Origin of the sequence: Aliiroseovarius subalbicans (genome assembly GCF_022678625.1) — a bacterium.
In the GTDB taxonomy this organism is placed as follows: domain Bacteria; phylum Pseudomonadota; class Alphaproteobacteria; order Rhodobacterales; family Rhodobacteraceae; genus Aliiroseovarius_A; species Aliiroseovarius_A subalbicans.
On sequence record NZ_JALBYQ010000006.1, the window covers coordinates 57335 to 115005 of the forward strand.

The following is a 57671-nucleotide window of genomic DNA, read 5'->3' on the forward strand; positions in this document are numbered from 1 at the left end:
AAACCTTTGCTGATATGCGCCGTGTAGCACAAGAGGCCCCGCCCCTGCGTCTGGCCGTCGCTGGCGGCAATGATCCCAGAGTGATCGAAGCTGTTGTCATCGCCCTACAGGACAATCTGGCAACGTCTGCGATCATAACCGGCAATGCCAACGAGATTGAGGCGGGCCTGCCTGAGGATGTCCGGATAAAGGTTGAGGTCCAGCACTACGATAGCGCCGCTGACTGCGCAACAGCAGCCGCTGCTGCGGTTCGCGATGGTCAAGCAGATGTGCTGGTGAAAGGGCATGTCGACAGTACGTCTTATCTGAAAGCCGTGGTCAATCGCGATACCGGCATTCGGGACGGCGGCGTGCTGTCCAACGTGACCGTCGCAGAAATGCCCAGCTATCACAAATTGTTGGCCGCAACAGACAATGGAATTGTGCCCTTCCCCACACTCGATCAGAAACGCCAGATGATCCTGAACACCAGGCATCTTTATCGTGGTTTGGGCATAGAAACTGCAAAAGTCGCTGCGCTGACAGCAACCGAAAAGCAGTCTGACGCCCTGCCCGCAACCGGTGAAGCGGCCGCATTGGCGCAAGAAGCGGGCCGGGGTGATTTGCCCGGTTTTGCCGTTGACGGGCCATTCGGTTACGACGTGGCGGTCAGTGCCAAAGCCGCAAAAACCAAAGGTTTTTCCAACTCTCCCGTAGCCGGAGATACCGACCTTTTGCTGTTCAGCAATATCGATGCGGCGAATGCGGTCGCAAAAGCTTGGAAATTCCATGGCGAAGCGAACACCGGATCCGTTGTTCTTGGGGCCAGCGTGCCCGTCCTGTTGAATTCGCGCTCAGATGGCACCGATCGCCGCATCAATGCATTGCTGCTTGCTGCGGTTATCAAGAACGGATTTCTATCATGAAACCAGAAACGGTTGGCATTATTGGCGCAGGTCAAATGGGCGCCGGTATTGCCCAGGTCTTTGCGACGTCTGGCTATAGGGTTCGGCTGAACGACATCTCGGAAGAGGCGCTGCAAGCGGCCCATAGCAAGATTGAAACAGGAACGGCTCGGCTGGTGCAAAAGGGGAAGATGGAAGATGAGTTCCGTCGTACTGCCCTTTCCCGTCTGAGTATTATGGCGGACTTATCAGAGTTGGGTCAATGCGATCTGATCATTGAGGCGGCGACCGAGAACGAAGATACCAAGCGCCGGATTTTCAAGGCGTTGGAGCCATCTCTGGCAGACCACAGCATTCTGGCCAGCAATACCTCGTCTATCTCGATCACCAGAATGGCCTCACAAACGGACCGGCCTGACCGTTTCATGGGGCTGCATTTCATGAACCCTGTGCCAGTCATGCAGCTGGTCGAACTGATCCGTGGTATCGCCACCTCGTCTGAGACTTTCGAGACGATGAAAGCTGTCGTGGACTCGCTGGGCAAAACCTCTGCCAATGCAGAAGATTATCCTGCTTTTATCGTCAATCGTGTTCTGATCCCGATGATCAACGAAGCCTGCTATGCGCTCTACGAAGGGGTGGGAAATGTGGTCAGCATTGATGCCGCTTTGAAGCTCGGTGCAAATCATCCGATGGGACCATTGGAGCTAGGTGATTTCATTGGGTTGGACACATGTCTTTCGATCATGAATGTCATGTATAGCGGTTTGGCCGACAGCAAGTACCGACCCTGTCCGCTCCTTGTGAAATATGTCGAAGCTGGCTGGCATGGTCGCAAGGCCGGCCGTGGTTTTTATGATTATCGCGGCGAGGCACCCGTTCCAACGCGCTAGTCTTCACTGCATTGTATCTTTGCGGCGACTGTTGCCCTAATCGGCTCCATGCGCAGATAGCTAGATACTTTTTCCTCTCAACCTTAGCAGAAACCGAGCAACATGGCCGATCAAAGTTTTCTTTCAAGCGTCCAACACTTCTTCGACCGCGCTGTCAAACACCTTGACCTTCCGGAGGGACTCTCTGAGCGCATCGCCCAGTGCAACTCGACTTATACCGTGCGGTTTGGCGTGAAATTGCGGGGGCGGATACACAGTTTCCAAGGCTGGCGTTCAGTACACAGCGAACATATCGAGCCGGTCAAAGGCGGGATCCGCTATGCCTTGGGGGCTGACCAAAGTGAAGTCGAGGCGCTCGCATCTCTGATGAGTTTGAAATGCGCTCTGGTAAACGTGCCCTTTGGTGGGTCCAAGGGCGCCCTAGCCATCGATCCGAGCGCGTGGACTGAAGACGAGCTCGAAAGAATCACACGCCGTTTCACACAAGAGCTAGCACGCCGCGATCTTCTGCATCCCGGCCGCAACGTGCCAGCCCCGGATATGGGCACCAGTGAGCGTGAAATGGCCTGGATGGCCGATGAGTACCGCCGCATTGGCGCCTCGGATGCGATGAACCAGAACGCCTGCGTGACCGGAAAACCCGTCTTGCGCGGTGGCATCGAAGGCCGGGTCGAGGCCACCGGACGTGGGCTTCAATATGCACTGCGGGCCTACCTTTCTCATCCGGATACTCCACCGGTGGCTGGTCGAAAAACACTCGAAGGTTTGACAGTCGTAGTCCAAGGTTTTGGCAATGTGGGCTACCACGCTGCCAAATTTCTTATGCAAGATGGTTGTAGGATCGTGGGGATAGTTGAACACGACATTGCTATTTTCTCTAACGACGGTTTTGACATCGAACAGGTTGCCGCCTTCCGCGACGAAACCGGTTCGGTGAATGGCTACCCAGGGGCAACCTGTGTGCCAAGCAACGAAGGTCTGACGTATAAGGCTGCAGATATCCTGATCCCCGCAGCGATGGAAAACGCGATCACCACGCAGAATTGCGAAAACATTGACTACAAATTGATCGTCGAGGCCGCCAACGGTCCCGTCACGGCCGAGGCTGAAGAATGCCTCAACCGCCGAGGAATTGAAATTCTGCCGGACCTTTACGTGAACGCTGGCGGTGTCGTTGTCAGCTATTTCGAATGGGTCAAAAACATTACCCACCTACCATTTGGCTTGATGGACCGCCGTCAGAACATTCGCTCCGGAACTGCAGTGGTTTCGGCAATCGAGGAATGTACAGGACGTCAGTTGCCAGAAGGTCAGCGCACATTGATTGCACGGGATGGCAGGGAGATTGACGTCGTTCGTTCGGGGCTAGAGGAAGTCATGACGGAAGCGTTCGATGATATCATGAAACGCCTAAAGACCTTGGACAAGGCAAACATCCGAACTGCTGCCTATGTCGTTACGATTGCGCGGATAACTGAATTCTACAGAGCAATTGGATTGTAGAAAATCGAAGCTTTCATGTGGTTGAATGGTTAGGTTCAAGACGGCTTTGCCATGTTGTCGACGCCAAATCCCGGTAGGCGGCTCTGTTATAGATTTCTGTGAAGTTTAAAGGGTACTACTCCTTGGACACAGTTATCCTACGAGTATCCTACGAGCGCCGCAAACTGCTTGAAGCCGCTCCCCTTCAGGTCGAACATGAACCTTTCGGATCATGTGTGCTACTTCGATGCCGGCGACAAACGTTCCGAGGCAACCTATTGGAAGACGCCGCTTTGGCACGCCTGTCTCGAGCTCAGCACCGATCACATGGTGGAGGCGCCACCACTTCATTGAGGCTTCTCATTTTACCGTTCAATAGAGCACCGTATTCCCGAAAGTGGCCATTCGATCGGACCGCGGCTAAAGTCTCAAATGAGCCCATACCAGAAGTGTCAAAATCGTGCTGCGTGTGCTCGCAGCACGATAACCCGCTGCATGGTAGAAGAAAATGCGTCCATTCACTCGTTTCGCAGCGATATGCGGTGTCGCAACGATCGGTGATGCTTTCCCGGCTCTTAGATAACGATGCCACAAGAATTGTTTGCTCGCAGACGGATACTAGATCTGCCGCTCGACACAGTTGTCGAACAAGAAAATTTCAAATGGAGTACGCCTCGGAGAGGAGCAGGTCAGAAATACTGTTTTGGGTTGCCGACGAGTTCCACCATGCTCGCAACGATGATAAGGACTGCACCCGCCCATTGCGTGGTGTACAAGGTTTCCTCGGGAATGAAGATACTGGCGGTAGTGATCGCTACCAGAACCTCTGACATCATCAACAGCCCGACTCGTCCCGGGTAGAGGATCCGGCTGGCCCAGGCCAACAGAAACAGCGCCGGCACGATGAAACAAACCGAGATGCCGGCGATGCTGATAAACTCGACTAGGTTGCCCCCGATTGAAGGCGGGTCAAGCGGCGAAAAGAGTCTTTCCAGGGCGAAGATGAACAGGACCGCAAACATGAACTGAAACAGGGACAGGCCAGCAATCGGGATTTCGCCGACCCGCTTGATCCCGGCCAGCCCGACAGCCCAGCACATGCCGGAAAGAAGCGCTAGAAAATCGCCCGCGTTGAAGGCAACTGCCTGACGCTCAAAGATCAGAAGGATCAGTCCCAAGATCCCCAGAAAGATGCCGACCCAACGTCGGCGGCTTGGGACCTCGCCCAGCCAGAATTGCCCGATCAGCGTCCCCCATACCGGGGACAGGTAGAACAGAACGGTCGCTCGGACCACGCTTGTATGAAGAATACCGACGCCAAACATTGCCAGCGCCGCCCCAATGAAGAAGCCAATTGCCAGCGCCGCACCGAAGTGGCGGAACTGGCGTGTGAGGTCGAAAACGACGACCGGCAAGAGAACCACAAATGCCGGAAAGTAGAACGAGATCAATGCCCATTCCCCACCGATACCGTGTTCATCGAAAAGGCGGATTGGCATCCAGAACAGCCCCCAGATTGCCGCGGACAGGAAGACCGCCGCCGCAGCGAGGCCGGAGGGTTCCTTAAAGGTCACGAGCGAGCCTTCTTGAGTGCGATGTCACGTGCCGTGACAGAAGAAAACCAGCCGGGCTATCTCTGCCCGGCCAGCTTGGCTCTTTCTTGTTACCAGCCACCCTCGGCACGCCGGTTGTAGCTTTCGCCGCCAAGGTCGAAAACCAGTAGCTTTTTCTCGGTGAATGTTTCGAGAAACCATTGCGACAGTTCGCGACCAACGCCGGATTGCCCGGTACCGCCAAAGGGGGCGAGCTGGTCCCAATAGTTCGAGGTCTCGTTGATGTTGACCGTGCCATGCGGCAGAGCCTCGCCTACCCGCCAAGCGGTGGCGAGGTCCCGGGTCCAGAGCGAGGCGATCAGTCCGAGGCCTGAGAGATGAGCGATGTCGATGACCTCCTGGTTGTCCTTGAACTTGTAAATCGGAGCGACCGGTCCGAAGGTCTCTTCTCGCATGATATCCATGTCCAGCGTGACATCGGTGAGGATGGTGGCGGGAAAATACAGCCCCTCTTCATTGCCGAACTGTTCAATCTTGGCGCCTTTGGCGCAGGCATCCTCGACATGGCTCTTCACGCGTTTCAACGTGTCGGAATTGCAAAGTGGGCCCATCTCGGATTCCTCCGAGCTCGGGTCGCCGATCTTAAGCTTGGCCGCTCTAGCGAGGAACTTCTCGAGGAATTCATCATAAACATCTTCGTGCACCAGAAGTCGCTCTGCCGAGGTGCAGACCTGGCCCGAATAGTAGAAGCAGCCGTTCATGGCGCCATCGACCGCAGCGTCGATATCGGCATCGGCCATAATGATGAACGGCCCGTCACCGCCCAGTTCCAGCAGATGCGGGCGCAGGGCACATTTTTCGGCGATTTTGCGGCCCGTTGCGGTCGAGCCGGTGAAAAACACGCCATCGACATCGTCATGATCAACCAGGGCGGCGCCAACGTCACCCTTGCCTTGTACAATGTTGATCACACCATCAGGCAGACCGGCGTCGCGGAAGATATCGCCCATCATTGCGCAGGACACAGCGGCGTATTCGGATGGCTTCCATATGACCGTGTTGCCCGCCGCCGCGATATGCGCCAACGCGATCGACGAGATATCAGTGGGGAAGTTGTAGGGCGTTATCACCGCTACAACCCCCAGAGGTCGGTGGTTCATCACCAGGCGTTTGTTGCGCGTGCGTTCTTGGGTCGAGGGGAAACTGAGGCCACGATGGCGCAGGATTTCCTCGGCCGATTTTGCCCAAGAGGGCGCAGAATATTCAAACACCTCTTCACGCGCGTCATTGATGGTTTTACCAATCTCGGCAGTGATCATCTGCGCGATTGGTTCGGCGCGTTCCAGGAACAGCTGGTGAATTCGGCGCATGATCTGAGCCCGCTCAATGGTAGACAGTGCCGCCCAACCCGGCTGTGCCGCGCGCGCGGCTGCCACGGCTGTTTCGACATCGCTTGCGGCGGCGCGGCCGACCTCGTGCAGCAGCGAACCGTCATGCGGATTGCGCACCTCGAACGTACCGCCGCTGCCATCCTGCCACGAGCCGTTTACCAGCATAGCTTTCAGGGTGTCGGCATTGAAATTTGACTGCTTATTCACTTTGAAGTCCTCCCATTTGAGCCGCTCAGCGGCTATTTGAATTTTCGCGCAGAAGCAGAACCGACGTGACGATCAGGATGGCCGAGGCCAGTACGATCAGGGCTCCGACTGCATTGATTTCGGGCGTGATGCCCCGTCGCATGGTCGACCAGATATACATCGGCAGAGTGTTGTCCCGGCCAGTCAGGAAAAAGGTCACCGGAATTTCGTCGAAGCTGAGCGTGAAGCTCAGAAGACCTGCGCCGATGACGGCGGATCGGATGTTGGGCAGGGTCACGAATAGGAACGTGTGAAGCGGGCCTGCGCCCAGATCCAGAGATGCCTCTTCGTAACTCTTGGGTAGACGCTGAAGTCGGGCAAAAACCTGGGTGACCACGACCGCCAGAAGCGCTGTTGCATGACCAATGATGACGGTCTCCAGACTGAGCGGCAAGCCGAACAGCTTGAACATAGATAGCATGGAGATACCCGTGATAATCCCTGGCAGCGCGATGGGCAGCAGAACGAGCTTGCGAAAGATCCCTTTGCCGGGAAAGCTGAGACGGTCAAGCGCCATCGCCGCCGGAACGCCAATGAGAAGAGTCAAAGTAGTGGCGCAGGTCGCGACATAGAGCGAGTTCCACAACGCTTCTAGCAACTGCTCGTTGGCGGCAAGCTTGCGGTACCAATCCAGCGTTACTCCAGTCATCGGCCAGCTCAGCGAGCGGGACGAGTTAAAACTAAAAAGCACAAGCACGACGATAGGCAGATAGAGGAAAGCCAGGATCGCCCCGATCACCACACGCCATGTGATATTGCTCAAGAGTTTTGTCGAACTCGTCCGGTTAAGAGCGTCGTCGACAGTCTGTTTAGCTGTGTTCATTCCAACCTCCCGTGGCCAAGTCGTTCGAACCGGTCGGATACGGAAATAATGCCCAAAACGAGGACCAGCATCACCAGCGCGAGTGCCGAGCCAAGCGGCCAGTTCAACGCTGCCCCGAACTGCGAGGCAATAACATTGGCGACCATCGCTCCGTCCGGGCCGCCGACCAGAAATGGCGCGATAAAGTCACCAAAGGACAGGCAAAAGGTCATGGTGAAACCTGCGATCACCCCGGTCAGTGACAAGGGCAGTGTAACCTTGCGAAAGGTTGCGAATGCGCCTTCACCCAGATCGCGCGAGGCTTCGATCAGCGATGGCGGAATCTTCTCCAGAGCCGCGTAGATCGGCATGACCATGAACGGGATGAATACATAGGTCAGCGTCAGCACCATGGCGGTGTGGTTGTAGAGAAAAACCGACGAGGGCTCGTCAAGGACCCCGGTGGAGATCAGGAAGGAATTCAAGATCCCTTGGGTGCCCAGAATTGTTTTCCAAGTGTAGGCACGCAGCAGATAGCTGACCCAAAGCGGCGCAACAACCGCCATGTAGAGCGCAAGCCGAACGCCGGGGCGCCTGACTTTGAAAACCAGGAAATAGGCATAAGGATAAGCTAAGATCACCGCACTGATGCTAACCAGCCCGGCAATCTTCAGCGTCCGCAGCAGAACGTTCAGGTATTGCGGATCGGTAATCAGTGTCCGGTAGTTGCCAAGCTGGAAATCGGGAACGAAAAGCGGGAACTGTGCCCGCCAGAAGGAATAGACCAACAGGATCGTGTAGGGGACGAACATGAAGACGATAGTCCACAAAAGTGGAGGAGACAGGACGAGGCCTGTCCGGATTCTGGTGCCCAGGGTCATTCGCCCGCCTCCGGCTCAAAACGCATGAGCGTGTCGGCGGCGATCTCAACGGTTACATCCTCGCCTAGTTGTGGCAGGGCGCTCCGGCCCGAATGATCCTGCAGCATATGGGAGACAATGATCGCATTCGGCCCTTCGCCAATGACAAGACGGGCCGTGCTACCGTGGTAAAGAAGCTCGTTCAGTTGGCCGGTGATCCGGTTGGCACCGCCTTCTCCAGAGCCGACGATGCGAACTTTTTCGGGCCGGAACCCAAACTGACCCTCCCTGCATGTCTTCAACCGCTCCGGTAGTTCAAGCACGTGGTCGTGCAATTGCACATGACCATCGACCACGGCAGACCGGAACATGTTGGTTGAGCCGACAAAATCGGCGACATAGGCCGAGGCTGGGCGGTCATACAGATCGTCTGGCGTTCCATCCTGCACGACGCGGCCATTCCGCATGACCAGCACTCGGTCTGCCATTGCCAGCGCCTCGTCCTGATCATGGGTCACCATGATGAAAGTCAGGCCGACTTTCTGGTGCAGATGGCGCAATTCGACTTGCATGGCTTCACGCAGGTTGGCGTCAAGTGCCGAAAGGGGTTCGTCTAGCAACAACACTTTGGGCCTGCGCACAAGCGCACGCGCCAGCGCCACGCGCTGTCTTTGCCCGCCCGACAACTGACTGGGCATGGCATCGTACTTATCGCTGAGCCCGACGAGGTCTAGTGCCTCACGGGCCTTCGTTGCCACTTGATTGCGCGGTTCGTCGGTGAATTTCAGCCCGTAGCCGACATTTTTTCCAACGCTCATATGAGGAAACAAGGCATAGTCCTGAAAAACAACGTTCACGTCGCGCCGGTTGGGCGGCAGGTGAGTCACGTTCTGACCATCCAGCCAGATTGACCCCTTGGTGGGGTCCTCAAACCCCCCGATCATCCTCAGAAGCGTAGATTTCCCGCATCCTGAAGGCCCCAGCAAAGTGACGAATTCACCGGTTTTAACGGCCAGCGAAACGTCGTCGACACCGACGACATGTCCCCACTGTTTCGTCACAGATTCGATTCGAACGATCTCAGACATGCGTTCCATCCTGAATAAGGTGCCAGACCCGGAAGGCCAGGTCTGGCAGTCGTGGTTACTGGCTTTTCACTGCGTTCCACGCGTTGGTGTATGTCTGCAGGCGGTCTCCCAGGTTTTCCCACAGCAACAGGCTGTTGAGGTATTCCGGATCGTCCTGGTGCAGCGCCGTGAACTGTTCTTCGCTCATGCAGTTGCGGGCTGCGACCGGGTTGGTTACCGAATAGCCGTTGACGTTGGCCACCCCGCATTGCCCCTGTTCGCTGATTGCCATGTTCAGAAACTGATAGGCGCATTCCGCGTTCGGCGTACCTGCAACCATCATGAAGCTGTCCATCCAGCCTTCTGCGTTTTCCTCTGGGATGAATTCGACGACCTCGATGCCTTCGTCAGCCAAAAGCGCCGACTGGTAGCCAGCCCAGGTGTTTGAAATCCACACTTCGCCCGATTTATAGAGATCGACAAGCTCGCCCGCAGTCGACCAGTATTTCCGAACCAAAGGTTTCTGGTCAACAAGCGAGGTTTGGGCCGCGGCGATCTGCTCGTCGGTCAGGTTGTAGATATTCATGTTCCCGTTATGACGCGCGGCGACGTAGATCGCGCTCTTGTCATCCCAAAGCGAAATCCGGCCTTCAAGTGCTGGATCCCACAGAGCCGCCAGCGAGGTCGGCGGAGTGTCGAACTTGTCCGGGCGATACATGAAGGCAATCGCCCCCCAAGCATAGGGAACTCCATATACCTTGCCATCGACATTAATGCTCTCGCCGGAGCGGAACTGGTCATAAATCTCGTTCCAGCGATCGATTCGACTGGTGTCTATCGGCTCAACAAAGCCTGCGGCAATCAGCGGAGCGGTCGAGTCACTCGGCGGTGAAATCAGGTCGAAAACCCCGCCACCCGCGGCAAGCTTAGGCGCGAAATCGTCGCTGGAGCCAACATAGGTGGCTGAGACCTTGCAACCGGTGGCTTCCTCAAAAGGCTTAACAAAGCTGTCATCAGCATAGCCCTCCCATGTTAACAAGTTCAGCTCGCCCGCGAAGGCTGGCGCGACCGATGCGAGGATCATCGCGGTGGCACTCACCCCTGCGGTCAATTTAGCGGTTCGTTTCATTTTTCTTCTCCCTGTCTGATGATATGTCATGGCTGGGCGCCTGTGGTGGCGGCGCGGTCTTGCGAACGACGGTCCCGATGTCCACTCCAAGTGCCTTTGCGGCTTTTCTTTTTGATCCGTGAATTTGAATTGCCTTGTCGATCAAGGCACGCTCGAAGCGGCGGACTTCGCTGCGCAGATCCAGCGTCGATGTGGCCGATAGGGTGTGAAACGCGCTGTCACCTTCAACATGAACAGCACTCAGCAGTACGTCGAGCAGTTCGTCGAGCCCATCTGAATCGTCGATGAAGACGGTGATGCGCTGAATGATGTTGTGCAACTCGCGGATGTTTCCTGGAAAGCTGTAATCGGCCAAGATTTCGCGGATGCGCTGCGGCACGATCATTGGGGCATGGCGGCGCTGGTTGATCGTCCGCGAAAACCGGTCGATCAGGTGATTAACCAACGGTGGCAGGTCGCGAAGCGGCGGGACCTTCAGTTCGATCACCGCCAGCCGAAAGTAAAGATCTGAGCGGAATTCGCCCCGATCGACAAGCTCCTTAAGAGCGCGGTTGGTAGCGGCAATGATACGCGGAGGTCGGCGCCCGGAAGTCGGCTCGAACCCGGCTTGGAGTTTCCGGTCCTCAAGATAACCCACCAACCTGACTTGCACCCTGCGCGGCAACTCGGCCACCTCGTCGAGAAAGACGGTACCGCCTTGAGATCTGTCCAGAATGCCCTCTCCACCGGCACCGAACAGCAGCGTGTTTAATTCCGCTTCACTTGAGGATGCACAATTGACGAGGAAAAAGGGATCGCGGGCATCCGAAACCGAGTTGTGAAGGAAGCGGCCGATTTCTGTCTTGCCGACACCAGATTCACCAGTGATCAGGATCTTGGCGTTTTGTCGGACGGCACGTTCACCGCGGTTAAGAAGCCGATTGATCGCGGGGCAGAGACGCCGCTGCTCAGAAAAATCGGGCCGGGTTCTCTCGGAGGCGAAAAAATCGGATCTTTCGGCCGAGGCGCGGTTCAAGACCCGATCGCGCCGGTGCTCGAAAGCCTCGATGTCACGCAGAATGATCAACCGGATTTTGCGCCCCCCGGGCCCATGCCGCGTGGTCGCCATGAGGGTCTGGCCCTCGCTACCGCGCAGGGCGAAATCGTTGCTGCGCCCATCTCGCACGGCGCGCTCGACGTTGTCCCACCCGTCTACGTCACAGCTGAGATCAGCAGGGTCTGTGCCCTCAAGGCTACCACCGACTCCAAGCAGCCGAGCGGCCACTCCGTTTGCTGACACCACCAGCCCGTCCGGCCCCAGTGAGACGATCCCATCGCCAAGCACATCGAGGCTGTCATTTGCGGCCTCCTTGGTTTCGACGGAAAAAATGGGGTGTTCAGGCCAAATGTTCATCAGCGCTGCGCTTTCTCATCATTTTTTCGGATATTACCAATCACACCGCCGCGGCGTCTTGGGGCAAGGCTCCAGTGAATACCCCCTTCTTCCATGGTTCGGCTCTTTCGATCCTTAATCACCTCGTGGAGAACATTCAGCGCCCGTGAATGCCTTCCGGTTGTGGACAGGCTCTCAGCCATCAGGTTTTCAGTCGTTTCGCCAAGGATTTCGCAGGCGGCTGGATTGGCCAAAATCACTTCTGCGGCATCGTTGAAGGCGATAACTCCGCAGGGCAGGTCGGTCAGGATATCAAGCGTTTCGTCTAGCTTGGCTTTGAAGCGCTCTTCACGCAGGCGATGCTTGCCAACATCGCGCACGATCCCGAAAATGCGCAGAAGTAGGCCGTTCTCAATATGAGCCCGTACGTCATTTTCCACAAATATTTCAACACCATCATAGCGCATATCGAGCGCCGGGCCGGCATCCATTTCGAATCCGCTCCTGATGAGTGCTCGAACGAATGCCTCGTTCTGTTCGTTCCAAGAAAAGATTTCAGCGGTAGGGCGCGAGTTAAAATCCTTATCGGGGTCTAGCAGGTAGAGTTGCGCCATGGCTGGATTGGAGAGCCGCCAGAACGGATCATTCTCGAAAACCTGGCGCACGATCTCACGGTCAGGTGCAGTCAGATCGACCGGTTCGCCAAATTCCATGCACCAGCAGGCATCACTTGACGCGGCAATGATTTCCGAGAGTATCTCGGCATCAAGCTGTAGCGCCTTTTGGGTCGCCGTCGAGGTGCCGCTTTGATTCGATGCATTCATGCAGCAACGATGCAATACCTCATCATTTGAGTCAACTGATATCTAGTTAGAGCCCAAAGTTGTTGGCCGAACCGGGCCATGTAGACCAGTTCGGGGTCGGCGATGTTGGCACTATCTGCAATTTCTTTTTTACACGCGAATGTCGCGGTCGGCGGTTTGCACCTGTATCCCCTGCACTCGCAAAGCTCTGTTCTGTCCCGCTCCCTTCCGGTTCCGACACCACGCAGCAGAGGGTTCGGTTTGGGTCCGACTTTGCAAACTGAAGTTGGATGACCGGTCTGGCGACATCAGCTGCAACGCAGCGATGAGCGTGCCGCACCTGCGAGCGAATGCTGCATCGGCAACCCTCGGAGGGGCAACGGCGATTTTTATCCGCTCAGCGGACCTTAGTGCCGAGCGCAGCTAACGGCTGGAACGAGTCCATCCCGTGAATTCGATTTTCTCGCTGCACGTGCTCGCAGCAGGAAAACCTCCGCAACCGCATCATTTTCAACGCGGCTGTACAGCGTCAAAACCAGTCGTTTATGCATGCCGCAGTGAGATTTATTGCCCAAGTTCACAAATCGCGGGACAAAACCGCCGTTCGCCGCTTCAATCACCAATGGCTGCTAACCCTGCTTTTTTGCAGGGTTAGGTTGGACTGTGACCGGCGTTCTTTCTCAATTATTGAAGGACCGCAATGACGGTTTGGACGGGTGCCAATCTTCTCCCAAAACCATCAGCAGAAGTTGCCCGAATCAAGCCTGTTTCGACGCTGTCACTGTGCCCTTTATTTCTGGACGCGAACGTATTCGAGGTATTCTCGTAGGTTCTTGTGCCCTTAATTACTGGATATCCACAGGTTGTTGGCGGGCGGTTTCCAAGATCTTTTCTGCGTATCGTAGCAGTTCCCCGCGGTCTGCCGTTTCGCCGAGTCGGCTAATCGCTTGTTTCGCGGCGGCTAGATATTCGGGTCTTGCGACGTTGGGACGGACAGATTTGTACGCGGGGGATTGATCGTTCTTTTTTACGACATCTCGGCTCTGATAGTTCGGCAAACTGCCAGCGAGCCGCATCACTCGAGCCAAAAGTTTCCGCTTGTATGGAAAGGCATTGTGAAGTCTTGTTTCCGTGGTCAGATCATTGCGCACGGCGAACGCAACCCCGAGCATGGGACGGAACAGTCCAAGATACAGAGCTTCCAGCATTGCAAAGCGTTGACTGAGGTCTCTTGAAAACAGCGTAGCATGACGAAGCTCTGGTGTGAGAATTTGGACAACCTGCATACTGAACGACTACCGGCTGGCGCCGGTAGGATCAGCGATGTGCTTTTCCAAGTACTGAAGTACGATGTCTTCGGTGATGGCCCCGTTGGTGGTTGAAAAATACCCCCTGCCCCAAAACCGGCAGCCCCAATACCGCTTGCGGATCGCTGGAAACTCGCGCTGCACCTTGAACGACGAACGGCCCTTCATCTTGCGCACCAGGTCCGAAATCGCCAGCTTCGGCGGCACCGATACGAACATATGCACGTGATCGCTCGACAGCACCCCGCGCAAGATGTCGACCTCGTTCTCGCGGCAGACCTGACGGCAGATGTCGCGCACCCGCAGGCGCAATGCTCCGGTGAGGACCTTGTAGCGGTACTTGGTCGACCAGACGAGGTGATAGCGGTGGTAGTAAACGCAGTGTTTGCCAGTGCCATATTGCATGATCATACCCTCTGGAAAATGAGCCTCCGACCCGGCTGCGGCTCATTTTCCAGAGGGTATGATCATAAGGCGATTCTTTCACGCTGAAGCGGGTCCGACTGAAGGTCGGAGGGTTGAAACCAATGAGTGGATACTCAATCACAATACCCCATTCAGCGCAGGCCGACTGGAAGGCGTCGCTGCGAAAGTCTCGCCCATTATCTACGTGAATAGCCTGCGGAATCCCGGATGCTGGCCAATATAGGGCTTCCATTGATTCTGGCGTGCGGATCAGCTTCGGTCTCACGCAATGATCGAGACACAGGCCAATGGATAGAACCGATGGGGTGTCAAAACTGACGTAAGCACCCAGTACAACCCGGGTCGTCACATCGATTGCGAGGGTCAGCCATGGTCGAGCCAGAGGCTTGCGCTCAACCTGGTCGACAAGAATGATATCCGCCAAAGTATGATCGATCTGAACGACCTCCAAGGGGCGTTCCACGTCCAAGCCCCCTGCCCTTGCCTCGAATACCTGCCTCGCGGCCTTTGCACCCTTCCGCTTCCGCATCACCTCACGCTGATCCATAGCATCTAAACGAGCCTTAATCGTGCGGCGGGTTGGTAGTCGAAAACCCTTGGCAGCACATTCCGCTCTGATCTCGCCAACTATCCGCAAAAAACTGGGGGGTTCGAGTACGAGGTAATGTTAGCGCAAAACCCGCTCGACGATGCTCTCCACCTCAAATCCCAAGCGACGTGAGCCATGCTTTGGGCCGCGGGGCTTCGGAACCAGCGCGCTCGCGCGCCCGTCATTGAGTTTGAGACGGCGATATAGCTCCCACACCGAGCTTCGGGAAACACCCAGCTCCCTGGCCGCAGTCAAAAGCGGCGGACCTATATCTTTCCCCGCTTGATCAAGCTCCAGAATTGGCCGCAAAATGTTAGCTCGCTTGATTGCGAGCTCCTGATCTTCTAGATCCTTTGCTTTGTTTGCCAAACTTAAATACCGATCAACTTATCCACAGGACGGACAGTCTCGTAATTAAAGACACAGTCCGGCAATTAATGATACAGTCCAGAAATCAAGGGCACAATCAAGAACTGATTTTGCTTAGCTTTTTGAAGCAAGCGTCCAGTAATTAAGGGTACCGTGACACCTGTTTATAACGCAGGGGAGGCCTTGGGAAAGCTCCAGAGATCGGTGTTTCTGTGTGACTATTTTGGGCGACCTGCTTTCCGGCAGGAAATCCAGCGGCTCCTGAGCCAGATCGAATCCATGCACACGCTGCAACGTGCCATCCATGCGGGCCCGATCTCACCACGCCGAGGCCGGACGCGCGAGCAAATGGCCGCCATCTCCGGCGCACTCACATTGCTGACAAACATCGTCATCGCCTGGAATGCGCACCAATACGAGCGCGCCACCAAACGCCCTGATTGGGATCGGCCGGAAAACCATATGCGCCACATTGCCCCAATCGCACACGCCCATATCAACCTCAAAGGCACGATCACCTTTGATCTCGAGCAGCATAGAAACCCGGGCCAGAATGAAAGAGAGGACCCACAGAATGCAGCAAATGAACGCCACTGAGGACCAGAACCAAAAAAATCAAAGGCTTAGCCGAAATGAAGCGGCAAAAACCATTCAATAACAACTACTTGCTTATGCAACATACGGCAGATCCGTTACGATAACCCCCTTACGGTTTACTTTTACCTGCGTTACTCAGTGTCTTTACGAGATCTGGCAGAAATTCTGGCCGAGCGCGGAGTCGTAGTTGATCACGCAACACTCAGCAGGTGGGTCGTGAAATTTTCACCATTGGTTGCCCTTGAAGCTCATAGGCGTAAGCGGCCATGGGCGGTTTCTTGGCGAATGGATGTACCCGTACCGTGCCGTTGATTGAGATGGAAAACCCTTAATTTCATGCTGTCAGAGCGACGCAACACTGCTGCTGCAACGCAATTCTTCGCGAAAACTTTAGCGTCCAGCGAGATTCCTTTGCGGATTGTGATCGACAAAAGCGGGGCAAATGGTGCCGGCTTCAAGTCGTTCCGGCCAGCAGCTGCGACAATCGCCCTTCCTAAGACATCACCGACAGGACCCTCTGGATTTCTATTTCCTTTCAATCGTGTTTTCGCTCCAGACCGGGCTGATATGGTCATGTTGCAACGGCGGGTTGCAATCATCAATCAGGGCGGCGATTTTCGGCGGTGTCAACGGCATCGAGGACACTTGTTTGCCGGTCGCATTTGCGACAGCACATCCAATCGCAGCCGCGACGTTGAGAATCGGGATTTCTCCGGCCCCTTTGGTGCCAAATGGCCCAACGGCCGGGGCACCCTCATAAAGGTCGAATTCGACCGGGATGCTGTCCGTTGCCAGAGGAAGCAAGTAATTTTCAAACCCTGTTTGATCGAAGGCGCCAGTTTCGTTGATTGTGATTTCTTCGTGGAGCGCATAACCGAACCCCTGAACAACTCCGCCTTGGATCTGGCCGTGGATCGCGCGTGGATTAAGCGCACGGCCCACATCCTGCACGACCCGGTAAGCAAGGATGTCAACTTTTCCGGTGTCGGGATCAATTGCCAGTTCGCAATTGTGGACGGCAAAAACCGGCTCGATCGCATCAATGAAATGCCCAGCGGTGCACCCGGGCATGCATTCAAAAGGCGGTGTGGTAAACGAACCGCTGCCCGAAATCGGACCAAAGCGGCTTTCAGCTTCGGCCACGACTTGTTGGATCGTTGTCCCTGATCCCGGACGGCCCTTGATTTCAATCCTGCCCCTGGCAAGAACCAAGTCCTTTTTCGGGGTCTGCAGTATTTCGCTTGCCACGCCGAGCAGCTTGTCGCGGACCACCGTGCAGGCAGCCTCGCTTGCGGCCCCGATCGAGACAGTTGTGCGACCGCCACCGACGCCAAGATCACGCCCCGCAGCATCCGTATCCGCAGTTTTCACAATCACATCTTCGGGCGCAATACCAAGGTTCGCGGCCACGATTTGCGGCAGGGCCTGCATCATCGTGCCCTGACCTAACTCGACGCCTGTGGTGACTAGGGTAGCGCTTCCGTCATAGTTCAGGTTGACCGTGGCGGCAGAGGGGCCGACAAAAATGAGCCAGGTGCCCACCGTTGTCGCCTCACCATAGAACCGATTGCCCGCGAGATCTTTTCGTGAACCGCTCTTGGCCCGCAAGACCTCCATCCGTTCGAGCATCGGAGCCAGCACATCGCCATCATAGACCTGACCGGTGGCCGAAATATCCTGATCGCCCAGAACATGACGGCGGCGGAATTCCATCCGATCCATGCCTATGGCGTCAGCAATTTCGTCGGTGTGCCGCTCCAGCGCAAACGTGTTGTAGACGCCGTTGCAGGCACGAAACGCCCCGTTGGGCGGGGTATTGGTATAGACCGCCCGACTGCAAATCCGCACAGCGCCCAGTTTGTAATTGCCGCCAAGCGTGTGCGTGGTCATGGTGGTCAGAAAGACCTGCTCGCCACCATAGGCACCGCAATCCATCAGAACCGTGGCCTCACGACCGACGATCTCGCCTTCCGACGTGACCGCTGATCGGATCCGGATCTCGGCATTTTCACGCGAGAGACAGGTCATCTGCTCTTCTCGGCGGGAATTGATGATCGACACCGGCCGCCCTGTCATTCGGGCAAGGACTGCAGCGCAAGGCTCGATCGAGGCGTCAAATTTGAGCCCGAAACCCCCACCAACTGTCGGAACAGTCACACGCACATGGGATTCAGGTACACCAAGCACCCGCGCCGTGACGGTACGCACGGTCCACGGAACCTGTGTTGAGGCATGAATGTGATAGCGACCGTCCTCAAAAGATGCCACGGCCGCGCGCGGCTCGAACGGCACATGGCTTTGCCGTCCGACTTCATAGAAGCCTTCGACTATAGTCACGTCTTCGCGCGCAAAGGCAGCATCGGTGTCACCACGTTCTACTGTGGCCTCCCACGCGATATTGCCACCGCGTACGCCCCCTTCGAAGAGCACTTCGTAATCCTGCCAGTCAGGATGAACGAGCGTGGCATTCTCAGCCAGAGAGTCTGCCATGGTAAGACTGGCAGGCAACGGTTCAAGCTCCAGCTCGATCGCGTCCAATGCGGCCCGGGCTTGTTCCAGAGTGTCCGCAGCAATAGCGGCAATCGGCTCGCCGTGATAACGCACCACATCCTTTGCCAGAAGCGTGTAGTCAGCGATGCCGATCCCATACCGGCCAGGCACATCACTACCGGTAGCAATGGCGCGAACACCGGGCATCTTGCGGGCCGGCTCCACGTCAAGTTTAATGATCCGCGCAGATGCATGATCGGAGCGCAAAAGCGCAGCATGAAGCACCTCGGAACCGCCGATATCGACGGTAAACCGGGTGCGGCCCGTTACCTTGTCATGCGCATCCCGGCGCGGGAAATCCATCACGGCTTTATCGGCAAAACTCTGATCTGACATTATTCAGTGACCTCAGTTGCGTCGACGACCGACATTACGGCATCGATGATGCGCTCGTATCCGGTGCAGCGGCAGACATTACCCACCAGAGCAAATTTTACGGCGTCCCGGCTGGGCGACGGGTTGTCGCGCAGAAAGGGGCGCAAAGTCATGACCATGCCGGGAAAGCACATTCCGCACTGAATCACGTCCAAGTCGATGAAAGCCTGCTGGATGACGTCGAGCTTGTCGCCCTGCGAAATCCCCTCAATAGTGACGATGTCGCGGCCCTCAAGCGTGCCCACAGGCAGCAGGCAGGACGACATCGGTTTCCCATCGACATGAACAGAACAAGCACCGCAATAGCCTTCGCGGCACACATTTCTGGTTCCGGTCAGGCGCAATTCATTGCGCAACACATCGACAAGCGGTGTGCGGGGGTCGCAGGTCAGACTGCGCTCCTCGCCATTGATCATCAAACTCGTTGTCACTTTCTGCTCCTTAAGCGGTGCTTTTTGTCAGGAACCGGAATGCCCGGTCCGCCAATGCAGGCAAGAGCCTGACGCGGTACCAGCCCGGTGCGCCGGTATCGTCGCGGCCCTCGAATTCATCCGTGTAATTGCCGGCAATTTCCCGGAATTCCCCAGACTCCAGATTGCGCCCGATCAGGGCGTTCTCAAAGCCGGTCCAGCGTTTGGCGACAGGTTCAACACCACCGACGGCCACTGCGGCTGTCCGGATCGTACGATCCTCAGCCACCGTGATTGCAGCTGACAGGTTGGCGACCGGATAGTCCCCGGCTTTGCGCAGGGTGATCCGAGAATGTGTGCTGGCCTGCAAACGGCGCGGAATGACGATCCGGGTCACCAATACAGCCCGGCCAAGGCTGCGGCGCGTTGACAGAAATTCAGCCATCGACATCAGGCTTGTTCCATCCGGGGAGACAATTTCAACTTCCGCATCAAGTGCCAGCAACGCCGGAACGATGTCCGACGCGGCAAAGTCGGCGGTGCAGATATTGCCTCCAATCGTTGCCGCGCGCCGGATGGCCGGATTGGCCGTATACCCGGTTGCCATCATCAGGGCGGCCATGTCTGCGTGACCTGCAAGTCCTTTTGCGATCACGTCCTGCGTCGCCATCGCCCCGATCGACACCTTGTCTTTGGCAACATCGATATCGGACAAATCGGGAATGGCGGAAAGATCGACAAATGTGCCATCAATCTTTTCGCCTCTGGAGCCCGCCCGCATGATCCAAGTGGCGCCGGCGACCGGCACCACCTTGTTTGTCTTGCCACTCAGCGCGGCAATGGCCGCCGCAACGCTGAGTGGCCGTTCGAGTCTGTTTGGCAAATCAGCCACGGTTAGCTCCAGTGCGCCACAGAACGCCCTTCGAAACTCTCACGAAACTGCTGGGTTGAGTTTGGCATCAGCTCTCCGGTACCCCAATCAAGGATCACCGCGAATTTGCGCACGGCATCCATCTCATTGATCTTGCCGTCGCGGTACATCTGCGACACTTCATTTGGATCCATACGTGCCCATGCCACGCGGTTGGCCCGAATATCAGCACGTGATTTTTCGGTGGCCGCATGGTCGATCTCGAACTCCAGCATGTCGCGGTCGATCACTTTGATCACGACGCCATAGTCCGTTTCCGCCCGCTCTACCGACACATATTCGTCGATCACGTCTTCTTTGACGTGTTCAGGGTCTCGGTCCATCGGGTCGCCGTATCCGCCGCCGCCCGCAGTTGGACGGGTGAACTTGTCACCGCTCTGGATTGGGTAGTTGGAAAAGACCGACCCAAGCCATTTTTCCTCTCCTGTGTCGGCATGCACAACGCTCAACCCGTGTGGCATAGATGGCAAACCACCCTCTACCCCCCAGACAACCGCCCGTTCGCGGTCACAGATGTAGGACATAACGGTGTTTTCTGCCTCAAGTAGTGTTGAGGCTTTGATAACGCCTGCGCCACCGCGCCATTTTCCAGGTCCGGGGCTGTCCTGCAATATCTGGAATTCATCGGCCCGTGTCGGATTAACCCGTTCGTTGCCTTCCGAAGGTTGCGACATCAGTCCGGTACCAAAACAGGCCGTGGTGACATCGCTGCCATCCTTGCCGTTGCGCCCGCCCCAGCCGCCGGGCAGCCATTCGTAAAACATATAGATCGGCTTTTCAGGTTTGCGCAAATCGTTGCCGCCTGCCAGCAGGTACTCAAGGTTAAATGCACAGGCGATGGCGCGTTCGGGCATGATCTTTGACCACATCTCAAAGATCGCATTCATGATCTTTTCAAACGGCATCAGGAAGCCTGTCACAGCAATAGGCCATTCGGCGCTCACAACGCTGTCTTTGGGCGTTTTGATATCAACCATTCGGTAAAACCCGCTGTTCATTGGCAGGTCAGGGAAGAAGGTCTTCATTCCCGCAACCACGGCAGAGAATGTCGCCCCATGGCCCGAATTGTAGATCGAGGCAATTGTGGGGTGGCTACCCTCAAAATCATAGGTGATCTGGTCGCCCTTGATCGTCATCTTAATATGGATCGGGATCATGCCTTCACCTGCATCGGGGTCACGGTCGATATAATCAACTGCCTCCCATGTGCCATCCGGCAAATCCAGAATACGCTGCCGGACAGAGCGTTCGACATAGTCTTGGACCTCGTTCATGCCTTGCGTGACCTGATCGCGGCCATATTTGCTGACAAGGCGCTGAAGTTCACGTTCGGCCACTTGTGTGGCTTGTGCCTGCGAATGAATGTCGCCGATGATTGATGCAGGATCACGGGTGTTCGCCGCAATCATATTGGCGACGTCCGAACAAAACTTGCCTTTGCGGAACAGCCGTATGGGCGTGATGCGGACCGCTTCGCCAAACATTTCACGCGCGGTCACATTGAACGACCCTGGCACCGACCCGCCTAAATCAGACCAGTGGCCGTTGGATTGGGAAAACCCGATCAGAACCTCTTCGTCAAAAATTGGACGGATCAGGCGTACATCGCTAAAGTGGGTACCGCCCGCATAGGGGTCGTTGATCGCATAGACATCGCCGGGATACATATCGCCTTCAAATGCGCGGATCACATCTTTGCAAGTGTAATGAAGAGTACCCACGTGGACCGCGATATCTGCGTTGCCCTGCGCCACGCAATTGCCATCCGCATCGTGCAGACCGTTGGAAAAATCGCGGTTATAGATCACGAAGGAATAACAGGTCCGCAGCATCTGTTCGGCCATCTGATCGACCGACGTGATGAATGAGTTCTTTAAAACCTCAAAGGTAACCGGATCCAATTCCTGTTTTGCTGTGCTGTTCATGGCTCAACCCTCCACCTTAATAAGAATATTCATATATTGATCGACTGTCGCCGTTGTGTTTGGCGGCACAACAACGGTTGAATCCACCTGTTCGACGATCGCAGGGCCGCTGAATTCTGCCCCTGCTGCAAAGCTGGCGCGGTTATAAACGTCCGTTGTGCAGCGCTCTGATTTGAACCAGACATCGCGTTGGCCAATGGGTTTGGGCGTGTTCCTGACCACCTTGTAAGATGGCAGCGCGGCCTTGGGCACCACACCTGTCGCTTTGACACCGACGCGGAAAATGCTGACCGGGGCGTCCTCTCGGCGAAAATTGTATTCGCGTTCATGCTGATTGTGGAACCCGTCAACCAGTGCGCTGGTCGAGGTGACTTTGGCGGGCGCAGATACGGCAAGTGAACGCCATTGGCCCTGATACATCATCTCGACTGTACGCTGAAGTATGGTATCTTCTGCGGCAACGCCTTCATGGCGCAGACGCTCTGTCGCTTCGGATTCGATCTTGGCAAATGCGGTTTCCAGATCTTCGGGTTTGGTCGTCGCTGCATCAGCCATAAAGCTGTCCGAGAAGTCATGCTGGATATCGACCAAAAGACAGCCCATCGCCGAGGTCACACCTGGATTTGGTGGAACGATGACAACGGGGATTGACAATTCTTTGGCAACCGCAGCGCCGTGCAATGCCCCAGCCCCGCCAAAAGCGACCAGCGCAAAATCGCGTGGATCATACCCGCGGGTAATAGAGAGCAATCGCACCGCATTGGCCATGTTCGCATTGGCCACGTCAATAATTGCTTCAGCGGCTTCGTGCAGTTCCATGCCGAACGGCTCGGCCACGGTATCGCGCACCGCTTGCTCGGCGAGTTTCGGATCGAGCGTGATGTCACCACCTGCAAGGCTGGTGCCCAGACGGCCCAGCACCACGTTTGCATCACTGTTCGTCGCCACTTTGTTGCCATTAGAATAACAGGCGGGCCCCGGCGTCGCGCCCGCTGATTGTGGGCCGTTGCGCAGAGAGCCGCCTTCGTCCTTCCAGGCCAACGAGCCACCGCCTGCGCCAATGGTTAAGACTTCGATGCTGGGGAAGCGGATCGGGTAACCATATTCGATGTACCAGTCTTTGGTGACTGTCGATTCACCCTGATAAGCTAGTGATACGTCGGTGCTGGTGCCGCCCATGTCAAAGCCGATCGAGTTTTCATAGCCGCACAAATTGCCGATGAAACGGCTCGCAATTGCGCCCGCCGCAATGCCGGATCCTGCCAGGCGGGCTGCGAAATCCTTGACGCTGGCAGGGGTCATGACACCGCCACCTGTGTGCAGTAACAGCAAATCCCGCTCATAACCGCCGTCCGACAATTTATCGCTCAGCCGGGACACATAATCGACAACCACGGGCGAGACAGCCGCATTCACCATGGTGGTCGAGAACCGCTCGTGTTCGAAAATCTCTGGCATGATCTGCGACGAGATCGAGACATGCACATCGGGTAGCACCTCTTGCAAAATCTCTTTCATCCGCCTCTCATGTGCTCCGTTCACATAAGAGTTGATGAAGCAGACAGCGATGGCCTTGACGTCGCGCCGCTTCAGAATTCCGGCAACGCGGCGGGCTTCATCTTCGTCGAGGTCTTCAATCACCTTACCGGCCGCATCAATGCGCCCTTTGACCGTCAAACGATCCCGGCGTGGAATATAGGGTTTGGCCACGTCTTTGTAGGTATCCCACAAATCCTCTTTGTTGGATCGACGGATCTCGACAACATCGCGAAACCCTTCGGTACAAACCATCGCTGTGCGCGGCAATTTACGAGTAATCAGCGCGTTGGTAGCCACGGTTGTGCCGTGTGAAAACATCGTCACTTGCGACAGGTCCACACTGGCGTCCGAGACACCAGTCATGATGGCGCGCATCGGGTCATCAGGTGTTGAAGGTGTCTTTTCGATACGGATTTGCCCGGTATCTTCATCCATGATGCATACGTCGGTGAACGTCCCGCCAACATCAACTGCGACCCTTGTTTTTGTCATCATCTCATCCTGTCATTTATCTTAAACCCGCATTTTCGGCACAGCAGAGCCACGCCTCGAAAGAGGGTCAATTACAGCGTTTTCAATTAAGTGTTTTAACAGCGGTGGTTAGACCGCATTACCCGCTCCTAAACGGCTTTTCTTACGGGTTTCCGTCGGCGTACAGCCAAACCGGTTTCGGTAGTGTTTGCAGAACTGGGCCTGATCGTAAAAACCCCACTTGTAGGCAATATTTGCCACAGTCGATGTGTCATTGGCCATCTTCAGCGCCTCTTCACAGCGCGTGAGCCGCTTATCGCGAATGTAGCCAACAATGGAATGGTCGCTTTCTGCAAATAGCCGTTGCAGATAGCGCAAAGATATCCCACAGGATTCTGCCACCAGTTTCGAACTGAGGTTCGGGTTCATCAGATTGTCACGAATAAACTGCTCTGCCCGCTGCAAATGTGCCGCGCGAATGGTCGAAGAAGAACTGTCCAGAATGCGATCGTCACTGCGCATCGCCAGACAAAGCAGTTCAAGCAACTGCTGCCCGGCCACATCGCGGGCCGCATCGTTGATCTTGCCGACACATTGAATCGTATTGCGCACGGCGCCTACAAAAAATGAACCGACACCTTGTGTCGCATCAAATGTCAGCGCGCCCAGCCGGTCAGTTGCTCCCAAGCGTGAGCGCACACTGGCTGTTGGCACTTTGAGAACCCAAAGCTTGTTACGTTTGCCATGCCAGAATTCGTACGGCATATCCCCCCGTTCGACCAGAAAACCGCCGGCACTGCATTTGGTGTCCCGTGAGGACTGCTTGAAATGAACATCGCCTTTGTGAGGAATAGTGATCAGAAGGCTGCTGTCTTTTTTATTGGCAAAGTGGGTCCGTTTGCGGCGGTAAAGGACGCCATCACATTCCATTTCAGACAGCCCAAGGATACCAAGTGACCATGAGTCTAATGTGCCTTCGAATTCGGATTTATTGTGACATTCGGCAGACAACGGAAAGTAAGCCTCGGACAATGTCTGGGCCCAATACTCATTCTTGTTGGCTTCATCACACTGAGCTGTCGAATAATGCATGTTTCCCCCAGTTAAAGCATCCCCCCATTTGGATCGGACACCATCCTTTTGATTAGTATTGTCCGGATGCTATACCAATTCTTGGTGAAATGCGCATAAACCTTTGGATGGCAGACGCCCGGTCTTAAACGGTTTCAAGCCTGCAATTTCTCCAGAAACTCTAGTTCGACAAAAGCAAATTCAAAATCATTTCCGTTGGCGACATCATGTTCCACACCCAGATCACGAAAATACGGGACACCGGTTTTCAGCGTCGCTTTCGTCACGTTGCCGTCCTTGTCTGTGATCTCTAGAATACCATCCTGCACCGGCACGACGACATAATCATACGCATGCACATGCCAGCCGGTATTGTCGCCGCGACCCGCAAAGCGCCATTCGGTGACGCGGGTCCGGTTATTGTCAATCAAGACAGTTGGCGTTGCCGTCCCCTGTTGTTTCCCTTCGCACATAATTTCCCCTTCCGCCTTTTTCAGGAGAGCGATCAACGCTCCCTTGTTCTAAGGGCATCCAATGCCGCCCCGAAAATGAGGATCGCGCCAATCACAACAGGTTGCAGTGATCCATTGATTTGCTGCAGGTTCATGCCGATCGACAGGCACACAATCAGCAATGCCCCATAGATTGGTGCCAAAATGCCGCCCGAACCACCGCGCAGGGATGCCCCCCCGATAACGGCCGCCGCGATGCTGTTGAGCACAAGTGACGTTCCAAGATTGGGCTCTCCTGATCCGGTCTGAGCTGTCATAAGCAAGCCCGCGACAGACGCCAAAACGCCACTTGTGACATATGCCAGAAACAAATGCTCTTTAACACGGCGCCCCGCGACAAGGGCTACCTCGTTGCTGTCGCCAAGCACATAGAGCACCCGGCCGTGCACCGTTTTGGTGAGTGAGAAATGCAGACCATAGGCGACCACCCCGGCGATGATCAGTGGGATCGGTAACATCAGGATAATCATCTGATTAAAGGCAAAACTGAAAGCCTCAGGCAGATTAAAGATCGGAAAACCGCCTGAAATCGTCGTGGCAACACCCGTAAAAATGCTCATCGTGGCCAGGGTAACGATGAAAGGATTGATCCTGCCGTAAGCCACCAACAGACCATTCATCGCGCCGATCCCAACACCAATCAAAAGACCGATGCCCACACCCAAGACAATGCCTAGGCCGGTGCCAAATACCGGGATCATCGCCGTCATCACCATAGAAGATGCAACCGAAACCAGCGAGACATTTGCGCCGACTGACAAATCAAATCCACGGGTTATGATCACGACCAACTGTGCACAGGCAACAAAAAAGAACAGCGACGATTGCTTCATTATGTTGGCGATATTGTCACCAGACAGCATCGCCGGTTGCAACAGTGCGAAGAACGCGACAACTGCAACAATGGCCAGCGGCAACAGAAGATGCGGCCCAATTGCGCGCAAGGAATGGCCAGATACCTGGGTTTGATCAGACATGTTTGTTTCTCCGGCTTTCGCGGAAGCTTTCGGCGGCTACCGCAAAAACAATAACCAGGCCAATGATGATGATATGATATTTGCTGTCGATCCGCGCGAGGCTCATGCCATTGCTGAGCACCGCCAGGAAAATGGCGCTGAGTGCCACCATCTGGATGCGTCCCACGCCCCCTTTGAGGGCAACGCCCCCAATGACTGCCACCGAGATACTTTCCAGCATCAGATTGCTGCCTAACGTCGCCTCGCCAGATCCAACACGTGCCGTCAGGAAAAGCCCGACAATGCCTGCCAACAATGCGCTGAGAACATAGGCCAGCCAGATATATTTCCGGGTGTTCAATCCTGTCAAACGGGACGCCTTTTCATTCCCTCCTACAGCGTAGAAATAGCGCCCCAACCGGGTCTGGTTTTGCATAAACCACAACAGGGCCAACACAAGCGCCGCCGCATAGACGATATAAGGAAGGCGCAAGAATTTCCCCCGCCCGATTTCGCGGGTGAACAACTCGGGCATGTCATAGATCGGCGTGCCCCCTGTCACATACCCCGCGATACCGACCGCAATCGTCATTGTACCAATTGTCACCATAAACGGCGAAATCTTGAGCACGCTAACCAGAAACCCGTTCGCTATACCGACAGCCAATGCGGGCACCAGTCCCATCAGGCACCCCAACAGAACAATGACGCCGGCGCTTTCGATGCCCATTGAGGAAAGCCCAACCATCGAAAGTGCCGAGCTGACACTGGTCAGTGCCACGATTGCGCCAACAGAGATATCAAAGCCGCCAACGATAATCACCAACATCTGCCCGGCAGAGATGATCGTTAAAAAAGATGCGTTTCGCAGTACATTGATAAGATTTGATACCCGCAGAAACCGCGGCTCGTAAAGCGCCAGCAATACGCATGTCAGCACCAGAACAAATGGCAAAATCCCGATGGCCTTTAAGACTTTGCTGGTGCGGCTTTCGGGAATGGCGGCGTGGGCGGTCATGATGTCGGGTGTCCCTGCGGTTGGTCGGTGTCCTGGTCGCCGTGATCAAAGAAGTGCGAAAGCAGTGCGTTTTCTGTGACGGCATCACCGTCCAATTCGCCAACAATCTCGCCTTCACGCATCACAATTACGCGGTGCGACATATGCATGACCTCGGCCAGTTCAGAGGAGGCGATGACGACGGCCTTGCCCTCTTCCGTCAGCGTTTTGATCACGTCGTAGATTTCCAATTTCGCCTGGATATCGACGCCCACTGTCGGTTCATCAAACAGAAACACGTCGAACTCCCGCGATAGACCGCGTGCGATCATCAGCTTTTGCTTGTTGCCACCCGAAAGCTGATCGGCCTTGGCGTGCAGTCCAGGCGTTCTGATCTTTAGCTTGTCGATCATCTTTTCCGTGAAACTCGTTTCAGCACGGCGGTTCAGCAGCATATTGCCAAGCGAAAACACCGGATCGTCCAGCGCTGCGATAGTACTGTTTGCAATCAGACTCTGGTGCATCGCCAGCCCTTCGGTAGCGCGATCAGATGGCAGGTAGCATATGCGATTGTTTAATGCTTTGCGGGGCGAGTTGTTGTCCAGTTTCGTTCCACCAGTGGTGATCGCTCCTGTCTCGACAGCTTCCAGCCCAAAGGCGGCGCGCAACACTTCAGACTTGCCGCAGCCCGCCAGCCCGGCAAAACCCAGCACCTCTCCGCGGCGCACGGAGAAGCTGATATTTTCGGCCAGCCCGCTTTGCAACGTCACATCCCGGAACGCCAGAACCGTATCACCCGGATTGCGCTGAATATGGGGGAAAAACTCATCAAAGGTGCGGCCGGTCATCAATTGAACCAGCTCTTTTTCGCTGGTGTCCGCCTTGTTAACCGTCGCAATAAACTTGCCATCGCGCAGAACTGTCACACGGTCCGCCAGACGGGATATTTCAGGCATGCGGTGCGAAACGTAAACGATTCCCAGCCCCTCACTGCGCAGCTGTTCGATGATGTCAAAAAGCTGTGCCGCTTCGTGATCCGTCAGAGATGCCGTGGGTTCATCCAAGATCAGAACCTGACAATCCCACAGCAGCGCCTTGGCAATCTCAACCATCTGTTGGTGGGCCCGGCGCAGCGTGCTGACGCGGGCAGAGGAATCAAGGTGGAATCCCAGCCGATCCAGAACCGCCTGAACTTTTTTGTGCATCGCTGATTTGGCCAGACGTCCGCCGCTGGTTATCTCGTGGCCCAGGAACAGATTTTCCTCGACGGTCATGTCGGGGATCAGGCTGAATTCCTGAAAAACGACGCTGACGCCTTTTGCATGCGCAAGTGCCGGCGTCAGGCTGGACAGCGTTTCACCAAACAAGCGATACGAGCCGCTGTCAAAGGGCTGCACTCCGCAAATAATCTGGATCAGCGTCGATTTCCCGGCGCCGTTTTCACCGAACAGCACATGAACCTCGCCCGCGCGCAATTCAAACTGCATGTCCTCCAGAGCTTTAAATGCCCCATAGGACTTATCCAGATGCGCAATCTCAATAAGAGCTGCATCGGACGTTCCGGGCGCAATTGCTGCGCCCGGTTTTGTTGTTGTTGAGGTCATCAAAGCTTACTCGACCGAATATACCGGATTCCAGTCCGCTGGTGCAAACGAGCGGCTAAGGTCCAGACCATCTATGTTTTCCTTGGTCACAACGGTCATGGATGGGAAGAGATGCACCATGTGATCTTTGCCCTCCAGAATACGCACAGCCATATCCATCGCGATGCGTGCTTCCATCACCGGAGACTCGGTCACAGTTGCGGTCACAACGCCGGATTTAACCAGATCAACCATGCCTTCGTTGGAGTAATACGCAGCGATCTGCGCATCGTCGATGCCGGCTTCTTCCAGCGCCTGTGCGGCGACTTCGGCTGTCACGGCTGTGCCGTAAACGATGTTTACGCCGTCATACGCCTGCAGCGCATCTTCGACCAGCTTAAGCTGGATGCTTTTGCCTGTATCGCCATATTTTGCTTCCAGAAGTTCAATGCTGCTGCCTTCCAGCGCGCGCTCAACGCCTTCTGTTGACGCTTCTGCCCAACCGGAACCCTGCGGACCAGGGAAGTGCACCATGCGCATAGCGTTTCCGCCTGCCTTTTCTACCAGAAACTTAGCACCAGCTTCGGCGGCATCATCATAATTTGCAAAGATACGCGCGTCGGCCACATCGCTCATCGGGTTGATCACACCGACCTGAACAACACCTTTTGCCTTACCTTCTGCCATACTTTTGGCCAGGCCTGCTTCTGAGATGGCCCCAATTACAATCGCGTCGACACCCAGAGCAAGACAGTCATTATATTGCGACACTTGCTTGGCGGCTTCGGTATAGCCACCCGCCTCAAGAATAGTCGCCTTAACGCCCAGATTGCGAGCCTGATCTACGATGCCGTAGTTAACACCAACCCAATAGCTGTCTTTCATGTGGGGGAAAAGCACGCAAATGTGCCATTGCTTTTCAGCTTTTTCCAACCCCGAATAGGATACGGTTTCGTTTTTGCCGTCAGCCGCGTTGACAACGTCAAAGGGCCAAATGGAGCCATCTGCGGATGCCATCGTTGTCACAGACGCCGCAAGAATGGCGGATGTTGACAGAGTTGCGAGTAGTTTCTTCATGGTGAACCTCCCAGTTCAGGTTGTTTTGTGAGTCATTGTGCAAAGCGTTTCGGTGCAATCTCGTGTCAAACTCACAATGACGCCGGAGTATTGCCTGCACTATCTTGAGTGTGGAGGCGGTGATATTGGTCGTGAGCGGCCTTTTTGGCCTGATATTACGAACAATCTTCGCCCGTTTAGCCGTCTTCCTTCCCAGATTTCGGAGTTCCCGCCGTAGTTCGCCCGTACCAACGTCGCTACCCTGATCCCGCGTGCAATGGCGGTGGATTTGCGGTCCTGTACAACTACTTTTTCACGGCTTTGTTCCTATTCTTCGTTTCATCAAATTGAGCACCGGAAGAACGTCAAAGCTCCTCCGGCGGCATGCGCGTTCAGGAGAGATGCTCGCGCACTTTGTTCAGTGAGTTCGCGCGTTCGCGTCGGGCGGCCAGGGCGGTGTCCATGTCTACTTTCACAAACTGCGTCTCTACATTGGGCTGCAATTGTCCGATCAGATCCATATCTGCGGAAATCACCGTCCCGATCATAAAGTACCCGCCACCCGATACCGCATCGCGGTGCAGGATAATCGGTTCAGACCCGCTGGGCACTTGCACTGATCCGTAAGGGTAACAGGCGTCCGTGATGTTCGATGGATCCGACCCCGCACCAAACGGCGGTTCGCGATCGACGAACTCAAGCGGCGTACCGCCTTTAAAGCGGTAGCCCATCCGGTCTGCCTCAGAGGCGACCTTCCATGTTTCATCAAAGAAACGAGTGCCCGATTTTTCAGTGATACGGTGCCAGTAAAGCCCCGGCAAAACGCGCAGTTCAGCGATCTTACCCGGCAGACGGCGCATATTTTCAGGAATGTGCGCACCAGCTTTTGCCGCAGACGCGGGTTTGCCCACGGGCAGTACATCGCCCGGCTGAATGGCGCGGCCATCAACACCGCCCAATGCCCCGATTGGATAGGTGGATCGGCTGCCAAGTGCGGTCGGCGTGTCGATCCCGCCCGCCACTGCAATATAGGCGCGCGCGCCGGAACGCAGGAAATCGAATGACAGGACCTGACCTGCTTTGACTTCAATTGCGCTCCAAGAGTCCAGCACTTCACCGTCCAGTTTGGGCGGCAGATCACCACCCGTCACCGCGACAATGCTGTCTTGTGTAAACTCAAGCTCTGGACCCATGAACACACATTCAAGGCCCGCTGCACCTTCGTCATTGCCAACCAGCATGTTGGCACAGCGCATGGCGAAGCGATCCATCGCGCCGCCCATCGGAATACCCAAATGATAGTAGCCCGGGCGCCCAAGGTCCTGGATTGTGGTCGCAAAACCGGCTGTTTTCACATTAATCGGCATTGAGCATCTCCTCCAGCCTGGCGTTGGTGCCGTCGATATCCTTGTTGAAATCCTCAAGCGAGAAGACCACCTCGCGGATACGTGGCTCATAAGTATTCGCCTCAACCGCAGCGATACATCTGTCGTATTCGGCCCGGTCAATGGGTTTCCATTTGACGATGTCGCCAGGTTTGAAGAACACCATGAAATCCTTGAGGTAGCCGGTCTTTTGTTCGGGATCGTAGATCGGCATCGGGGTGACTCCGAACATCTGATAGCCACCTGCTCCGCGTACCGAGTAGATACAGGAAAAGCAGCCACCATAGCCCACGGTCAGTTTTGGGGTGTCCGTGCGCGGGCGCAGATACTTGGGTACCTGAATTTGCCGGTCGCGATCCACCATCTGATAGAGGAAAGGCAGGCCAGACACGAAACCAACCATCGACACGAACCACGGTGATCCTGAATGCGCGGCGATGAAATCCTCAACGCTATCATAGCCATTGATCCGCGCTGCATATTCTATGTCAGTCGCACCCGGATCCTGATGCCGTTCTCGGAAGCGCATCAATGTCTCGTGCGTCCAGGGATCCTGATACAATACCGGAATTTCAATTATCCTGGTGGTCAGAACGGGCTCTGCCAGACTGGCCGTTGTTTCCATTTCCTTGAGACGCGCCATCAGCGTATCAGGATGAATTACATCCGGATCGAACTTGATCTGAAACGAGGCGTTCGCCGGGCAAATCTCGGTGATGCCGTCAATTTTGGCGTCTCGCACCGCGTTGGTCATCGACAATGTGGTGAAAAATGCCTCTAGCGACATTTCCTCACTCACTTCAACAAAGATGTGTTCATCACCTCCAAAGGTGTACCTTGATGTCATGATCTTGTTCCTTCGTCATCGGAAAGGGTATGTGCGTTTTCTTCCAGCCATGGCTCGAGCCACTTGGTGTGAAAGTTGCCGGCCTGAACCTTAGGATCGCGGGCCAGAGCTGCAAATAACGGTGCGGTGGTTTTCAGCGTTCCGGTGCGCAATTCGGTGATAGCGCGGGCCAGACGGCAAATCGCAGCTTCACGTGTATGGGCCGATACAATCAGCTTGCCGACCAGTGAATCGTAGAACGGCGGGATCTGATAACCATCGTACAGCATGTGATCAAAGCGCACTCCAGGGCCGCCCGGCGTGCGAAAGTCGCTGACCACCCCCGGAAAGGGCATGAAGTTGTTCGCAGGGTCTTCGGCGTTGATGCGCACTTCGATCGCATGGCCACGCAACACGATGTCATCCTGGGAAACCGACAGCGGTGTCCCCCCCGCAATCGCAATCATTTCTTTCACAAGGTCGATGCCTGTGATTGCCTCAGTGACCGGATGCTCGACCTGAATACGCGTGTTCATTTCGATAAAGTAAAAGTCACCGCTTTCATCGTCATAGAGGTACTCAACTGTACCAGCGCCCCGATAGTTGACCGATGCCGCCAGTGCGACGGCTGAGGAACACAGCTTTTCGCGCACCTCATCGCTCAGCGCACAAGACGGTCCTTCCTCCCAGACCTTCTGTCGTCGGCGTTGCAGGGAACATTCCCGTTCATAGCAATGCACAAAATTGACGCCATCGCCAAGAATTTGCACTTCGATATGACGCGCCTTGGCAATCAGCTTTTCCATGTACAGCCCGCCGTCGCCAAAGGCTGATTTTGCCTCTGCCGCAGCTTGCGGGGCGAATTGAGCGAATTCCTCGGCATTTTCGGCCACGCGAATACCGCGCCCACCACCACCTGCGGTCGCCTTGATCATCACCGGGAAACCTATCTGAGCCGCCAGTTCACTGGCCACATCAAGATCTACGATGATACCGTCACTACCTGGGACCGTTGGCACATTGGCCTCCTGAGCAGCCTTGCGGGCCGAGGCCTTGTCACCCATGGATCGGATCATGTCGCCGCTGGGCCCGACAAAGGCGATGCCTGCCGCGTTCACCGCATCCGCAAAATCAGCATTCTCAGCCAGAAACCCATAACCGGGATGCACCGCATCTGCGCCGGATTGTTTAACGGCATCCAACACAGCTTCAATATTCAGATAAGATTTTGAAGCAGGCGGTGGCCCGATCTCGATAGCTTCATCCGCCATCTCGACCGCCAGAGAATTCACATCATCCGCGCTATAGACCTGAACAGTGCGAATGCCCATCTCGCGCGCGGCGCGGATGATCCTGACGGCAATCTCACCGCGGTTCGCAATCAGAAGTTTGGAAATGCCCATGACTTGTACCAACTATGTTTCGAGTTCGACCAGCACTTGACCGGGCATGATCGCATCTTCGTTTTCTGTCGCGAACGACGTAATGGTGCCGTCAAATTCGGACTTCACTTCAGTGTAGGTTTTCATCACCTCAACCAGGCCAATGACGTCACCCACCTTCACGGTGTCGCCGACTTCTTTATAGTTCGGCTCTTCGGGTGACGAGCTACGGTAAAACACACCCGGAAGCGGTGATTTTATTTCGGATTTGGACATTTTATATCTCCTCAAAGAAAGTCGGTTGCGCCGCAGTCGCTCAGGACGTGGCAAGCCTGTCGCCGAGCGCCGCGCGCATGGCCGATACAATACCGACCACATTTGGCGTGTCGGAGTGCACACAGATTGTCTCTGCACGCACAACATTTTGTTTTCCGGATGCACTCACGACGATGCCATCATCAACAGCCCTGACTGATTTCTCAGCAACAACGTTTGGATCATAAGCCGAATGTTCGCGGGTGATCAGCAGCTTGCCGTCGTCATCGTAGTCCAGATCAGCAAAAAATTCCGCCTTAAACTCCATGCCACGTGCGGTGTAGATTTCCTCGTGCAATGTGCCTGCCAACCCAAAGATCGGAACGCCAAGGTGTTCGCTCGCATCGCAAATCGCGTGGGCGATATGCTCGTGGCGCGCTGCCATACCATAAAGTGCACCGTGCGGTTTGAGGTGCGAGAGCTTCACACCCTGGACCTTCAAAAATTCGCTCAAAGCACCAATCTGGTAAAGGATGATGTTGGCCATCTCTGCACGGTCGACCATCATTTCACGGCGCCCAAAGCCTGCCAGATCAGGCAGCGAGAAATGTGCGCCTACCTTGACGCCGTGCTTTTTGGCTGATGCCACGGCATGGGCCATATGGTTTGGATCAGACCCGTGATACCCGCAAGCCACATTTGCTTCGGTAATCAACGGCATGATCGCGTCATCATCGCCCAGCTTATAAAGGCCAAAGCTCTCGCCCATGTCACAGTTGATATCTACGGCCATTCTATTCCCCTGGATTGGCAGGAACGCAGCGCGACAGCAGGCATCCCTTCTCTTAATCCAAGGCTAAACGCCGGGCTTATGAATTGTAAAATATGATTTTTATACCACATCATTCTGAAAAACAGATAATGCTGACGCGACCTTTCGTTGCTAGCGACGCCATCTGTGTCAGTTTTCGTCGTCACGTGGATATCTGAACCACCATCCGAAATGGAGGCTGTGATGAACCTTACGCTCAGGCAAATACGCTACTTTATTGCTGCTGCAGAAGCCGGACAGGTCTCTAAGGCTGCGGTGGAGGTTAACGTTTCCCAGTCGGCGATCACCACCGCGATCAAATCCCTCGAAGACCTGATTGGAACCTCTCTCTTTGACCGTCATTCAGGCGGCGTTAGCCTGACGTATGAAGGCAGCCTGTTCCTCAATCATGCCAAAGGCATTGTCGATTCGGTTGAAGAGGCAGTTCGAATCCCGCGACGTGTTCAGCAAGATGTCAGGGGGTCTTTTTGCCTCGCTGTAACCTATACGGTAGCGGGCTATTTTCTGCCCCCCCTTCTTTCCCGTTTTATGCATGCTTTTCCAAATGTGACCGTCAATCTGGTCGAGGCAGACAGAGAAGCGATTGAAGAAGGTTTAATTTCAGGAGCTTTCGACCTAGCGGTCATGTTGACGTCCAACATCAGCAATCACGATGAACTTGCTCATTCAGTCCTGCTGCGCTCCAGACGCAGACTTTGGCTAAACAACGGTCATCGGTTTTTAGGTAACCAATCCGCGACACTCGAAGAAATCGCACAGGAACCATACATTATGCTGACCGTGGATGAGGCCTCTGACACGGCACTGCGATACTGGAACCAGACTCCTTTTCAACCCCGAACCCTGATTAAAACGTCTTCAGTCGAAGCGATCCGCAGTATGGTCGCCGGTGGCATGGGCGTGTCCGTATTGTCGGATATGGTTTACCGCCCCTGGTCACTGGAAGGGAAGCGCGTTGACGTTATGGAGGTGAATGACATCATTCCGACCATGGACGTCGGGCTTGCATGGTCGAAGCATGCGGTCCTCAACAGGCCCGCCAAAGCGTTCTTTGAACTTATGGAGTTAGCTGTTCTGTCTTAGGGAATGGGTGGAAGTAATCGGATTCGAGCTTTCGGAGAGCCCCAATATTCCCTTCACTTTTCAACACCTTTCGAACGCTATCCTGCACAAAAACTCGATGTCGGACCTATCGAACAAGGCCATGCACAAAGCGATAACCAGCCAAAAACCTTGGCATAGCGCTGACTGCGTGATCGCATGCCGAGACTATTTGCAAACAAACGGCGAACATAATACGAGGAGAAATTAGGATTCGAACTCACGGAGACGAATTACTTTGAAGGCATCCGCTAAGGTGTCACCGTCCAGAACCTATACCGGTCCTGCCCCGTGACTTCGCGCACCAAACCACGCTCGGTGAATGTTTTCAAATTGCGTCGAACCGACACCGTGGTGCACCCCACCTCCTGTGCCAACCAATCCGCCGACACCACCGGTGCCCTCATCAGAGCCGCAACCATTTTTGGCGGCGTACGCCCTGACAAATCTGAAACGGCCTGCCCTGCTCGCTCCTGCCAAGCCCGTAATCGATCCAGCTCCAAAGCCGCCGCAAGCGCACCGGCCTCGATGGCGCCGTAGAACACAACCAGACGTTCCTCCGCCCCGGCGGAACCGGCACGAAGTGAATGACGATCCAGACGATGCCCCTGCCCCATCGGCAAAAACGGCGCCAGACCCCCTACCCCGACCAGCAGTGCCGCCGTGGTTGGTTCCAAAAGTTCTTCATACGGCGTGATACCTTCCGCACGCCAACTGGCAAATCCATAAGCCGCTTTCGTCAGCGGATGGCAGCCCGACAGCGCGTCCAGCCCAAAGGACCACCGATCACTCAAGGCAGACAACTCCTCTCCAACGGGCCTTTCCTCGCCCGGCACAGACTGCGGAGACACAACCGATGTGCGCCCGAGGAAATCGTGCAGCCCATCTAACGCACCTCCTGCCTCGACATCCAAAGAACGACCAGCCTTCAAACGCCGCACCGCCCAGTCCGCACGGCTGAGATCTTGCGCCGCGTCATCGCTGGCAATGCGTAACGTGCGATACAGCGCAATCTGTTCGGGGCTGATCCAAGTCCCCTCGCTGCGCAAAATGGCCGAGACAGTCTCGATAGCAAAGCGCTCCGCCACTTCATTAGGGAATTGCCTAAGGCGTTCGCCAAACTTGGTGGCCGCCTGAACCGCCCCCAGCAAGCCGCGATACTGTTCTTTCTCCGCGGCCTGCCAGACCTTGGGCTCAATGCTGGCCTCCCGTGCTGCAATGGGCCACGGCATGTCGGTCGGCGCAACATCTTCCGGCGTGGCCGGCAGGAACCATAAATCTTCCTCAGTGTCGCAATTACATTGTCGTTTCATCAAAAGGTTCTTAAATGATTTCAGCAGGATGAGGTGCGAATCAACGTAGGATTTTACGTTGCGATTTCAATTTTTTGACTCGCATTTCAATAAGCGAGAGAATTTGGGCAGAAAGTGATGTTAAGACAGTCTGAAACGGCCGGCTTATGACGCCGAACGGACGGGAAGCTTCTGACGAGAACTGGAACAAGGCCACCCGTATTGCACGGGAGCTGGATCGCCTTCTGGATGGGACCGAACCAATGCGAGACGCGGTCGCTCGCGCGGCGTCCGAACTGCGCCTGTCGACGCGCCAGGTCTACAATCACTTGAGACGATACCGCGACGAACGCCGGGTGTCTTCCCTTCTGCCAAGAACCAACGGTGCCAGACGGGCAAGGATCAGCCAGGCCGTCGAGGAGATCATTGCAGAAACGCTGCGGGAATTGTGGCTTCGGCCCGAGCAACCGGACCTCGCGCCAATCGTTGAGGAAATCCGCGCGCGCTGTGCCAGCAAGGGGCTTTCTCCGCCAGCCTACATCACCGTCGCAAAGCGCATCCCGCTGCTGTTCACACCAGAAGAGATCGCACGGCGGCGACATTCCGGCGGGAAAAGCTTGCGCCGCCTGAAACCTCGACCTGGCTATATCCGGGCCAAGCACGCCCTTGACGTGGTCCAGATCGACCATACCCCTGCCGATATCCAGTTCGTGGAAATCATCGATGGTCAGGGCATCTTTGTCGGCCGACCTTACCTCACGATCGCAGCGGATGTCGCGACGAGCGCAATCATCGGGTTCTGTCTTACTCTTGAGCAACCGTCGCGCCTGTCGGTCGCGCTTTGTCTGGCGCAGGCAATGTGCCGCAAGGAAGACTGGCTGGCCGAACGCAACATCGATCATGCCTGGCCGATGTTTGGCCGTCCGAAGCAGATCGTGGTGGATTCTGCAATGGAATTCAAAAGCGCCAGTTTCACCCGGGGATGTGCGGAGTATGGCATCGCCATTCGAACCCGGAACAAAGGGACCGTCCATCGTGGCGGTCTTGTCGAACGACTTCTCGGCAAGGTGAACACGGTGCTGCGGTCATTACCAGGCAAGACCGGGCGCTCCATCGCGGACCGGGGTGACTATCTATCCGCAGAACGGGCGAAGCTCAGCTTCTCGGACCTCGAACGCTGTATCGCCCTGGCGATTATTGACCACAATCTCAGCCAGAACGCTCGGAAACTGACCGTGCCGACCGATGAATGGGAACGCAAACGCCGTGTGATGGAGGGCCCCGCCGACAATCCCATGGATGTTTTGCTCAATTTCCTCCCCAACACCACCCGCAGGATTTCACCTCAGGGCATCAGCCTTTTCGCCATCGACTATTTCGATCCCTGGCTCGGCCCATTGATCGCCCGGCGCGACCGACTGGAGGCTTTCGATCTTCGCTACGACCCGCGTGACATGAGCCACATCTACCTCAGGGATCCCGATACCGGAGCCTGGCGCTCAGTCGGTCGGCGAGACGGCTTACCCGAACCGATCACCCTGTGGCAACACAAGGCCGAACGAAGCCGGCTGCGCGAAACCGGAAGACGCCCGATCGAAGACAGAACGGCGATCCGGCGCGAAATCGCCGCGACCGTGGATGCGTCGACGTCGCAAAAACAGCAGATGAAGGCATTGGCCCGCGCCAGACATGCGGCCGATGCTCCAAAACCCTATCAAAGCCTTGCCCCTTCCCCGGCACCCGCCCGCAAGGGTCCGGCCCGGGACCGCCCGCGACGGGTCTTTCCGGTGGAGGAGTGGTGAGATGGCGGATCACCTCCTTCCTTCCGCCGCTTCGCTTCTTGGTTCCGAAGATGCGCTTCGGATTGCCCATATCCGAGGGCCGCGCTGGATCAGCCACCCGGTCGCTGGCAAAGCCCACGACGCCATGCGTCTTCTGCTGGACCGGCCATCCTCCTTGCGCCCGCGGGGCGTGTTGCTGGCGGGGCCCTATCACAATGGCAAAACGATGATTGCCGAACGCTTCGCCATCGAGCATTTACGACTGTCGGATCGGCAAAGGGTCTGGGTGATCCAGACCCGGGAAGGCGCCGGCCTGTCCCATTTCTACGCCAGCATTCTTTCCGGCCTGCGCGCCCCTCAGGCGGCTGGCTGGAGAAGCCTGTCACGCGCGGGAGAGCAGGTGGATCATCTGCTGGAAAGCCTGAAGCCCCGCGTGCTCATCTTCGACGAATTCCACAGTGCCCTGCGCGGGCGACGGCAGGACGTCAAAGCCATATTTTCGTTCCTGCGCCGCATGGCCAGGGTTCATGACATTTCGCCTGTGCTTGTCGGTGAGGTCGCGGTCTACGACGCAATCCACGATACCGAAGAAATGGGATCGCGGTTTGACACGATCCCTATTCCGAGGTGGGGGTATGATGAGGATTTCGCAACGCTCCTCGACAGCCTTGAGGCCAGCATACCGCTTGCCCTACCCTCGGAGCTGTCGCGCCAGCCAATGGCGAGGATCATTCATGATCTGTCGGAAGGTTTGATCGGAGAGGTTGTCGACATTGTCAGCAATGCCGCAATTGCCGCGATCAGGAGCGGTGAGGAGCAAATCACCGAAGCGAGCATTGCATCCCTGAACTACATTCCACTGTCGAGGCGCCGGAACGCTGCCTTGCGCAACGAGATGACGTGAACCGGTCTTCACCCGGGATCACCGTCACGCCTGCGCGCCGATATGCCAGCGAGGTGGGGCGCGGCTGGCCGGTGGATGTCACTCCGGCTCCGGGAGAGCTTCTGTCAAGTTGGCTGCACCGGCTCGCATTGGCCAATGGTGTCCCGACGCGATATTTTGGGCGCGTTCTCGGACTAAGAGGCGCAGGCTGGGCGACGCGACTTGACCGTGCCCTTCCCGAGCATGTCCTCAATCTTCTTGTCGAACAGACCCGGGTGCCTGCCGAGGATATCGCAGGTCTGACCCCTGTTCCCGACCCCCTGGCTCGATTGCGTTTGCGGTTATTGACCGAGTCTCAGGCGCGCCATGCGTCCGGGCCGCAGGTCACCCGCCTGCAATATTGTCCGGCCTGCCTGAGGGAAGATCAATTACCCTATTTCCGGCGGGGCTGGACTTTGGCCACGCGGATGACCTGTTTCCGACATGGCTGCCAATTGCGCGATACATGCCCCACCTGCGGAGGCGGCATTGCCCCGTCCAGGCAAGACCGGCTCGTGCCTCAACAGATTTGCGTTTGGTGCGGTGGCGATCTCCGCAAACCCACTGTGCGCGCCGAACACGACGTCCAGCAGCTCGAACGGCTGCTCGACGACCTGCTGCGATTGCATGTAGCGGGGCATCGGCTACCGGGAAGAACTTCTCTTCCCGCTCTGCTTGCCACCGCGTGTTTCAATTTTGGCGAGGAACTCAAATCCATTGCGCACCTGTCAATCCGAGATCGCCTCCGTCTGTTCCGTCAATTGGCAGACGGCCCGATGCCGTTCCAATGGCCGTGTGAAAACCCGGGCGCTGCCCTCTGGGCACGCATTGCCCGGACCGCTCCGACTTTTCCGGGACTGGCCTCATCCTTCGGCAAGAGGGTCATCCTTCGAAACTCCGCGGAACAGAACACACGTCCTGCTCGCCCCGATCTGACAGACCTGTTGCTGGCCATCGGCCGTCTTCGATCAAACAGGCGTTCGAGACAAGCTCGAGAGGGAAATTGATTTCGAACCGCTTTCAGTTCCGAGTCCCGCATCCTGCATCTGTTCCCGGTCCGGCAAGTCCTGAAGCGTTTCCAGATCGAAGGCAGTGAGAAACGTCCCGGTGGTCACGAACGTATAGGGCGCCCCACGACGGGGGGCACGCGGGCCGGTGCCGATCAGCCCGCGATCATGCAGCCGCCCGATCAGGTCGCGGCTGATCTCACGCCCGAAGATGTCCTTCAGCCCATCGCGGGTGATCGGCTGGTAATAGGCAATTGCCGCCAGCACTGCGACGTCGAACTCCCGCAGATCCAGAACCTGCTCCCCCACATCCGCTGCAGCCCGGATTGCGGGCGCATAGGCCGACCGGGTACGCAGCACCCACCCATCCCCAACCTTGGCCACCTCGAAGGCCCGCCCCTCCAGATCAGCGGCAAGATCTTCCACCAGCAAATCCACCGACACCCCCTGCCCCACAACCCGGGTCAGGTGGTCCCGCGACACCGGCGTGGCAGAGGCAAACAGCACCGCCTCGATCCGCCGCATCCATTCGCGCCAGCGCAACTCTGCGGGCAAGTCGCTCAGCTCCCGGTCAAAGTCTGGTTCGGTGCGGTCGTTGGCCATCCCTACACCCCATAAAGCCGGAACGTATCGCGACCAGTCAGTTCCCGCGCGACGCCGAGTTCAACCAGCCGATCACAGAACCGCCGCGCTGACCGACCCGAGTTCAGCGAGACAAGCGCCGAAGGTGCCACCGCATCCCGTGTCAGGAACATCTGAACCGCCTCATCCGATCCCCTGGCCCGCAGCTTCGGCGCCACCGCCCGCAGCCGCGCCGTACGGTGCGCAAGATCACCGGCCAACCTCGCCGCCTCGGTCACGGACGTGACGATGGCTTCGTGGCAGGCCAGTCGCAAATCGTCATCTGTTTTGCGCATGTCGCGACGCATCAAACCGCCCGCCAGCAAGGGAATCACGTGATCCCAGCCAAGCGCCTGCGCCAAAGTGGCATCCGCCAGAACCAACGCGTCGGCCTCAAGCCGCGGCGCGTCAGCCAGCACAGCCCCAAGCACCAACGCCGCGCGATCCACCGGACCACCCTGCCCTGCGCCAGATTGGTCGAGCCACACCGCAATCCGTTCCGGACCCTGATGCGGCATCGCGCGAGACAAGGACCGGATCGAAACCGGCCGCTCCACCGCCCGCATCCACATCTGGTAGACCTGTCCAGCTGGCCCGGGCTGATCCCCCGGTCGCAACAAGGCTATCTCGTCGCGCAACTCCCCTGCCCTTTCGGGACGCCCCGTAAACGCCACACAGGCCTCTGCCGCCCGCAAAGCCAACCGGTTGCGTAACAAGGGTTTGGGGACAGCGTCATGCCTCAACACAAGATGCAGGTGGGACAGGGCCGCGCCTGACAAAAAAGACACATCTTCAAGGGTTTGTGCCCGCCCGGAGGTGATCCAGGGCGGCAGCCGGGGTATAGTCTCAAGGTCGCTTCGGGCAGGAGGCCGGGCATAGTTCATGCCCCGAGACTAATGCACGGCGGCGCTTTTTGCCATAGAATAGCACCTAAACCGCCCCACTATTTGATTCACAGTAGTGTCCAATAAGTTTGCATTATCGGACGTATGGGGATACGCTGCAGCATAGTCTCAAGAATAGTGAATTTGTGGGGAAAAGGTGGACTCAGAAAGCGAGAAATCGACCTCGGCGCCCTCCGACGCGTTTGATGATGCTCAGGTCGACGAGAGAGATCAAGAGGAAAGCGATACGATCGCCCTGCCCTCCCATATCGCCGGCTCCGGCGCCTTCGATCGGTTGGTTGAGAATGCACGTGACTACGCCAAAGCCTCGACGGCCGAGAACACCAACAAGGCCTACGCCGCCGATTGGAAACACTTCGCCCGATGGTGCCGACTGAAGGGGACGGATCCGCTCCCTCCGTCGCCAGAGATGATCGGCCTCTATCTGACCGACCTGGCTGCACCAAGTAACGGGTCCCCTGCCCTATCGGTCTCGACCATAGATCGCCGCTTGTCCGGGCTTGCCTGGAACTACGCGCAACGGGGTTTCGCACTCGACCGCAAGAATCGCCACGTCGCCACCGTGCTGGCCGGCATCAAACGCAAGCACGCCCGCCCACCAGTGCAGAAAGAAGCCATCCTCCCCGAGGACATCCTCGCCATGGTCGCCACCCTGGGTTTCGATCTGCGCGGGCTGCGAGACAGAGCGATCTTGCTCATCGGATATGCCGGCGGTCTCAGGCGCTCAGAAATCGTCAGCCTGGATGTCGGGAAAGACGACACCCCTGACTCTGCCGGTTGGATCGAGATCCTCGAGGATGGCGCGGTGCTGACGCTGAATGCCAAGACCGGCTGGCGCGAGGTCGAGATCGGGCGTGGATCTTCAGAACAAACCTGCCCCGTGCACGCGCTGGAACAATGGCTACACTTCGCGAAGATCGATTTCGGACCGGTCTTCGTGCGCACCTCGCGCGATGGCAAAAAGGCGCTGGACGCCCGCCTGTCGGACAAACACGTCGCCCGCCTCATCAAGCAAACCGTGCTGAAATCTGGCATACGCGCGGAACTTCCTGAGAAAGACCGCCTTGCGCTGTTTTCGGGGCACAGCCTGCGTGCAGGTCTCGCCAGCTCAGCCGAAGTCGACGAGCGCTACGTCCAGAAACAGCTCGGGCACGCCTCTGCCGAGATGACCCGCCGATACCAGCGCCGCCGCGACCGATTCCGGGTAAATCTGACCAAAGCCGCAGGCCTGTGAATGTGCCATCACTCGGTCGTTTAATAGCGATACCCTAAATTGCAAACGGCCGATTTCATGCCCCTGATAGGCTATGCGCGCGTATCCACAGGGGATCAGACCCCCCTGCCCCAGTCTGAGGCCCTGAAATCTGCGGGATGTGTCGGTATCTTTGAGGAACACGCCTCAGGCGGCAATCGCGCGCGGCCCGTGCTTACTCGTGTCCTTGAACGCATCGGCAAGGGCGACACGCTGGTCGTCGTACGGATCGACCGTCTAGCGCGGTCTCTGTCGCACCTGCTGGAGGTGATCGAGCGTCTGGAGGCTATGCGCGAACGTACTCCGCGTGGGCGCACAAGCTGGCAACCATCCTCCGTGAAGATGTTGCTGGAACGAGCAGAGCGACTTCGTCTCATCCCGACAGGATCGAGCCACGTCTAGGTATGACCTGCAGCCCGAATCCTGTAGAATCTGTCGGCACAGGCACCCTCAGAAGCCCGAATGTGTCAATAGTTGCATGGCTTTAGCTGATACCACCCAAACTCTCCAGATTAGCGGCCTGATACAGGAATGTCTGCACTTATTGCTACGATATCAATAGCTTGGGGAACTCTAGGTGCGGCAGTACCTATTGGTGCTGTGGATAACTTTTCCACTACATTTAGATTCTTCTTGCCGGACTCACTAGATCGTGGCATTCCAGTTCTGACGGCAAAATGCGTCAGGCACGCTGTACGCCGTCAGAATGACAAAGAGCCTCTACAGAGGCCAAGCGTGGGCGGCAGGACATGGATGATCGTAACGTTGGATATGCGCAAGGCATAGGGTCTTCTGACATCGGGGCATTTGCCGACAATCTGGCCGAGTCCTTGGATCGCCAGATGAAGATAGCTTTCGAACCCGAAGAGCGGAAATCCCTACGGCGTTTCAGTTCCACCGAAGTTGCCGGCCTCCTGCGCGTAAGCACGTCTAACCTGCGCAACCGGCACAAAGACGGCAGCTTCCCAGAAGTGCATACAGATAACCGCGGACACCGGTTCTACACAGCCCAAGAGGTTGACGAATTGCGTAATATCTTGGAGCGCACAGGAAAGAACGCCGAAGCTTATCGACCAGGTCGACGCGATGGCGACCGGCTTCAGGTGATATCTGTCGTCAACTTCAAAGGCGGTTCGTCAAAAACAACAGCAACAATCCATCTTGCGCAGCGGTATGCCTTGCGCGGCTACCGTGTTTTGGTCCTGGATCTCGATCCGCAAGCAAGTTTGACCACGTTTTTCGGCTTTCGGCCTGAGCTCGAGTTCGCCGAGGGCGGCACAATCTATGATGCTCTGAGATATGAGGAGCAAGTTCCACTCTCGAACGTCATCCAAAAGACCTACTTCCATAAGCTCGACATGGTTCCAGCCGGTTTGATGCTCTCAGAGTACGAAACTGAGACCGCAAACGCCCTCGCCCGTCGCGTACAGCCCATCTTTGCGGAGCGCCTAGCCTTAGCACTTGAAGAGGTTGAGGCAAACTACGACATCGTTTTGATCGACTGCCCGCCTCAACTAGGCTTTCTGACCCTAACGGCGTTGGCAGCCTCGACGGGGCTCTTGGTAACGGTCGTGCCAGGCATGCTCGACATCGCTTCCATGAGCCAATTCCTGAAACTTGCTTCAGAAACGGTAAAGGCCGTGGAAGAAGCGATTGGACGGCGTGTTACATGGGATTTCGTCAAATTTCTCATCACAAGATACGAGCCTTCTGATGGGCCGCAGACCCAAATGGCTGGCTATCTGAGATCAATTCTCGCTGGCCAGGTCATGACTGAACCCATGCTGAAATCCACCGCAATCTCTGACGCCGGAATGACGCAACAAACCGTCTACGAAGTCGATCCGAGCCAATTCATCAGGAAGACGATTGATCGCGCACTGACCAGCGTGAACGGCGTTGCCGATGAACTGGAGCAGACGATCCAAATGGCATGGGGGCGTCGCTAATGGCCCGAAACATCTTCAACCAATCTCCAAAGGACGAGAAGGAGAGCGCGGCCCCCTCCCCTACCCCGCCAAAAGCGGCTAAGCTGCCGGGATCTGTTGGCGGATTGCGCGACTCTTTGCGTGAGATCACAGCAAACTCTATCCGCGACATCAAGCCCGATCAGATTGACATGGATGGGCTGCGCGATCGGTTGGTGCTGGAAGATTCCAGCATCGATGAGTTGGCCGAGAGCATTCGCAAGCATGGCCAACAAGTGCCAATCATGGTCCGTCCATCAGCCCAACCGGACAGATACCGCATCGTCTACGGCCGCCGCAGGCTTGCGGCGATCCGTAAGGTCGGTGGAACGGTTAAGGCGATCGTTCGAACCTTGGATGACGACGCTTCTCTGATCGCTCAGGGCCAGGAGAACAACCTCAGGCTTGATCCGTCTTTCATAGAAAAATCCCTGTTTATCAAAGAGATGCAGGAAGCCGGGTACAAACCCGGTGTCATTCAGGATGCTCTGGGCCTGACCCGGCAAGGCGTATCCAACCACAGGGTCGTCATAGAGCAACTGCCTAACGGGCTTGTACAACTCATCGGGCCAGCACATGGCATCGGACGACGGCAATGGGGTGATCTAGCAGCCTTATCAATGAAGGTAGATTTGGTGGATATCGCTAAAGAGGCTATCGTCACCCTGCCCGACGACACTCCAAGTTCCGAAAAATTTCAGGCGGTCTACTCGGCTTGCTCAAGCAAAACACGTAGCGACAAAAAGCCACCCAATCGTGGTCTGACATCGGTCATCAAGGATGAGAACGGCAGTTCTTTGGGCACACTCACAGTCGATGAGAAAGCAATCTCTATCAAGGTCGCCAAAAAGGACAATCCAGAATTCGGCCAATGGCTCGAAGAGCGCGTGGGAGACACGCTTTTGCAACTCTTTGAACAATGGCGGAATGAGAGAGGCTCTGGGTCCTAACCCAGGCCACACAGAGGAACACGAGCAAAGGAGAAAAGCGAAGACCCGAAAGAAAAGAGCCCCCCAAAGTTTCCCTTGGAGAGCCCTCATCATTCGATTAGCACTCATGATGTAGCAACCTCCAGCATACTGGTCAAGAGTCACCGATTCGGTGGACCAAGTTTTATTGCCTTTTTCCGAGAGAAATCGAGGGAAGAGACGGGGAAGTTGTGGGCCGAACGGTCGTCGTGAATAAACCATGGCATTTACAAAACTGTCGATCGGAGCCGCAGGTGCTGATGCAACCCGCAGCTCAATTCCCGCATCTGAAACCGACGTCTGGACCATCTTCAGAGCCTTGAGAGATGCACGCAGCGTGTTTGGTCTACGTCCTGGCCACATACAGACACTTCAAGCCATGCTCAGTTTTCTGAAGCCTGGCCATGGTGAAACGGTTTTTGCGTCGAACAATTCCATCTGCCAGCGCATTGGCGGAATCGACGAACGGACGCTCCGCAGGCACATCAACCGCTTCGTTGAACTCGGATTCATCAAGCGCCATGACAGCTCGAACCGAAAACGCTACCGCGTTCGCTCATCCGGTGGGGACTGCATCAGTTATGGTTTGTCTCTCGCCCCCCTACTCCAACGTGCGGGCGAGCTTATCGCCATCGCGCAAGAGATGGAGAATAACCGGCGGGATCGGATATTTGTACGCAAACAGATCCTTACCAAACTCGCCCATTTGGAAGAACACGATCCCAGCAACTCATTCATCGACCTTGCACGGAGAGCTCTGCGAAGGAAGCTGAGCCTCCCCGAATACCGCGCACTGCTCGCCGACACAGACGCAGAATGCCAGAGTTTGTCCACCCCGGATGACCCACCAGAAGCAATGGAACTGCCCGCCAATGACGGACAAACTGTCCGGCACCAATCTAAGTCTGAAGAAGAAAATAAAGATTTAGATAGCAACGTAGCCAATGAAGCTCTGAGACCAGACTTGCTGACTTCTGTCTGCGATCAGGCAACATCATTCTCTACAGAAAGACCTAAAAACTGGTTAGATATTGAGAATCATGCTCGAACCCTCGCTCCGATGATGGGCATTCACCCAGAAACATTCGAGAAAGCCAAGAATGCTGTAGGAGCTCAGAAAGCGTCATGCGCGATCTTCATCATGCTACAGCTTGGACAACGCATCAGGGATTTCGGAGCGTATTTTCACAGTATCACTCTGGGACAACGCAAAGATCAGTTTGATCCGTTAGCTTTGGTCAAGCGACTGTCTGAAACCAACGAGCGAACTGTCTAATGTCCACCGCGGTGGACGTCTAACCGGAAGCCAACCTTATGACAGCGATATCTTACCAAACGCTTCACAGCGTCCACGCCACAACACTCTTGAGCAGCGCTTCTTGGTCATTCAGTTTATGTTGGACCAGCAGATGTCCACCGCGGTGGACAAATGACACACGAGTGAGCCGCAGAGGCCAAATCCGAAGTGCATTTGTCATTGATGGAACCCGCTTTACAGCGATGATAAAACTGGCCCAGCCCACCGAGTGCGCGATCTGCTCAAGGGTCGCTTACGGAAACCATTCGCTGAACGTCTACAATGTCGCCGCTGAAAGTTTGCTGCGCCGGTCATTTTATCCTCGGCGGGCACTATTTGCCCTATCCATCATTCGAAAGCTCTGGCCTAGCGGATCACATACGTGACAGCCGATCTTCGTCGTCCACGACATCAAGGATGCAACCTTCGCTGCTCCAGTTCCACAACACGATGTTGAAGTCCGATGCAGGCGCGCCCTTCGCAAAGCTCCTGATCAGAAGTCCTGCAAAACTATCTGCGATAAGCCTACTGGCAAAATCCTGCGTAGGCACCGCTTGGCCGTCAAGCATCCTCGTACGCCACGCAGGGTCAGCAAGCAAGGTCGCGGGCATGCTGTATTGCTCTAGGGCGTCCTCGTTTCGGGTATCAAAAATCGGGCCGAGGCTCGCAGCATATGACACCAGAATTGTGGGTTGCAGGCTACCTACCTGATTGGCTTCCCGGAGCGCCGTGGTAGGATCAAGCGCAGTGTAGAGGGCAGGCGTGCCCTTTGTATTGAATCGGCCACCATAGAGTTCGGCACCACGTCCGGAGAGGGGCTCGCGCGCATAGACCGGGTTCAGGGCCCGATAAAGCGGCCCCGTATAGCGCCCATCCTTCAGAGGCATCAGGCGAAGACGCCCGCGTCCACTGCGTCGACGTATTCAAGAACCTGCTGCGCTTTGCCTTCCTGAACGAGCTGCATAGCAGTCCTGCCATCAAAGCCGGGCAGGGGCTCTGACCGGTACCACGCATAGGCCATTAGTTCCGACCCAAAGCGGGGTTCGACCTTGTTCAGCACCTCGACCAACTCGCGCAAACGACGCTGCGTCTTATCAGACCCGATACGCGCCCTCCGTTGCAGGGCGTCCTTGCCGAGGCCCACAGTCAAGGCGATCTCCTCAGCCGAGGTGCGCAACGCCGCAGCGATCTTTCGCGGTTCGAACTGTCCGCCTTCGGCGAAGTTTGTAATGTGCATACTCTGCTACCTTTCGGTTATTCTGACGGTATATAGCGACAATATTACTGAACTACAAGCTTCCGGAGGTTTATTCCCTTCGTTTACGTTGGTATCTGCATCTCTCGACATCGCGCGTCGCGTCGGTAGTTGTTGGTTTGTAAGTTTCAGACTTGTGCGGTGAAACAAGTTTTGCCGATCTCTGACGCGAGATAAGTATCTGATATTAAGAAGGACTGTAGGAAGTCAGGGACAGATTTGCCGATATACCTTGCCGATCCTGAGTCCCAATCAGGACTTGTTGCTTGAAATCACGGTAACCCGCAGGTGTGTCGGACCCTCGCCTGTTACCTCGGTTCTATTAGCCCGCTGAAAGTGAAAGTGTCCTTCGGGGTTTGTGACTGACGGAAGAGAGGTCTTAGGGGTTCCGGCCTGACTTACCCGACAAAGGGCATTCCCATGCAAACAGGTGTCTTGCGCGTGTTGCGCGCGACCGCTTCCTCGTGGTGGTGGCGGCACAAGGAACTGCGCCGAACCGGCCAGACAGAGCCGGCGCGGCGGTTCGAACGCGAGGCCATTCTCCGCGATCTCGGCTATCTACGGCAGGCAGCCATCCTGCTGTACGCCCATGTGATCTGCGGTGAAGGCGGCACGTTCATCCATCTCGGCTGGACCACCGTGTCCACTTTCGCCCCGATCGAGCGTTTCCCCTTGGCCGCACTCGCGGTCGCGCGTGGGACGCCGTTCATCGATATCCGTCCCATCACCAACATTCGAAAGGAAGCCAGCCATGGCACGTTCCCACACGTCCAAATTCGATGCCTCCGAGGTCATCACGAACGAAATCATCCGCATCATCGAGCGCGGGGTCCTGCCGTGGCGCAAGCCCTGGACCGCAGGTGGCAGTTCCCGCCCACTCCGGCACAACGGAGAGGCCTACCAGGGCGTCAATAACTTCCTGCTGACCATGCGGACGCTGATGGCGGGCCACAGCTCGCCTTTCTGGATGACCATCCCGCAAGCAAATGCCCTGGGAGCCAGGGTGCGCAAGGGAGAGAAGTCCTCAGTGGTGGTTTACTATGGACAGAGCCGGACGCCGGGGCAGGGGGATGAGAAAACCGACGATGTTGACCCAGATGGTGACGAGGCTCGTGTCTTCCGGTTCCAGAAATCTTACCGTGTCTTCAACGCCTGCCAGATCGAGGGACTGCCGGACAGCTTCCATCCCGACCCGGACCCAACGCCGGAGCATCCACCCGCAGAGCCCATTGCCCATATGCAGGCCTTCTTCGAGGCCATCGACATCACCACGGTGTTCACGGGCAGCGAGGCCTACTACCTGCCGCCGGTCGACAAGGTTTACATGCCGACCATCACGCGGTTCCATGACCCGCGGAATTTCTACGGTGTCTGGGCGCATGAAATGGCCCATGCCACCAAGGCGCGCCATCGCTTGAACCGTGACTATGGCCTCTCGCGGTTCGGCAACACGGCCTATGCCCGCGAGGAGATCGTGGCCGAGCTGACCTCCTGTTTCCTGGGACAGGAGCTTGGCTTCACGGCGCATACGCTCGAGATGAACGCGGCTTACCTCTACAACTGGTTGCGCGTCCTGCGCTCGGACAAACAGGCGATCTTCAAGCACGCCGCGGATGCACAGCGCGCCTGCGACTACCTGGTCGCGCGGTCGGAGGCGGGCAGGGCAGGGGAGACCGATCAGGCCGCCTGACGGCCCGTGGGCCGGTAAAGGGAAAGAGGGCTTTGGGAAGGGTGTTTCAAACCTCTCAAAGGACAGACCCATGACAACCACCACCCCAAAGTCCCAGACAGACCGTCCGGACCCCGCCGTGATTGCCGCCCAGAATGACGCATTCCGCAAGGTCGCCTGTCTCGGGATACCGCCAGAGGCGCCCATTCACGGCCGCATGCATGTGACCCGTTCGCTCATGGCGGCCGGCGATGGCTTCATGGCCGAGGCGGTGAAGGCGACCGGCGCATTCGATACGTTCGAACCTGAAAACGATCCCGATGGATGGCATGATTTCGGGGCTGTCGAGATCCAGGGTGAGACCGTGTTCTGGAGAATTGATCTTTATGAAGCGGATTCGGATTTCCGCTACGGCGCAGAAACCCCGGACAACCCCGCAACCACCATGCGCCTGCTGACCATCATGATGGCGCGCGACTGGTAGGGCAGAGGGCGTTCCCAGGATCACAAATTTTACAAGCTCAAGGCCCGCTGCCCATCAAAAGGCAAAGCGGGCCTTTTGTCGTTGTGATCCCCGCCCTTGGGGATTGGTCACGCGCGTGAACGCGTGGGCCACACCTCACCCATCGAGAAGGACATCCCATGACCGTAAGCTTCAAAACCGTCTCCGTCGCCATCGGCGATCTAATCGCCCACCCCGCCAACGTGCGCAGCAATGCCCCGGAGACCTATGACTCCGAGAACATCGCGCATCTGAAGGCCAGCATTGCTGTGCTGGGCCTGCTCCAGCCCCTGCTCGTGCAGAAGATCGACGGCAAATATGCCGTGCTCGCCGGCGGCCGTCGTCATGCCGCGCTGAAGGAACTGGTCGTTGACAAGGCCTCGAAGGGCTTCACAGGCAAAACCAAGATCGAGTGCCGCCTGGTGCCCGAGGATTGTGACGTGACCACGGCGCTGTCGCTGGCGGAGAACATTACGCAAGCACCTATGGGGGCGATCGACGAGTTCGAGGCTTTCGCGCGGATGATGGAGGTTGACGGGCAAACGCCCGAAACCATCGCCAAGACCTTCGGCGCCACCGTTTCCGCCGTGAAAGGCCGTCTGCGCTACGGCCTCATCCATCCCGACATTCGCGCGGCGGCCCGCGCCAAGACGATCACGCTGGATACGATGAAAGCCTTTGCCGAGCATCCGAGCAAGGAGGTGCAGCGCGAGGTGTTCGAGGCGTTGAGCAAGGAAGACAGCTACTTGCAGGCTTACACGGTGCGGCAGGCGCTCAAATCCCGCGGTGTGCAGGTCAGTGACGATATCGGCGCCTTCGTGCGTGAGGAATACGAGGCCCGCGGCGGTGCCATCGCGGCTGATTTGCTGGAAGAGCATTCTGTGCTCGAAGATACCGCACTGGTCGAGACGATCCTGCTCGAAAAGCTCAGTGCTGCCGCCGAGGAGGCACGCGCGAAACTGGGCTTCGTCTGGGCTGAGGCTGTCGTTCGCTACGACTACGCGGCGATGGCGGACTATGGCCGGGTCTATCCCGGCCCCGTTGAGCCTGATGAGGCCGCACAGAAGCGCGTCGATGAAATCACCGCCGAACTCGAGACGCTGCAACTCGAGATGGAGGATGAGGGGCTTGAGGACTATGCGTACAATGCCCTCTACGAACGTGTGGACGCGCTAGAGGAGGAAGCGCGAGACCTGCAGGAGGCCTACAGCGCCGAGGACCTTGCCCGCGCCGGCGTGGTTTCGTCCTGGTCTGGAGGACAGGTGACGCTTCATCTCGGCCTGGTGCGCCCCGAGGACAAGCAGGAGGCATCTCACAGTCCTTCCGGTACGCAGACCGGCAAGGACGAGCCTAACGCAGGCGAAATCACCTACCCGGCCTCGCTCGCGGAAGACCTCAAGACCGAGCGCGCCATGGCCCTTGGCGCCGCGATGGCAATGCATCCCGAGGCCACGCTTGACCTGACCCTCTTCAAGCTGGTCACCGATGTGCTCACCAGCGGTATGGGCGTCACCCAGGCCATCAGTCTTAATGCCAGCAAGGCGTATCGCAACCATGCCAAGATGGACGAAATCGATGACACCTCGCTGGAGCAGGTCGCTGAGGTCCATGACACGCTCGACCTGTCCTGGGCGGACGAGACCCGCGCGCCAGCGGATCAGTTTGCTGCCTTCCGCGCGCTTGACGCTACTGAGAAGGCCAGGCTCGTCTCCTATGCTACGGCAGCGACCACGCAATCCTGTTTCGCCTGGGATCGCCAGCGTGACAGCCTGATGCATGACTTCGAAATCGAGGTTATGCCCGACATCCGCGCGCATTGGACGCCGAATGCGGCCCTCTTCAACCGCTTCAAGAAGGCCTGGCTCCTGAAAATCCTCAGCGAGGACCTCGGACTCACTCAGGAAGCCGTGACGCTGGCCTCGTCCAGCAAGAAGGAGATCGTCGCCTTCTGCGAAAAGCTCTTCGCCGAGCCCTTCGCCACGCTCACGGACGCGCAGCGCGCCGCCGTCGCCGCGTGGTGCCCGCCGATGATGCAGACGGCTGGCGTGCTTTTCGAGGATGCGCCCACGGCGGAAACCTTGGAGCCTGACAGCGACGTCGCGAAAGCGGCCTGAGCGCCGCATCGATCTGCGCGAGGTTCAATCCTTGCGCGGGTCGACCCTCCGACATCAACAGAAAGACACTCCCATGGCTATTCTCAAGTTCTCTGCGTCCGGAGTCGCGGCGCAGATCGCCCATGCGCGCGCCTGCAAGACCTTCCTGCCCAACTGGAACGGAAACCACGAGATGAACCTTCGCGTGCGCCTGGCAAAGAACATCATTGATCATCGCAAGAGCGTTGGCCTGAGCCAGGAAAACCTGGCAAGGCGCGCGGGCGTCAGCCCGCCTACGTCGGCAAGATCGAGAACGCTCGGTTTGCAGCGAGCATCGACACGATAGAAAAAATTGCCCGTGCTCTGGATGTTGACGCTGGAGTCCTGTTCGAACCCAGATAGTTTACCGCGAATTTAGTGGCCTCCTTGCGGGCATCGGAGGCGGCGCAGCATTATGTTCTTGATGGCCTGGCTGTCCGGCAATCACGGAACAAAGCGGGCGTTCGACCAATTCGCAGCAAATGGCTGTTCCGAGCCGATAGTGTTGAAAAACTCCTATTTTGCCGAAAACCGACAAAAAAATCACCCTGGAAAGCCGGTTGCGAGATTTGGTTAGGGGATCGGCCAAAACGTGGGTGTAGCTATGTCGGAGGCGCTCATGATCTGTAGAACGCAAACAGGGCCGACTTTTCAGATACACTCGAGTTTGGCGAAAAAACGAGAGCGCGAAAATTTCGAGTTTTTCAACACTCTCAGCCCGAATCTACCAAATGCTGCAAAACGCGCCAATTGCCGTAGTGCCCGTGTCCAGGCATTGTGCGGACAAAACGGTTTTAAATAGCACTTTGCGACATGATCTCGCGATGACCGCTTAGCGATATACGAACGAACCAAACTCATAAATACAGAGCGAGAAGTCGGATCAGATCACCATACTTTGCCCGCCGTTGATATCCAGTGAAGCCCCGTTGACGAAGCCGGCTTCCTCTGACGCAAGATAAGCGATGGCAGCGGCAACATCTTGGACAGCGCCATGGCGGCGCACCGGGATGGTTTCGAGAACCTGCTGACGCTCCTGCGCACTTTGCCGCTCCTCCAATAGCCCCTTGACCCGAGGCGTCAGTATCGCACCGGGACAGAGCGTATTGCAGGTGATCCCGTTGGGGCCGAACTCTTGCGCAATCTGCAGGGTGAAGGCCTGCATGGCACCCTTGGAAGCCACGTAGTTTGCACCCGCGAACAGGCTGCCGAACCGGCCCGCCTTGGACCCCATATTGATAATCCGCCCATACCCGGTAGCAACCATCTGGGGAAGGACAGCCCGGGTGGTGCGGACGCAGGCGCTGACATTGACATCTATCACCTGTCTCCAGTCCTCGTCCGATTGATCGAGGAATCGGAAGGGCGTGTGCAGCGATCCGCCGATATTGTTGACCAATACGTCCACTTGACCCATTTCCGCGACCAAAGCGGCAACCGCCGCTTCGATTGCATTGCCATCCGTCATGTCGATCGCCTGCGAGGTGATGCTAAGGCCTTCTGACTTCGCTTCGGTGACTGCCTTGTCAAGCGCCGCTTCGTCCCGGTCCCAGATCTTGACACGCGCACCTTCCCGCGCGAGCCGCAGCGCAACGCCACGCCCAAGCCCAGACCCGGCTGCGGTGATCAGAGCGGTGCGGCCCTCAAAGCGGGTCATTGTCGGTGGCCTCCGCGTGACTGGCGTCGGGATCGACCTTGACGTCGACCACGACCGGGCCGCCCATCTTGTGGGCCTCTTCCAGCGCGTCGCGGATCTCGTCAGGGTGATAGACCGTGATCCCTTTTGCTCCCATCCCTTCGGATACCTTGGCGAAATCGACCTCGTTGAAATCAACCGCCATACGCTTGTCGCCCAGGTTGTCGCGCACCATGCCGAGACCCGAGTTGTTCGACACCAGATAGACCACATCAAGCTCCTGCTGCACGGCCGTGGGCAGGGTCTGTACCGTCATCATCATGCCGCCGTCGCCGACAAGGCTGGTCACGCGTTTTTCCGGGCGCACCAGCTTGGCGGCGGTCGCGGCGGGTGGGCTCCAACCCATCACGCCGGTGCCGCCGGGCACCATCAGCTGACCCGGATAGGGCATGCGCAATCCGAACGTGGCCCAGATCCGTTGTGCCCCGGCATCGAGCGCGACAAGGTCCTGCGGCCCGAGGAAGTCCTGCAATCCGCGCACCACGTCGCTGTGATGCACCGTGCCTTGGGCGGCGGGCAGATCGGGCAGGTCAAAGTAACCGTTGTTTTTCTTGATCCCCATGCCAGCTGCGGTGCGGTTGGCAGCGGTTTCCTGCGACAGGCCGATATCTTCCAGCATGCTCAACACATCACCCACATCGCCGGTCACGGCCATATCCACCGGATAAACCCAGCCAGCGTTGCGCGGGTCGACATCGACCTGCACCAGCGTCTGGTCGCCCGGCCGGATCAGTCCCGGATCACGAAAGCGCGTATAGTCAGGGCCCATCGAGGCTCCCAGCATCAGCACCAGATCAGCATTTGCCAGCACCCGGTTGGCGGCCTTGTGACCCCACGTACCGAGCATACCGCCACAAACCTCGGATGTTTCGGCGATGACACCCTTGGCATTGTAGCTGGTCACCACCATCAGGCCCGCCTTTTCCGCCAGCGCCTGCAATTGTTCACCCGCCCCGGCGGCGTTCACACCGTTGCCTGCGACAATGACCGGACGCTTGGCGGCGTCGATCATCCTGGCCAGTTTTGCCACGGCGGCGGCGTCGGGACGCGCGGGCGTATAGGCAAGGTAGCCATCGGTCGGGTAGAGCGCCGGTTTTTTCGGTTCGTCCATTTCGGCGCGGATGATCGGGGTTTTCATCACAACCGCCGCCGGTCCCATCCGCGGCAGTGAAGCGTGTTTTACCGCCATCTGCACGCCGAACACGGCCTCTTCGGGTGTGGTCGCATAGGTCGAATACTTGGTAATGGGCTTCAGCGAGGCCAGCGCGTTGGCTCCGCCGTAGTCCCCGGTCATGGTCTGGTAGACCCCCATCTGGCCGTAACCGTCATAACATGAGGTCTCGGTCAGCACGATCATCGGCGTTCCGGCGAAATGGGCTTCGAGGATTCCCAGGCTGCCCATCGTGGTGATCCACGGCCCCTGTCCCATCAGGACATTGGGTTGGCCGGCCAGCCGCCCGGCGGCCTGGGCCATGATCGAGGCAATCCACTCGTTGCGGCACAGCACGACGTCGAACTCGTCCTTGTGATCGTGGAAGGCGGGCAATGACCATGTCACACCCAGTCCGGGCAAGGTAAAGGCACGCTCGACGCCGCTTTCGATCAGCGTTCTGACGACCATCTCGTTTGTCTTAACCATATTCTATCCCTTCGGAGGTCATTGCGACGGTTTTCCAACCGTAAAATCGTTTCCGGCCCGATCCTGCCCGCGCACCAGCCAGATCGGTCGGGCCGGGTAATTCATGCTGGGCGAATGCGTGCGGGCATAGATTGTGGCGGGGTTGTCTTCGCTGCGATCATAAAGCGACGTGGCCGGCATGTAGCGGATCGCATAGTCCGCCCGCCGCTTCGTCGCATGGGTGTTATGTGATGATCCGTGCACGGTGTAGACATCGTGAAACGAGATCTGCCCAGGTTTCAGAATGCAGTCATGCGCCGCCGACAGGTCCACATCCTGCATGGACTGGCCCAGCGCCATGTCGTCGCGCTTGTCGACCACGTGGCGTTCCATCCGGCGTGTCTTGTGAGAACCGGGTATATACTGCATGCAGCTGTTTTCCGGGGTCGATCCGTCGATCGCCACCCGCACGGTCACGGTTTCGAGCGGATTGATCGGCCAGTATTTTCCGTCTTGGTGCCACGGCACCCCCATGCTGCCCCCGGGCGGTTTGGCAAACAGCATGCTGCCCCACAGGATGATATCCGGACCAATCAGTTGTTCGACCATGTCGAGAATGTCCGGGGTCTGGCAGAAATCAAGGAAATCCACGTTCCCCAGCAAGCTCGCGGATTGGCCATAAGGGTTATGCGGCCCCGAGAGCAATTCGGGCCGGATGTCGGGGTGATCCGCGATCAACTGATCCACCGCCGTGGTCAGCCTTTCGAGAATCGAGTCGGGCAGACGATAGTCCGCTACGACCAGACCATCCTTTTTATAAGCGTGAATTTCGTTGTCACTGAGCATTCCCCACCTCTCGA

50 protein-coding genes and 4 pseudogenes (2 of these 54 running past the window's edge) are annotated in these 57671 nt (G+C 56.8%); 20 read left to right on the forward strand and 34 right to left on the reverse strand.

Features of this window, described 5'->3' with window-relative positions:
* The 3 genes from MN188_RS16140 to MN188_RS16150 all read left to right on the forward strand — a co-directional run.
* Window positions 1–905, forward strand: partial view of a phosphate acyltransferase gene (locus MN188_RS16140; protein ID WP_242110304.1) — the 3' portion only. It extends 7 nt beyond the left edge of the window; 905 of the gene's 912 nt are visible here — the last part of the coding sequence; its start codon lies beyond the left edge, outside the window; its stop codon occupies window positions 903–905.
* Window positions 902–1777, forward strand: coding sequence for a 3-hydroxybutyryl-CoA dehydrogenase (locus MN188_RS16145; protein WP_242110305.1), 876 nt, complete (start codon window positions 902–904; stop codon window positions 1775–1777). The genes MN188_RS16140 and MN188_RS16145 overlap by 4 nt, the downstream gene beginning before the upstream one ends.
* A 102-nt stretch (window positions 1778–1879) precedes the next feature.
* On the forward strand, window positions 1880–3280 hold the full coding sequence (locus tag MN188_RS16150) for a Glu/Leu/Phe/Val family dehydrogenase (RefSeq protein ID WP_242110306.1): 1401 nt from the start codon (window positions 1880–1882) through the stop codon (window positions 3278–3280).
* Between the two features lie 668 nt (window positions 3281–3948).
* Here the strand turns inward: MN188_RS16150 and MN188_RS17725 are convergent.
* The 10 genes from MN188_RS17725 to tnpA form a co-directional block, all read right to left on the reverse strand.
* Window positions 3949–4833: a DMT family transporter gene (locus MN188_RS17725; RefSeq protein ID WP_242110307.1), complete on the reverse strand. Its 885-nt coding sequence runs from the start codon at window positions 4831–4833 to the stop codon at window positions 3949–3951.
* An 89-nt stretch (window positions 4834–4922) separates the two neighbouring features.
* On the reverse strand, window positions 4923–6410 hold the full coding sequence (locus MN188_RS16160) for an aldehyde dehydrogenase family protein (protein ID WP_242110308.1): 1488 nt from the start codon (window positions 6408–6410) through the stop codon (window positions 4923–4925).
* Window positions 6411–6435: 25 nt separating this feature from the next.
* Window positions 6436–7212, reverse strand: a complete 777-nt coding sequence (locus MN188_RS16165) for an ABC transporter permease (protein ID WP_242110309.1) — start codon at window positions 7210–7212, stop codon at window positions 6436–6438.
* A gap of 56 nt (window positions 7213–7268) precedes the next feature.
* Entirely contained in the window at window positions 7269–8132 is an 864-nt protein-coding gene (locus MN188_RS16170) for an ABC transporter permease (protein WP_242110311.1), read from the reverse strand.
* Window positions 8129–9199 (reverse strand): ABC transporter ATP-binding protein, encoded by a 1071-nt coding sequence (locus MN188_RS16175; RefSeq protein ID WP_242110313.1) that lies wholly within the window; start codon window positions 9197–9199, stop codon window positions 8129–8131. Before MN188_RS16175 ends, MN188_RS16170 begins: the two co-directional genes overlap by 4 nt.
* A gap of 55 nt (window positions 9200–9254) precedes the next feature.
* On the reverse strand, window positions 9255–10337 hold the full coding sequence (locus tag MN188_RS16180) for an ABC transporter substrate-binding protein (RefSeq protein ID WP_242110314.1): 1083 nt from the start codon (window positions 10335–10337) through the stop codon (window positions 9255–9257).
* Complete coding sequence (locus MN188_RS16185) at window positions 10291–11700, reverse strand: sigma 54-interacting transcriptional regulator (protein ID WP_242110315.1); 1410 nt, start codon at window positions 11698–11700, stop codon at window positions 10291–10293. Before MN188_RS16185 ends, MN188_RS16180 begins: the two co-directional genes overlap by 47 nt.
* Window positions 11700–12503 carry a PAS domain-containing protein gene (locus tag MN188_RS16190; RefSeq protein ID WP_242110316.1) on the reverse strand — a complete coding sequence of 268 codons (804 nt, stop codon included), beginning with the start codon at window positions 12501–12503 and terminating at the stop codon, window positions 11700–11702. Before MN188_RS16190 ends, MN188_RS16185 begins: the two co-directional genes overlap by 1 nt.
* A gap of 824 nt (window positions 12504–13327) precedes the next feature.
* Window positions 13328–13690: a hypothetical protein gene (locus MN188_RS16195; RefSeq protein WP_242110317.1), complete on the reverse strand. Its 363-nt coding sequence runs from the start codon at window positions 13688–13690 to the stop codon at window positions 13328–13330.
* Window positions 13691–13777: 87 nt separating this feature from the next.
* A complete protein-coding gene (tnpA, locus tag MN188_RS16200; protein WP_242110318.1) occupies window positions 13778–14194 on the reverse strand; it encodes an IS200/IS605 family transposase in 417 nt (138 codons plus the stop codon).
* Between the two features lie 1132 nt (window positions 14195–15326).
* Here tnpA and MN188_RS16205 point away from each other — a divergent pair.
* Both MN188_RS16205 and MN188_RS17765 read left to right on the forward strand, forming a co-directional pair.
* Complete coding sequence (locus tag MN188_RS16205; protein ID WP_242110319.1) at window positions 15327–15770, forward strand: transposase; 444 nt, start codon at window positions 15327–15329, stop codon at window positions 15768–15770.
* Between the two features lie 81 nt (window positions 15771–15851).
* Window positions 15852–16232 (forward strand): annotated as a pseudogene (locus MN188_RS17765) (DDE-type integrase/transposase/recombinase); the annotation flags it as partial.
* A 63-nt stretch (window positions 16233–16295) separates the two neighbouring features.
* Here MN188_RS17765 and MN188_RS16215 read toward each other — a convergent pair.
* The 16 genes from MN188_RS16215 to pxpA all read right to left on the reverse strand — a co-directional run bounded on the left by MN188_RS16215 (window position 16296) and on the right by pxpA (window position 34787).
* On the reverse strand, window positions 16296–18656 hold the full coding sequence (locus tag MN188_RS16215; RefSeq protein WP_242110320.1) for a xanthine dehydrogenase family protein molybdopterin-binding subunit: 2361 nt from the start codon (window positions 18654–18656) through the stop codon (window positions 16296–16298).
* Window positions 18656–19111 carry a (2Fe-2S)-binding protein gene (locus tag MN188_RS16220; protein ID WP_242110321.1) on the reverse strand — a complete coding sequence of 152 codons (456 nt, stop codon included), beginning with the start codon at window positions 19109–19111 and terminating at the stop codon, window positions 18656–18658. Before MN188_RS16220 ends, MN188_RS16215 begins: the two co-directional genes overlap by 1 nt.
* A 25-nt stretch (window positions 19112–19136) precedes the next feature.
* The gene (locus MN188_RS16225) at window positions 19137–19997 is read right to left on the reverse strand and encodes an FAD binding domain-containing protein (RefSeq protein ID WP_242110322.1); all 861 of its coding nucleotides are present in this window, start codon (window positions 19995–19997) and stop codon (window positions 19137–19139) included.
* A 2-nt stretch (window positions 19998–19999) separates the two neighbouring features.
* Window positions 20000–21961: a hydantoinase B/oxoprolinase family protein gene (locus MN188_RS16230; protein ID WP_242110323.1), complete on the reverse strand. Its 1962-nt coding sequence runs from the start codon at window positions 21959–21961 to the stop codon at window positions 20000–20002.
* A gap of 3 nt (window positions 21962–21964) precedes the next feature.
* Entirely contained in the window at window positions 21965–23992 is a 2028-nt protein-coding gene (locus MN188_RS16235) for a hydantoinase/oxoprolinase family protein (protein WP_242110324.1), read from the reverse strand.
* Between the two features lie 108 nt (window positions 23993–24100).
* Window positions 24101–25063, reverse strand: coding sequence for an AraC-like ligand-binding domain-containing protein (locus MN188_RS16240; protein WP_242110325.1), 963 nt, complete (start codon window positions 25061–25063; stop codon window positions 24101–24103).
* Between the two features lie 134 nt (window positions 25064–25197).
* Entirely contained in the window at window positions 25198–25551 is a 354-nt protein-coding gene (locus MN188_RS16245) for a cupin domain-containing protein (protein ID WP_242110326.1), read from the reverse strand.
* Window positions 25548–26531 carry an ABC transporter permease gene (locus tag MN188_RS16250; protein WP_242110327.1) on the reverse strand — a complete coding sequence of 328 codons (984 nt, stop codon included), beginning with the start codon at window positions 26529–26531 and terminating at the stop codon, window positions 25548–25550. Before MN188_RS16250 ends, MN188_RS16245 begins: the two co-directional genes overlap by 4 nt.
* Window positions 26524–27528 (reverse strand): ABC transporter permease, encoded by a 1005-nt coding sequence (locus MN188_RS16255; RefSeq protein ID WP_242110328.1) that lies wholly within the window; start codon window positions 27526–27528, stop codon window positions 26524–26526. The genes MN188_RS16250 and MN188_RS16255 overlap by 8 nt, the downstream gene beginning before the upstream one ends.
* The gene (locus MN188_RS16260) at window positions 27525–29111 is read right to left on the reverse strand and encodes a sugar ABC transporter ATP-binding protein (protein ID WP_242110329.1); all 1587 of its coding nucleotides are present in this window, start codon (window positions 29109–29111) and stop codon (window positions 27525–27527) included. The genes MN188_RS16255 and MN188_RS16260 overlap by 4 nt, the downstream gene beginning before the upstream one ends.
* A 6-nt stretch (window positions 29112–29117) precedes the next feature.
* Window positions 29118–30167 (reverse strand): TMAO reductase system periplasmic protein TorT, encoded by a 1050-nt coding sequence (gene torT, locus MN188_RS16265; protein WP_242110330.1) that lies wholly within the window; start codon window positions 30165–30167, stop codon window positions 29118–29120.
* 371 nt (window positions 30168–30538) lie between these two features.
* On the reverse strand, window positions 30539–31513 hold the full coding sequence (locus tag MN188_RS16270) for a 5-oxoprolinase subunit C family protein (protein WP_242110331.1): 975 nt from the start codon (window positions 31511–31513) through the stop codon (window positions 30539–30541).
* Window positions 31503–32378 carry a 5-oxoprolinase subunit B family protein gene (locus MN188_RS16275; RefSeq protein WP_242110332.1) on the reverse strand — a complete coding sequence of 292 codons (876 nt, stop codon included), beginning with the start codon at window positions 32376–32378 and terminating at the stop codon, window positions 31503–31505. Before MN188_RS16275 ends, MN188_RS16270 begins: the two co-directional genes overlap by 11 nt.
* The gene (locus MN188_RS16280; RefSeq protein WP_242110333.1) at window positions 32375–33760 is read right to left on the reverse strand and encodes an acetyl-CoA carboxylase biotin carboxylase subunit; all 1386 of its coding nucleotides are present in this window, start codon (window positions 33758–33760) and stop codon (window positions 32375–32377) included. The genes MN188_RS16275 and MN188_RS16280 overlap by 4 nt, the downstream gene beginning before the upstream one ends.
* A gap of 12 nt (window positions 33761–33772) precedes the next feature.
* The gene (locus MN188_RS16285) at window positions 33773–34015 is read right to left on the reverse strand and encodes an acetyl-CoA carboxylase (RefSeq protein WP_242110334.1); all 243 of its coding nucleotides are present in this window, start codon (window positions 34013–34015) and stop codon (window positions 33773–33775) included.
* 40 nt (window positions 34016–34055) lie between these two features.
* The gene (gene pxpA, locus MN188_RS16290; RefSeq protein ID WP_242110335.1) at window positions 34056–34787 is read right to left on the reverse strand and encodes a 5-oxoprolinase subunit PxpA; all 732 of its coding nucleotides are present in this window, start codon (window positions 34785–34787) and stop codon (window positions 34056–34058) included.
* 222 nt (window positions 34788–35009) lie between these two features.
* Between pxpA and MN188_RS16295 the strand changes: the two genes are divergently transcribed.
* Window positions 35010–35909 carry a LysR family transcriptional regulator gene (locus MN188_RS16295; protein ID WP_242110337.1) on the forward strand — a complete coding sequence of 300 codons (900 nt, stop codon included), beginning with the start codon at window positions 35010–35012 and terminating at the stop codon, window positions 35907–35909.
* Window positions 35910–36178: 269 nt separating this feature from the next.
* Here MN188_RS16295 and MN188_RS16300 read toward each other — a convergent pair whose 3' ends face one another.
* Window positions 36179–37240 carry a helix-turn-helix domain-containing protein gene (locus MN188_RS16300; RefSeq protein ID WP_242110338.1) on the reverse strand — a complete coding sequence of 354 codons (1062 nt, stop codon included), beginning with the start codon at window positions 37238–37240 and terminating at the stop codon, window positions 36179–36181.
* Between the two features lie 146 nt (window positions 37241–37386).
* Between MN188_RS16300 and MN188_RS16305 the strand changes: the two genes are divergently transcribed.
* The 3 genes from MN188_RS16305 (at window position 37387) to MN188_RS17770 (ending at window position 40929) form a co-directional block, all read left to right on the forward strand.
* A complete protein-coding gene (locus MN188_RS16305) occupies window positions 37387–39021 on the forward strand; it encodes a Mu transposase C-terminal domain-containing protein (RefSeq protein ID WP_242110339.1) in 1635 nt (544 codons plus the stop codon).
* A gap of 1 nt (window position 39022) precedes the next feature.
* Window positions 39023–39904 carry a TniB family NTP-binding protein gene (locus tag MN188_RS16310; RefSeq protein ID WP_242110340.1) on the forward strand — a complete coding sequence of 294 codons (882 nt, stop codon included), beginning with the start codon at window positions 39023–39025 and terminating at the stop codon, window positions 39902–39904.
* Between the two features lie 71 nt (window positions 39905–39975).
* The gene (locus tag MN188_RS17770) at window positions 39976–40929 is read left to right on the forward strand and encodes a TniQ family protein (RefSeq protein ID WP_353890423.1); all 954 of its coding nucleotides are present in this window, start codon (window positions 39976–39978) and stop codon (window positions 40927–40929) included.
* Here MN188_RS17770 and scpB read toward each other — a convergent pair.
* A complete protein-coding gene (scpB, locus tag MN188_RS16315) occupies window positions 40891–41532 on the reverse strand; it encodes an SMC-Scp complex subunit ScpB (RefSeq protein WP_242110341.1) in 642 nt (213 codons plus the stop codon). The two genes, MN188_RS17770 and scpB, sit on opposite strands and share 39 nt — an antisense overlap.
* A 2-nt stretch (window positions 41533–41534) precedes the next feature.
* Window positions 41535–42434, reverse strand: a complete 900-nt coding sequence (locus MN188_RS16320) for a DUF1403 family protein (protein WP_242110342.1) — start codon at window positions 42432–42434, stop codon at window positions 41535–41537.
* 157 nt (window positions 42435–42591) lie between these two features.
* Here MN188_RS16320 and MN188_RS16325 point away from each other — a divergent pair, with 157 nt between their 5' ends.
* The 5 genes and pseudogenes from MN188_RS16325 to repC all read left to right on the forward strand — a co-directional run bounded on the left by MN188_RS16325 (window position 42592) and on the right by repC (window position 47918).
* Window positions 42592–43689 (forward strand): tyrosine-type recombinase/integrase, encoded by a 1098-nt coding sequence (locus tag MN188_RS16325; RefSeq protein ID WP_242110343.1) that lies wholly within the window; start codon window positions 42592–42594, stop codon window positions 43687–43689.
* Window positions 43690–43746: 57 nt separating this feature from the next.
* Window positions 43747–43995, forward strand: a pseudogene (locus MN188_RS16330) (recombinase family protein); the annotation flags it as partial.
* 461 nt (window positions 43996–44456) lie between these two features.
* Window positions 44457–45656 (forward strand): plasmid partitioning protein RepA, encoded by a 1200-nt coding sequence (repA, locus tag MN188_RS16335; RefSeq protein ID WP_242110344.1) that lies wholly within the window; start codon window positions 44457–44459, stop codon window positions 45654–45656.
* Complete coding sequence (gene repB / locus MN188_RS16340) at window positions 45656–46624, forward strand: plasmid partitioning protein RepB (protein WP_242110345.1); 969 nt, start codon at window positions 45656–45658, stop codon at window positions 46622–46624. Before repA ends, repB begins: the two co-directional genes overlap by 1 nt.
* 238 nt (window positions 46625–46862) lie before the next feature.
* Entirely contained in the window at window positions 46863–47918 is a 1056-nt protein-coding gene (gene repC, locus MN188_RS16345; RefSeq protein WP_242110347.1) for a plasmid replication protein RepC, read from the forward strand.
* A gap of 395 nt (window positions 47919–48313) precedes the next feature.
* Here repC and MN188_RS16350 read toward each other — a convergent pair whose 3' ends face one another.
* Window positions 48314–48826, reverse strand: coding sequence for an RES family NAD+ phosphorylase (locus tag MN188_RS16350; RefSeq protein WP_242110349.1), 513 nt, complete (start codon window positions 48824–48826; stop codon window positions 48314–48316).
* Window positions 48826–49176, reverse strand: a complete 351-nt coding sequence (locus MN188_RS16355) for an MbcA/ParS/Xre antitoxin family protein (RefSeq protein WP_242110350.1) — start codon at window positions 49174–49176, stop codon at window positions 48826–48828. The genes MN188_RS16350 and MN188_RS16355 overlap by 1 nt, the downstream gene beginning before the upstream one ends.
* 438 nt (window positions 49177–49614) lie before the next feature.
* On the opposite strand from MN188_RS16355, the pseudogene MN188_RS16360 reads away from it, so the two are divergent.
* The 6 genes and pseudogenes from MN188_RS16360 to MN188_RS16385 form a co-directional block, all read left to right on the forward strand.
* Window positions 49615–49929 (forward strand): annotated as a pseudogene (locus MN188_RS16360) (hypothetical protein); the annotation flags it as partial.
* Between the two features lie 16 nt (window positions 49930–49945).
* Window positions 49946–50884: an ArdC family protein gene (locus MN188_RS16365; RefSeq protein ID WP_242110351.1), complete on the forward strand. Its 939-nt coding sequence runs from the start codon at window positions 49946–49948 to the stop codon at window positions 50882–50884.
* Window positions 50885–50954: 70 nt separating this feature from the next.
* Window positions 50955–51347 carry a DUF3768 domain-containing protein gene (locus tag MN188_RS16370; protein ID WP_242110352.1) on the forward strand — a complete coding sequence of 131 codons (393 nt, stop codon included), beginning with the start codon at window positions 50955–50957 and terminating at the stop codon, window positions 51345–51347.
* 158 nt (window positions 51348–51505) lie between these two features.
* Window positions 51506–53479 (forward strand): ParB/RepB/Spo0J family partition protein, encoded by a 1974-nt coding sequence (locus MN188_RS16375; protein WP_242110353.1) that lies wholly within the window; start codon window positions 51506–51508, stop codon window positions 53477–53479.
* A gap of 73 nt (window positions 53480–53552) precedes the next feature.
* Window positions 53553–53646, forward strand: a pseudogene (locus MN188_RS16380) (regulator); the annotation flags it as partial.
* A 118-nt stretch (window positions 53647–53764) separates the two neighbouring features.
* Window positions 53765–53860 carry a hypothetical protein gene (locus tag MN188_RS16385; protein ID WP_242110371.1) on the forward strand — a complete coding sequence of 32 codons (96 nt, stop codon included), beginning with the start codon at window positions 53765–53767 and terminating at the stop codon, window positions 53858–53860.
* Between the two features lie 520 nt (window positions 53861–54380).
* Here the strand turns inward: MN188_RS16385 and MN188_RS16390 are convergent.
* The 3 genes in view from MN188_RS16390 to MN188_RS16400 are tightly spaced (at most 18 nt apart) and all read right to left on the reverse strand, a layout consistent with a single transcriptional unit that may run on beyond the window.
* Entirely contained in the window at window positions 54381–55154 is a 774-nt protein-coding gene (locus MN188_RS16390; RefSeq protein ID WP_242110354.1) for an SDR family NAD(P)-dependent oxidoreductase, read from the reverse strand.
* On the reverse strand, window positions 55141–56832 hold the full coding sequence (locus MN188_RS16395; RefSeq protein WP_242110355.1) for a thiamine pyrophosphate-binding protein: 1692 nt from the start codon (window positions 56830–56832) through the stop codon (window positions 55141–55143). Before MN188_RS16395 ends, MN188_RS16390 begins: the two co-directional genes overlap by 14 nt.
* Window positions 56833–56850: 18 nt before the next feature.
* Window positions 56851–57671: the 3' portion of a phytanoyl-CoA dioxygenase family protein gene (locus MN188_RS16400; protein WP_242110356.1), read on the reverse strand. It continues 7 nt past the right edge of the window; only the last 821 of its 828 coding nucleotides appear in the window; its start codon lies beyond the right edge, outside the window; it ends in the stop codon at window positions 56851–56853.

Bases quoted from the DNA above. Each gene is read 5' to 3' on its own strand.
- MN188_RS16145 (WP_242110305.1), top strand. From the start codon at position 902: ATGAAACCAGAAACGGTTGGCATTATTGGCGCAGGTCAAATGGGCGCC.
- MN188_RS16150 (WP_242110306.1), top strand. From the start codon at position 1,880: ATGGCCGATCAAAGTTTTCTTTCAAGCGTCCAACACTTCTTCGACCGC.
- MN188_RS16170 (WP_242110311.1), bottom strand. From the start codon at position 8,132: ATGACCCTGGGCACCAGAATCCGGACAGGCCTCGTCCTGTCTCCTCCA.
- MN188_RS16175 (WP_242110313.1), bottom strand. From the start codon at position 9,199: ATGTCTGAGATCGTTCGAATCGAATCTGTGACGAAACAGTGGGGACAT.
- MN188_RS16180 (WP_242110314.1), bottom strand. From the start codon at position 10,337: ATGACATATCATCAGACAGGGAGAAGAAAAATGAAACGAACCGCTAAA.
- MN188_RS16185 (WP_242110315.1), bottom strand. From the start codon at position 11,700: ATGAACATTTGGCCTGAACACCCCATTTTTTCCGTCGAAACCAAGGAG.
- MN188_RS16190 (WP_242110316.1), bottom strand. From the start codon at position 12,503: ATGAATGCATCGAATCAAAGCGGCACCTCGACGGCGACCCAAAAGGCG.
- MN188_RS16195 (WP_242110317.1), bottom strand. From the start codon at position 13,690: ATGCTGGAAGCTCTGTATCTTGGACTGTTCCGTCCCATGCTCGGGGTT.
- tnpA (WP_242110318.1), bottom strand. From the start codon at position 14,194: ATGCAATATGGCACTGGCAAACACTGCGTTTACTACCACCGCTATCAC.
- MN188_RS16215 (WP_242110320.1), bottom strand. From the start codon at position 18,656: ATGTCAGATCAGAGTTTTGCCGATAAAGCCGTGATGGATTTCCCGCGC.
- MN188_RS16220 (WP_242110321.1), bottom strand. From the start codon at position 19,111: ATGATCAATGGCGAGGAGCGCAGTCTGACCTGCGACCCCCGCACACCG.
- MN188_RS16230 (WP_242110323.1), bottom strand. From the start codon at position 21,961: ATGAACAGCACAGCAAAACAGGAATTGGATCCGGTTACCTTTGAGGTT.
- MN188_RS16235 (WP_242110324.1), bottom strand. From the start codon at position 23,992: ATGACAAAAACAAGGGTCGCAGTTGATGTTGGCGGGACGTTCACCGAC.
- MN188_RS16240 (WP_242110325.1), bottom strand. From the start codon at position 25,063: ATGCATTATTCGACAGCTCAGTGTGATGAAGCCAACAAGAATGAGTAT.
- MN188_RS16250 (WP_242110327.1), bottom strand. From the start codon at position 26,531: ATGTCTGATCAAACCCAGGTATCTGGCCATTCCTTGCGCGCAATTGGG.
- MN188_RS16255 (WP_242110328.1), bottom strand. From the start codon at position 27,528: ATGACCGCCCACGCCGCCATTCCCGAAAGCCGCACCAGCAAAGTCTTA.
- MN188_RS16260 (WP_242110329.1), bottom strand. From the start codon at position 29,111: ATGACCTCAACAACAACAAAACCGGGCGCAGCAATTGCGCCCGGAACG.
- torT (WP_242110330.1), bottom strand. From the start codon at position 30,167: ATGAAGAAACTACTCGCAACTCTGTCAACATCCGCCATTCTTGCGGCG.
- MN188_RS16270 (WP_242110331.1), bottom strand. From the start codon at position 31,513: ATGCCGATTAATGTGAAAACAGCCGGTTTTGCGACCACAATCCAGGAC.
- MN188_RS16275 (WP_242110332.1), bottom strand. From the start codon at position 32,378: ATGACATCAAGGTACACCTTTGGAGGTGATGAACACATCTTTGTTGAA.
- MN188_RS16280 (WP_242110333.1), bottom strand. From the start codon at position 33,760: ATGGGCATTTCCAAACTTCTGATTGCGAACCGCGGTGAGATTGCCGTC.
- MN188_RS16285 (WP_242110334.1), bottom strand. From the start codon at position 34,015: ATGTCCAAATCCGAAATAAAATCACCGCTTCCGGGTGTGTTTTACCGT.
- pxpA (WP_242110335.1), bottom strand. From the start codon at position 34,787: ATGGCCGTAGATATCAACTGTGACATGGGCGAGAGCTTTGGCCTTTAT.
- MN188_RS16295 (WP_242110337.1), top strand. From the start codon at position 35,010: ATGAACCTTACGCTCAGGCAAATACGCTACTTTATTGCTGCTGCAGAA.
- MN188_RS16300 (WP_242110338.1), bottom strand. From the start codon at position 37,240: ATGAAACGACAATGTAATTGCGACACTGAGGAAGATTTATGGTTCCTG.
- MN188_RS16305 (WP_242110339.1), top strand. From the start codon at position 37,387: ATGACGCCGAACGGACGGGAAGCTTCTGACGAGAACTGGAACAAGGCC.
- MN188_RS16310 (WP_242110340.1), top strand. From the start codon at position 39,023: ATGGCGGATCACCTCCTTCCTTCCGCCGCTTCGCTTCTTGGTTCCGAA.
- scpB (WP_242110341.1), bottom strand. From the start codon at position 41,532: ATGGCCAACGACCGCACCGAACCAGACTTTGACCGGGAGCTGAGCGAC.
- MN188_RS16320 (WP_242110342.1), bottom strand. From the start codon at position 42,434: ATGAACTATGCCCGGCCTCCTGCCCGAAGCGACCTTGAGACTATACCC.
- repA (WP_242110344.1), top strand. From the start codon at position 44,457: ATGGATGATCGTAACGTTGGATATGCGCAAGGCATAGGGTCTTCTGAC.
- repB (WP_242110345.1), top strand. From the start codon at position 45,656: ATGGCCCGAAACATCTTCAACCAATCTCCAAAGGACGAGAAGGAGAGC.
- repC (WP_242110347.1), top strand. From the start codon at position 46,863: ATGGCATTTACAAAACTGTCGATCGGAGCCGCAGGTGCTGATGCAACC.
- MN188_RS16350 (WP_242110349.1), bottom strand. From the start codon at position 48,826: ATGCCTCTGAAGGATGGGCGCTATACGGGGCCGCTTTATCGGGCCCTG.
- MN188_RS16355 (WP_242110350.1), bottom strand. From the start codon at position 49,176: ATGCACATTACAAACTTCGCCGAAGGCGGACAGTTCGAACCGCGAAAG.
- MN188_RS16365 (WP_242110351.1), top strand. From the start codon at position 49,946: ATGGCACGTTCCCACACGTCCAAATTCGATGCCTCCGAGGTCATCACG.
- MN188_RS16370 (WP_242110352.1), top strand. From the start codon at position 50,955: ATGACAACCACCACCCCAAAGTCCCAGACAGACCGTCCGGACCCCGCC.
- MN188_RS16375 (WP_242110353.1), top strand. From the start codon at position 51,506: ATGACCGTAAGCTTCAAAACCGTCTCCGTCGCCATCGGCGATCTAATC.
- MN188_RS16390 (WP_242110354.1), bottom strand. From the start codon at position 55,154: ATGACCCGCTTTGAGGGCCGCACCGCTCTGATCACCGCAGCCGGGTCT.
- MN188_RS16395 (WP_242110355.1), bottom strand. From the start codon at position 56,832: ATGGTTAAGACAAACGAGATGGTCGTCAGAACGCTGATCGAAAGCGGC.